The following is a 56,488-nucleotide window of genomic DNA, read 5'->3' on the forward strand; positions in this document are numbered from 1 at the left end:
ACGGGGACGTCGCCGAGGGTGCGGTCGTAGTGCGTGTGGGTGGTGCCGTCGGGGTCGGTGACGGTGGCGCCGGGGCGGGCGGTGAGGCGTTCGGCCGCTGCGCGCGCACCGCCGCGGCCTGCCCGCTTCCGGGCAGCCCGGTCCCGCACCCGACCGGCCCGATACTGCATGCTGTGGCTCTACGGCCACGGTCTCAGGCATGGAGCTGCGCATGACAACCACCTTCCCGGACGTCTCCATCAGCACGGACCGGCTGGTGCTGCGCCCCTTCGAGGAAGAGGACGTCAGCGCGCTCACCGCGATGATGAACGACGAGCTCATCACCGCCTGGACCGAGGCCCCGCACCCCTACACCCGCGCCGACGCCCGCCGCTGGGTCACCGAGGACGCCCACCGCGAGCGCACCGAAGGCCGCGGCATCGTCTTCGCCGTCACCGAGTTCCTCACCCACCGCCTGGTCGGCGCCGTGCACGTCCGCCACACCGACTGGCGCTGCCTCAGCGCCGAAGTGGGCTACGCCACCGCACCCTGGGCCCGCGGCGAGGGCTACGCCTGCGAGTCCGTCCTCGCCGTCGCCCAGTGGCTCTTCCGCGACCACGGCTTCGAACGCCTCGAACTGCGCACCGCCGCCGACAACACCGCCGCGCAGCAGGTCGCCCAGAAGATCGGCTGCATCAGCGAGGGCGTGCTGCGCAACGCCTGGATAGTGCGCACCCAGACGCCCGACGGCGGATGGGCCGACACCCGCACCGACCTGCTCGTCTGGGGCCTGGTCCCCGAGGACCTGGACGACCTCGACGTCCTCGACGGCTACGGCGAGTTCCACGCCGTCCCCGAACAGCGCAGCCCCGTCCGCCGGCCCCTCCCGGACCGTGCCTGACCCACCGGCCCCGGCCGCCCCCGCGGCCGCCCGCCGACGCCGCGCCCCCCGATCAGCAGGTAGTCTCACCGTGCCCGCCCACACCGCCGGGCCGCCCCGCACCACGACCCACACCAGGGAGACCGAGGACGATGGCCGACCGGGTCACGGTGATCGGCTGGGACGGCTCGCCCCTGACCGCGGCCGCCCGCTCGGCGCTGTCCGCCGCCACCCTCGTGGCCGGAGCCGGCCACCACCTCGCACTCCCCGAGATCCCGCCCAGCGCCGAACGCATCCGGCTCGGCAGCCTCGGCCTTGCCGCCCGCCGCATCGCGGGCCACCGCGGCACCGCCGTGGTCCTCGCCGACGGCGACCCCGGCTTCTTCGGCGTCGTACGGGCCCTGCGCGCCCCGGAGCACGGCCTCGAAGTGGAAGTCGTCCCGGCCGTCTCCTCCGTGGCCGCCGCCTTCGCCCGCGCGGGCATGCCCTGGGACGACGCCCAGGTCGTCGTCGCCCAGCGCCGCACCCTGCGCCGCGCGGTCAACGTCTGCCGGGCCCACACCAAGGTCGCCGTCCTCACCTCGCCCGGCGCCGGTCCCGCCGAACTCGCCCTGCTGCTCGAAGGAGTCCACCGGACCTTCGTCATCTGCGAGGAACTGGGCACCGACAAGGAGCGCGTCACCGTCCTGACCTCCGACCGGGCCGCCGACCACAGCTGGCGCGACCCGAACGTGGTGATCGTCGTCGGCGGCGGCGGACCCGTCTCCGCCGACCCCGGCTGGCTCATGGGCCGGCCCACCGCGGTCGCCGTGGCCGCCTCGGGGCCCCGCGGCTGGGCCCACCCCGACTTCCCCCCGGACCCCCGGTCGCCGCAGACGCCCGCCCCCGAAGGGGAGTCCGCGCTGCTGCGCGCCGCCCAACTGGCCCGGCTCGGCCCGCGCCCGGGCGACCTCGTGTGGGACATCGGCGCCGGCAGCGGCGCCTTCGCCGTGGACGCGGCCGCCTTCGGCGCGGCCGTCATCGCCGTCGACGCCGACCCCCGCGCCTGCGAACACACCGAGGTCGCCGCCCGCCGGCGCGGTGTACTCCTCCAGGCCGTCGCGGGCCGCGCCCCCCACGTGCTCGACGACCTGCCCGAACCCGACGTCATCCGCATCGGCGGCGGGGGAGTCCCCGTCGTCGAGGCCTGCGCCGACCGCCGTCCCGAACGGATCGTCACCCACGCCTCCACCCGCGACGAGGCGGAGGCCGTCGGCCGCGCCCTGACCGAACGCGGGTACGCCGTCGAATGCGCGCTCCTGCAGTCCGTCGCCATGGACACCCGGACCTGGCACGAACAGGAACGCGCGGTCGTCTTCCTCGTCGCCGCCGAACGCCCTCCCCAGCGCTGAGGAGCCCTGACGGGCCTGCCGGATCCGACGGGTCTGACGGAACGGGCCGCCCCCGACCGGTGCTGACGACCCCTCGGCCCGGTCCGAACACCGCGCTTCCGGGCGCGAACGCCCCCCTCGGCGCGGGCCGGAGCCCCGGGGTAGGCTGGCCGATCGTCGTACTGCCCTGTCACTCCGGGCACAGCGGCACCACAGGACGCCCGACGTGGCGCAGTCCACAACGGACCGTGGCGGTTATGGCCGCCATGGTGGCGAACGGGCGCGACAATGCTTAGTGGTTGTCGGCGGCGTCGTGCCCGAGGGGTTCGTGCCGCACGGCGGCCACGCTCGTTGGTCATACGGGCGCCGGGCGATCGAAGCAGCAACACCGATGGGCGAGGGGTACGCATGACTGACACCGGCCAGGTTCCGGGCGAGGGCCTCCCGGACAACGCGGGCATGGTGGATCAGCACGGCATCCCCGCGCCGGTCCCCACCCCGACCCAGGCTCCGGCGCAGACCCCGGGTCCGCTCCAGGGCACGGGCGGGTACGCGTTCCAGGACCTGATGGACAATCCCGCCGAGGACGACGACCTGCTGCTGATGCCCAGCAACCAGAGCGCGTGGAGCGACCCGCAGGTGGTGCCCCCGGCGCCCGTCTTCCCCGTCGAGGGCGGCTACGCCGACGGCTACTACGAGCCCCCGGCCGGCTTCCCGGAACCCGGCTTCACCGGTACGGGCTTCACCGACCAGGGCTTCGGCGACACCGGGTCCTACACGCACGGCGCCCACGAGGCGGGCGGCCGCGACTCCGGCGCCCTCGACCTCGGCGGACTGCTGCCGCCCCCGTCCGCGCCGGCGCCCGCCGCCGTGGCGGCGCCGGTGACCCCGGCCCGGCGCCCGCTGCACATGGGCCCGCCGGTCCCCGACGCCTCGGGCGGCGTCGTACGCTCCCTCGCCGACCGCGGTCCGGCCGCGCCCGTAGCCCCAGCGCAGGCCGCGCCCGTCGTACCGGCTCCGGCCGCCGCTGTCGCTCCGGAGGCCCCGGCGCCGGTCGCGGCCGAGGTGCCGGCCGCTGCGGAGGCTCCCGTTCCGGCCCAGGTGTCGGACGAGCTTCCGGCCGAGGCGCCGGTCCAGGTCGCCGAAGCCGTGGAAGCCCCGGTCGCGGTACCCGCCCAGGCACAGGCCCCGGAGGCCGCTGCCGAGGCCGTGTCCGCGGCTCCGGTCGAGGTGCCCGCGGTTCCCGCCGAGGCTCCGGCGCCGGTCGAGACGCCGGTCGAGGCACCGGTGGCGTCATCGGTCGTCGAGGCCGAGGCCGAGGCCGGGGCAGAGGCCGAGCCCGGCGTCGCCGCCGCGGATCCGGTGCAGGCTCCGGTCGAGGAGGTGCCCGTCACCGCCGCCGCGCCGGAGGCCGTGGCCGAGGCGCCGGTGGAGGCCGTGGCCGAGGCGGCTGCCGCACCGCTCCCCGAGGCTCCGGCCGAGGTTCAGGCGGAGGCCCCCGCCGGGGAGTCCGCGGAGGTTCCGGTCGAAGCGCCCGCCGAAGCCGTCGCCCCCGCTCAGGTCTTCCAGAGCGCTCCGGTGACCGGCGCCGGCCTCGAATACCTCGACGTCCCGCAGGAGGTCCCGCTCCCCGCGGGCACCCCGTGGACGGCGGAGCCGGTGGCTCCCGCCGCCGCGCAGCCCGAGCCGGTGGCCGTCGTGGCCGAGCCGGTCGCCGAGCCTGCTCCGGCGGCCCCCGCGGCCGTCGCCGAACCCGTCGCCGAGCCCGTCGCGGAGCCGGTGGAAGCGCCGGCCGAGGCCGCCGGGGCGCAGGCAGCGCCCGCGCCCGAGGCCGAGCAGGCCCCGGCCCCCGCCGAGGAAGCCGCCCCGCCCGCCGCGCCCGTCGAGCCGCTCCCCGAGCCGCAGCCCGCCGCTGCCGCCGTCCCCGCCGCCGAGGTTCCGGCTGCCGAAGCCCCGGCCGAGGCCGAGCCGGTGGCCGCCCCCGAGCCCGTACCGGCCGAAGCGGCCGAAGCGGCCGGGGAGGCCGGGGAGAGCGCAGCCACCGAGCCCGCGGCGCCCGCCGAACCGGCCGAGCGCGGCGCCCCGGCGCCCGCCTACGACGACGCCGAGCGCGAAGCGGTCCTGCGCGTCATGCGCGAGCGCCGCGACATCCGCAACGGCTTCCGCACCGACCCGATCCCGCACGAGGTGCTGCTCCGCGTGCTGGAGGCGGCCCACACCGCGCCCAGCGTCGGGCACTCGCAGCCCTGGGACTTCGTCGTCATCCGCTCCGCCGAGACCCGCCGGACGATGCACGAGCTGGCCCAGCGGCAGCGCGAGGCCTACGCGAAGTCGCTGCCCAAGGGCCGGGCGAAGCAGTTCAAGGAACTGAAGATCGAGTCGATCCTCGACACCCCGGTCAACATCGTCGTCACCGCAGACCCCACCCGCGGCGGCCGCCACACCCTCGGCCGGCACACCCAGCCGCAGATGGCCCCGTACTCCTCCGCGCTCGCCGTCGAGAACCTCTGGCTCGCCGCCCGCGCCGAAGGCCTCGGCGTCGGCTGGGTCAGCTTCTTCGACGAGCGCGAGATGGTCCGTACGCTCGGCCTGCCCGAGCACCTGGAGGTCGTGGCCTACCTGTGCGTCGGGTACGTCGACGAGTTCCCCGAGGAGCCCGAGCTGATGCAGGCCGGGTGGTCCAAGCGGCGCCCGCTGTCCTGGGTGGTCCACGAGGAGACGTACGGGCGCCGCGCGCTGCCCGGCGAGGAGCCGCACGACCTGCTCTCCGAGACGGTGGCGAGCATCCGGCCGCTCGACGCGAAGGCGCTCGGCGAGGCCTGGGAGCGGCAGAAGCGCATGACCAAGCCCGCCGGGGCCCTCGGCATGCTCGAAATCATCTCCGCGCAGCTCAGCGGCCTCTCGCGGGTCTGCCCGCCGCCGATCCCGGAGCCGGCCGCGGTCGCGATCTTCGCCGGTGACCACGGCGTGCACGCCCAGGGCGTCACCCCGTGGCCGCAGGAGGTCACGACGCAGATGGTCGCCAACTTCCTGGGCGGCGGTGCGGTCTGCAACGCCTTCGCGAACCAGGTGGGCGCCGAGGTCTGCGTGATCGACGTGGGCGTCGCGGGCGACCTCCCGGCCACCCCGGGGCTGCTCCCGCGCAAGGTCCGGCCCGGCACCGCCGACCTCTCCGTCGGCCCGGCGATGACCCGCGAGGAGGCCGTCGCGGCCATCGAGGTGGGCATCGAGACGGCCCGCGACCTCGTCGCGGCGGGCAACAAGGCGCTGCTCACCGGTGAGATGGGCATCGCGAACACCACGGTGTCCGCGGCCCTCATCTCGGTCTTCACCGGGGTCGACCCGGCCGAGGTCACCGGGCGCGGCACCGGCATCAACGACGAGACGCACGCCCGCAAGGTCGAGGTCGTCCGCCGGGCGCTGGAACTGCACCAGCCGGACCCCTCCGACCCGGTGGGCGTGCTCGCCGCGATCGGCGGCCTGGAGCACGCGGCGATCGTCGGCCTGCTGCTGGGCGGGGCCTCGCTGCGGACGCCGGTCATCCTGGACGGCGTGAGCGCGGGTGCGGCGGCGCTGGTGGCCCGGGCCATTGCGCCGGAGTCGCTGTCCGCGTGCATCGCGGGCCACCGCAGTGCGGAGCCGGGGCACGTGGCCGCCCTGAACACCCTGGGCCTGCGGCCCCTGGTCGACCTGGACCTCCGCCTCGGCGAAGGCACGGGTGCGCTCCTCGCCCTCCCCCTGGTCCAGAGCGCGGCGCGCGCGATGCACGAGGTAGCCACCTTCGACTCAGCGGGCGTCACCGAAAAATAACCCCCGGCCCCCGCCTCAATCACCGGCGAGGCGGGGGCCGACCTGCCCCCGCCGGTCCCCTCCGGGGGCGCCTCAAACGCCGGCGGGGCTGAGCTGGCCGGGCGGCTCCCGCCGGTTCCCTCCGGGGGCGCCTCAAACGCCGGCGGGGCTGAAGGGATGGCGGCCGGAGCCGGTCCTATCCCGCCGCCGAGCGACACACAGCCGACCACCCCCGCCCCAGGGGCGTCCGAGGCACCCGCACCCGCCGACCAGGCCCGCCAAATCCAGCCTCGCCGGCGTTTGAGGCGCCCCCGGAGGGCGCACCGGGCGGCGGCCTCGGCCGGGTCCCGGCCCCACAGCGCGGGTCCGTAGCCCGCACCGGCCGACCAGGGCCGCCAAATCCGGCGGCCCCACCGGCGCCCCGCACCCGCCGACCGGGCCCGCCAAATCCAGCCTCGCCGGCGTTTGAGGCGCCCCCGGAGGGCCTACAGGGCCGCGCCCGGGCGACGGCCGCGGCCGAGTCCGTCAGCCGGGTCCCGGGCGCCCCGGGCCTAACCACGCCCCAGGGGGGGGCCGGGCCGGGGCGCCGCACCAGGGGCCGCCGGCCCCGAGCCGACTCCCTGCCCAAGGGCGCCGCACCCGCCGCTCGGCGGGACGAATCGCCGCGTCCCGGGCACCGGGTGGGGACCCGGGAGCCGCGGGGCCGTCACCCCGCCCCCCGGACCGGCACCCGCCCGCCCCGGCCCGTAACGTTGGCCACGCGATTCGCGCCACCGCCGCCGCGAGATCCGCCCGCACCGGAACCCCCCGCACGAGGAGACCCGCATGGCCGCACACCCCGCCTACCCCGTAGGCCTCCGTCTGGCGGGACGCCGGGTCGTCGTCATCGGCGGCGGCCAGGTCGCGCAGCGCCGCCTCCCCGCGCTCGTCGCCGCCGGCGCCGACGTGCTCCTGATCTCCCCGTCGGCCACCCCCTCCGTGGACGTCATGGCCGAGACCGGCGAGATCCGCTGGGAGCGCCGCCGCTACCAGGAGGGCGACCTTGCGAACACCTGGTACGCCCTGATCGCCACCCGCGACAAGGCCGCCAACGACGCCGCCTCCGCCGAGGCCGAGCGCGAGCGCGTCTGGTGCGTGCGCGCCGACGACGCCGAAGCGGCCACCGCCTGGACCCCGGCCACCGGCCGCAGCGAGGGCGTGACCGTGGCCGTACTGACCGGCACCGACCCCCGCCGCTCCGCCGCCGTGCGCGACGCGATCGTCGAGGGCCTGCGCGACGGCACCCTCGCCGCCCCGGCCCACGGCCGCGCGAAGCGCAACCCCGGCGTGGCCCTGGTCGGCGGCGGCCCCGGCGACCCGGACCTGATCACCGTCCGCGGCCGCCGCCTGCTCGCCGAGGCCGATGTGGTCATCGCCGACCGGCTCGGCCCCCGCGACCTGCTGGACGAGCTCGCCCCGCACGTCGAGGTCATCGACGCGGCGAAGATCCCGTACGGCCGGTTCATGGCCCAGGAGGCCATCAACAACGCGCTGATCGAGCACGCGAAGGCGGGCAAGTCGGTGGTCCGGCTCAAGGGCGGGGACCCGTACGTCTTCGGCCGCGGCATGGAGGAGCTCCAGGCGCTCGCCGAGGCCGGCATCCCCTGCACCGTCGTCCCCGGCATCTCCAGCTCCATCTCGGTGCCCGGCGCGGCCGGCATCCCGGTGACGCACCGCGGGGTTGCCCACGAGTTCACGGTCGTCAGCGGCCACGTCGGACCCGACGACCCGCGCTCGCTGGTCGACTGGGCCTCCCTCGCCAAACTGACCGGCACCCTGGTGATCCTCATGGGCGTCGACAAGATCGGGCTGATCGCCAAAGCCCTGGTCCGCCACGGCCGCTCCGCGGACACCCCGGTCGCGGTCGTCCAGGAGGGCACGACGGCCACCCAGCGCCGCGTGGACGCCACCCTCGCCACCGTGGGCGAGACCGTCCGCGCCCAGGAGGTCCGCCCGCCCGCCGTGATCGTCATCGGCGAGGTCGTGAACGTGGGCCCCTCCGCCTGACCAGGGGCGCCCCGCCGCCCGACCCCGGGCGCCCCTCTCCGGGGGCGCCCACGCCCGTTCCCCCGCACCGCCAAGCCGTTGGCACCACACCCAGGACAAGGCAGTATCACCCTGTGGCTGATCTCATCACCATCGAAGACCCCGACGACCCGCGCCTGCGCGACTACACGGGCCTGACCGACGTCGAACTGCGCCGCCGGCGCGAGCCCGCCGAAGGACTCTTCATCGCCGAAGGCGAGAAGGTCATCCGCCGGGCCAAGGACGCCGGGTTCGAGATGCGCTCCATGCTGCTCTCCGCGAAGTGGGTCGACGTCATGCGCGACGTCATCGACGAGCTGCCCGCCCCGGTGTACGCCGTCAGCCCCGAGCTGGCCGAACGGGTCACCGGCTACCACGTGCACCGCGGCGCCCTCGCCTCCATGCAGCGCAACCAGCTGCCGACCGCCGGTGAACTGCTGGGCGCGGAACCCGGTGGCCGCCGCATCGCGATCTTCGAGGGCTTCGTCGACCACGCCAACCTGGGCGCGGCCTTCCGCAGCGCCGCGGCCCTGGGCATCAGCGCCATCCTGCTGTCCCCGGACTGCGCCGACCCGCTCTACCGACGGGCCATCAAGGTCTCGATGGGGTCCGTCTTCTCCGTCCCGTACGGGCGCCTGACGGACTGGCCCGCCGACCTGGAGCAGGTCCGCGAGGCCGGGTACCGGATCCTCGCCATGACGCCGAGCGAGAAGGCCACCCCGCTGGACCAGGTCCCGCCGGAACGCTTCGCGCAGTCCGCCATCATGCTGGGCTCCGAGGGCCACGGCCTGTCGACCTACGCCCTGCGCGCCGCGGACGAGTGGGTCCGCATCCCCATGGCGGAGGGGATCGACTCGCTGAACGTGGCGGCGGCCTCGGCCGTCGCCTTCTACGCGACCCGCCCCCGAGCCTGACCCCGCCCGCCCCGGGGCCCCAGCACCCCGGGGCTGCGCCTCCCCCAGCGCGGGGGAGGGCCGACGTCAGAGCTTCTGCGCGGCCGCGATCCCCAGCGCCACGATCAGCGTGACCAGCACGAACACGATCAGCCGCTGCCGCATCAGCCGCGGGTCGGGCCGGGAGGGCCGGCGGCCCGTGCCCGTCGTCCGCGGCCCCGTGCGGCCGCCGCCCGTACGCCGCCCGTTCGTGCGCTCGCCCGTACGCCCCGCCGTGGGCCGCGAGGACGGGCCGCCGGGCTCCCGGGGGCCCGAGGGGCGTGCGTGGGAACCGCTGTGCGCGCCGTGCGCCCCGTCCTGCGCGCCGTGCGAGCCGCTCGCGGACGGCGCGTGCGGCGCACCCTGGGGGCGCAGCGCGGGAGTGCCCGCCGTCCGCCGCTCGGTGCGCTGGTCGGCGTACTCGTCCGCGAGGCGGCCCGTCGGCCGCTCGGGCCGGGTGCGCTGGGCGGGCGGCCGCCCGTCCGTGAGTCCCTGGGCCTCCCGCGCCGCGATCTCCTTGAGCCGCATCGACAGCTGGAGCGTGCTCGGCCGGTCTTCCGGGTCCTTGGCCAGGCAGGCCTGCACCAGCGGGGCGAGCGCGTCCGGTACGCCGAGCAGGTGCGCCTCCTCGTGCACCACGCGGTAGAGCATCACCTCGGAACTGCCGTGCCCGAAGGGCGAGTCGGCGGTCGCGGCGTAGGCGAGGGTGGCGCCCAGCGCGAAGACGTCGGTCGCGGGCGTGACGGCGGCGCCGCGCACCTGTTCCGGGGCGAGGAAGCCGGGGGAGCCGACGGCCGTGCCCACGTGCGTGAGGGTGCTCGCACCGGTCGCCCAGGCGATGCCGAAGTCGATGATCCGCGGGCCCTTGGGCGACAGCAGGATGTTCGATGGCTTGAGGTCGCGGTGCACGACCCCCGCCTCGTGGACGGCGACCAGCCCCTCGGACAGCGCGGCGCCGATCGCGGCGATCTGGGCGGCGGTGAGCGGGCCCTCCTCGGCAACCTTGTCGTGCAGCGAGGGTCCGGGGACGTACTGCGTGGCGAACCACGGCCGCTCGGCCTCCAGGTCCGCGGCCACCAGCCGGGCCGTGCACCCGCCGCGGATCCGCCGCGCGGCGGACACCTCGCGGGCGAAGCGCGAACGGAACTCCTGGTCCTCGGCGAGGTCGGGACGGATCACCTTGAGCGCGACCCGCTGACCGCGCCGGTCCGAGCCGAGGTAGACCACTCCCATGCCGCCGGCGCCGAGCCGCCGGTGCAGCCTGAACGAACCGACGACACGCGGGTCCTCCCGCCGGAGCCGCATCATCGCCATGTCCACCCCGCTGACCGGTCGTCCTGTTGACGTGGCACAGCTTACGGACCATCCGGCACCTCCGCTCAGAGGCCGCGCCCTCGCCGGGAGATTCGATTGTCAGTGCGGGGAAGGCCACTTGAGGGAGAATCAGGGGTACGAGCGTAAGGGGTCCGGGGTAACGGCCGTTCCCCCAAACGGCCCTTGGGTCAAGGGCATTGGCGCGCCCCCACCCGGACGCGGCCCCGGCCGCGCCCGGCCGGCGCGGATCCCGTGCGTGCCCGGCGCGCGCCCGCGTGCGACGGGCGGCGGACGTGAGGGAAGTCACCAGCGGTGACGGCCCCGCGGGCGCCCGGGAGCAGGGCCCCACCCACCCCTGGGGGATGACCCCTACACGGAGCGGGCGGTCTCCAACCAGAGGTGTACACGGGGGCCGCCTCAGTCATCCTCCTGGAGGCCCGCGAGGGGTACGAAGGCATGAGGCCAGGAGGGCGACGCCCGCCTAGTGTTGAAGACAAGCGGCGGGTGGCGCACTCGTCCCCCGAGGTCACGAACCCGCCGCTGCCAACCACAGGGAGAGGGCCATGGCGGACTTCGCACGGCACGGACGCAAGGCATTCGCGTTCAACGGCCACGAGTCCGGCACGCGGCACCCGCTGGTCGCCGCGGCGATGGTGCTCCCCCTGGCCGCCCTCCTGGTCTTCCTCTTCGGAGGATGGGACCAGGTGGCGGCGCAAGCGTCGTCCGTGGGCGCGATGCTGGGGCGCTGAGCGGCGCCCCAGGTCCGGGAGAGCGGCCCGGGCCGGGACATCGGCCTTCAGCCCCGTGGGGACGGGGGTGCGGCGGACGGCAGGAGAAGGGTGCTGCCCGTACGACGGAGACGTCGTACGGGCAGCACCCTTTTCCGTACCTGCCGAGCCCCGGAACGCGAAAGCCCCGGCCGTCGAAACGGCCGGGACTTCCATGCGGTGCGCGATACTGGGATTGAACCAGTGACCTCTTCCGTGTCAGGGAAGCGCTCTCCCGCTGAGCTAATCGCGCGGGTTCCGCGGCCGTGAAGCCGCAGTTCACAACTGTACAGCGTGCGCGATACTGGGATTGAACCAGTGACCTCTTCCGTGTCAGGGAAGCGCTCTCCCGCTGAGCTAATCGCGCGGGTGATCCTTGCGGATCCAGTGGACGATACTGGGATTGAACCAGTGACCTCTTCCGTGTCAGGGAAGCGCTCTCCCGCTGAGCTAATCGTCCTTGGAGGTGGAGACGGGATTTGAACCCGTGTAGACGGCTTTGCAGGCCGTTGCCTCGCCTCTCGGCCACTCCACCATGGAGCTGAGCAAGGGTTCTCGGGAAGATCCCCCACTTCGAGCGGACGACGAGACTCGAACTCGCGACATCCACCTTGGCAAGGTGGTGCTCTACCAACTGAGCTACGTCCGCAGGTCACCGTGCTCGCGGCGGGGGTTTCCCCGGCGCTCCCTGGCGACGTGTTGAACTCTAGCGGATTCCCGAGCTAGCTCAAAAACGCGTTTCCGCAGCGTGCTGCCGTCCGATCACCACAGGTCACCACACCGGCGCCGACCCGTCACCGGTCATAGACTCGCAGCCGTGCACGACCTGGCTCCCATGGCCCGCTTCGGCGGCCTCCTCGCATCCGACCTCCGCGACGTCACGAGCGATCCCTCGGCCCTGGACTCCACCGGCTTCTGGGCGGTGTCCGCGGACTTCGAGGGGCGGCTGACCTGCGCGCGCTTCGGTGACATACGCCCCGACCCCGTTCCCGCGCCCGTTCCCGGCGCGTGGCGGGGCCCCGCCGCCGGCGACTGGACGTCGTCACTCGACCGAGCCGCGTACGTCGCCGGCGTACGGCGCATCCGCGAGCACATCGCCGCGGGCGAGGTCTACCAGGCCAACCTGTGCCGCGTGATGTCCGCGCCGCTGGCGGGCCGCGGCCCGGGCGACGGCGCACCCGCCCCGGAGGCCGACGTGGACGCGCTCACCGCGCTGCTCGCCCGCGGCAACCCGGCCCCCTATGCCGGAACGATTCGCCTCCCCGCCCACGGCGTCGAGATCGCCACCGCCTCCCCCGAGCTGTACCTGCGCCGCACCGGCCGCCGGATCGAGTCCGGCCCCATCAAGGGCACCGGCCGCACCGCCGCCGACCTGCTGGAGAAGGACCACGCGGAGAACGTGATGATCGTGGACCTGGTGCGCAACGACCTCGGACGGGTCTGCGCCACCGGCTCCGTCACCGTCCCCGAACTGTGCGCCGTCGAGGAGCACCCGGGCCTGGTGCACCTCGTCTCCACCGTCAGCGGGGACCTCGCCGAGGGCGCGGGCTGGCCCGAACTGCTCGCCGCGACCTTCCCTCCCGGGTCCGTCACCGGCGCCCCCAAGTCCTCCGCCCTGCGGATCATCGAGGCCCTGGAGACCGCCCCGCGCGGCCCCTACTGCGGCGGCATCGGCTGGGTCGACGCCGACCGGGGCACCGCCGAGCTGGCCGTCGGCATCCGCACCTTCTGGATCGACCGCGAGGCCGCCGGCGGCCCCCGCCTGTGCTTCGGCACCGGCGCCGGCATCACCTGGGGCTCCGACCCCCACCGCGAGTGGGCCGAGACCGAACTGAAGGCGGCCCGGCTGCTCGCGGTAGCGTCGGGCACCTACCAGCACATCGGAGGAACCGTTCAGTGAGCACGCCGCACGTGACGCCGCCCGCACCCGCCCCGGCCGCGACGCCGATCTGGCTCGACGGGTCGCTGCGCGACGCCGACAGCGCCACGGTGTCCGTGTTCGACCACGGACTGACGGTCGGCGACGGCGTCTTCGAGACGCTGAAGGCCGAGGGCGGCCGTACGTTCGCCCTCACGCGGCACCTCGACCGGCTGACCCGCTCCGCCCGGGGCCTCGGGCTGCCGGACCCCGACCTCGACGAGGTCCGGCGCGCGTGCGCCGCCGTACTGGACGCGGGCTCCGGCGCGGTCCCCTTCGGGCGGCTGCGGATCACCTACACCGGTGGGCTCTCCCCGCTCGGCTCCGACCGCGGGGACGCCGGACCCACCCTGATCGTCGCGCTGGCCCCGGCCACCCGGCGCCCCGACACCACCGCGGTGATCACCGTCCCCTGGGTGCGCAACGAGCGCAGCGCCGTCGCCGGGCTGAAGACCACCTCGTATGCGGAGAACGTCGTCGCGCTGGCCGCCGCGCACCGGGCGGGCGCCTCCGAAGCCCTCTTCGCCAACACCCTCGGCCGGCTCTGCGAAGGCACGGGCTCCAACGTCTTCGTCGTCCTCGACGGGCGGCTGCACACCCCGCCGCTCGCCTCCGGCTGCCTCGCGGGCATCACCCGCGACCTGGTCGTCGAGTGGACGGGCGCCGAGGAGAGCGACCTCCCCTTCGACGTGCTGGAACGGGCCGAGGAGGTCTTCGTGACCTCCTCGCTGCGCGACGTCCAGGCCGTGCACGCGATCGACGGGCGCCCGCTGACCGCGGCGCCCGGGCCGGTCACGGCCGAGGCCGTACGGATCTTCGAGGAGCGCTCCGGGGCCGACCTCGACCCGTGAGCGCCGTCCCCGCGCCCGATCCGGGGCGGAAACCGGGCTGACTGGGGCGCGTACGGCGGGTAGAAAGGCTCCGATGACCACCACCCTGCGGCCGTCCGCGCCGCTCCAGCACAGTCCGGCGGGGGCGCGCTCGCGCCCGTACGAGATCCGGGTCAACAGCAGACGGGTCGGCGCCCTGCTGCTGACCGCGGCCGAACCCCTGGGTTCCTTCGTCATAGGGAAGATCAACGAGCTGGCCGTGGACGAACCCGACCGCCGCCGCGGCCGGGCCACGGTGGCCGCCCTCGCCGCGGAGGAGGTGCTGCGCTCCTGGGGGTGCCACCGGGTGACCGCCTCCGTCCCCGCGGACTCCGACGGCGGCCTGCGGCTGGCCGAGGCGCTCGGATACCTGCGGACCGGCCGCACCATGGTCAAGGACCTCGCGTCCGCGCCGCCCCCGCTGCCCGCCGGGACCACCGGCCGTCCGCTCACTGCCGCGGAGTACGGTCCCTGGCTGACCGCCGCCACCGACCGGTACGCCGGGAACTGGGAAGCCCGGGGCCTGACACCGGAAGCGGCCCGCGCCAAGTCGGTCGCCGACCACGCCGGCCAGCTGCCCCAGGGACCCGCCACCCCCGGCGTGGACCTCCTCGTCCTGGAAGCGGCCGGGGTGCGCGTCGGGCACATCTGGGTGGGCCGCGTCGACGGGCAGGCCTACGTCTTCGACGTCGAGGTGGACGAGGAACAGCGCGGCCACGGCCACGGCCGCTCCCTCATGCTGCTCGCCGAAGGCGCCGTCCGCGCGGCCGGGCTCGCCACCCTCGGCCTGCACGTCTTCGCGGGCAACACCCCTGCGGAGCGGCTGTACGAATCCCTCGGCTACCGCTACACCGCGGTCAACTTCGCCAAGGACCTCAGGTAGCCGACGGCGCGCGCCGGGGAGGGGGCTCAGGCGGGGTCGGCGAGGAGCCGGTCGGCGATCTCCTCGATCCGCTCGCGCAGCCCCTCCTGGCTCTTGCCGCCGTCCAGCCTCCGGCCGCCGATGACGTACGTCGGCGTACCGGTCACGCCGATCGCCTTGCCCTCGGCCTGGTCGGCGTCGACGATCAGGATGTGCCGGCCGTCGATCAGCGCGACCTCGAACTCCTCGACGTCCAGCGACAGTTCACGGGCGACGTCGAGGAGCAGCGCCTCGCCCCGGGCGGACAGCTCCGCGGTGCGGGCCAGTACCGCCTCGGCGTACGGCCAGCCCCGGCCCTGGGCCACGGCCTCCTCCGCGGCCTGCGCGGCGGCGAAGGCGTGCTTGTGCTTCTCCAGCGGGAAGTGGCGCAGCACGATGTCCAGCCGGTCGCCGTACCGGGCCCGCAGGGCGCGCACGTCGTCGAGGGCGCTGTGGCAGTCGGGACACTGGAGTTCGCACCAGACCTCGAGGGTCACGGGGGAGGGGGAGCCGGCGGGCTGGGAATCGGTCATGCGGACAGTCTCCCAGCCTCCGTGTCCGGCCCCGAACGCGACCTGCGGAGCCCCGGGCCCGCGCGCCCGGGAGCCGGCCGGGACCGTGGGCCCGGCCGGTACCGGCACCTGGGGAGGAGGGGCGACCCGGAGATGTCCCGGAGATCGCCCGGATCCCGCTCCGGCGCATGGCCCCCGCGGCGGTTCCCGGTGCACGATGGAGGGGACGGACCCCCAGCGCTGGAGGAACCCATGCTCGCCGAGACCATCTGCTCCGCGGTGTCCGCGGCGGGCCTGGGCATCGCCGCGCTCACCGCCTACCGCAAGCGCTTCCTGGCGGCGGCGCGGATCACGGCGTACGCGCTGGTCCCGGTGGCCCTGGTGCTGACCGGCCTGGTGGAGTGGGCGTCCGGGATCGCCTTCCGCCCGACGGTCTGGGCCGGCTTCGGCCTGCTGGGCCTCGCCTGGCTGCTCTTCGCGCTGACCCGTGCCGTCGAGCGCCGGCGGCTGGGTGCGCGGGGCGAGCGGCCGGCCGAGGTGGCGGAGGAGGGCCGCTCCCGCCGCGGCGCTCGCGCGGGCCGCTCCGAGGGGCGGGCCGCGGTCGCGCCGACGGCCTCGGCGCCCTCGCTCGGCGCCGGTGCGGGTCCGCAGGCGGCACCCAAGCGCGCGCCCGCCGCGCCCGCGGACGACTTCTCCGACATCGAAGCGATCCTGAAGAAGCACGGAATCTGACCGGAACGCCGAAGAAGCACGGGATCTGACGAACTACCGCGTCATCATTGGCGTGTTGAGGGGCGAACCGGGGCGCACTGCGTCATCATCGCCCCGACATGCCCGACACCTCGACGGGTGAGCCGCCGGTTCCGGTCCCGGCCCTCGTCCCCGCTGCCGCGCCCGCGCCCGATCCGGCGCCCCCGCCCGTTCCGGTTCCCGCCCCCGCTCCCGGCCCCGCCCGGGCTGGCGTGCCCGCCGCGGCGGCCGTGCCGCGCGTACCGCCCGAAGAGGCGCGCGGCTGCCTCTTCGCGCTCTCCCAGCCGCCCCTGATGATCTTCCTAGCGGTGATCGGCACCCTGTTGCTGCTCGCCGCCGTACACGACCTCTTCCTGCTCTGACCCCCCGACCGGCCGGGCGGCCTCGGCATGCCCGGCGGCTTCGGCGTGCTCCGCGCCCGCCTCCTTGCGACGCGCCCGGTACGCCGCCACGTGCAGCCGGTTCCCGCAGGTCCGGCTGTCGCAGTAGCGCCGCGACCGGTTGCGCGAGAGGTCGACGAAGGCGCGCCGGCAGTCCGGGGCCTCGCAGCGGCGCAGCCGCTCCTGTTCGCCGGAGACCACGATGAAGGCGAGCGCCATGCCGCCGTCGGCCGCGAGGTGGTCGCCGACCGAGGCGCCGGGGGCGAAGTAGTGCACGTGCCAGTCGTAGCCGTCGTGGTCGGTCAGCTGGGGCGTGGTGCCCGCCGTCGCCACCAGCTCGTTGATCAGTACGGAGGCCGCACGGGAGTTCGGTGCCGCGAAGATCTGCGCGAACTTGGCGCGGACCGCACGCACGCCGGAGAGGTCGCGGACGCTCAGCTCGCCGACGTCGCTGATGGCGAACTCGTGCACGAAGGCGCGCAGCGCGCCGACGTCCGCCAGCCCGTCCGGCTGGCCGGACTCGGCCGCGGTGTTCACCACGGCGACGACGACGTCCAGCGCGCGCCGGGTGTCGTGGGGGATCTGCACGGGTGCTCCCTGGTGGCCGGGCTTGCGGCGGCGCGGAACGAGGCCGCCGCTGGTCGCCGACTTTAGCCGAGAGGCCCCACGCGCACCGGCGCCGTCCCCGCGGGTGGCTTCCGCGGGAACAGCGCCGGCACGTACGTATGTGGTTGTCCGGCTCGCACCGTCGCCCCGAGTCGGACGGTGTCGAGCGGTGGTAGGCCTGGCTCAGCTTTCGGCCAGGATGTGGGAGAGCTCCTTGTCGAGGTCGAAGTGCCGGTGTTCGGTCCCGGGTGGGACCGCGGCGTCCGTCCGCTTGAGGAACGACTCGAGTGCTCGTGCGGGTGCTTCGAGCAGTGCTTCTCCCTCCGGTGAGCTCAGGGCGATGCATACGACGCCCTGACCGTGGCTGCGGGACGGCCAGACGCGGACGTCGCCGGTACCGGTGGGCCGGTGAAGGCCCTCCGCGAGGAGGTCGCGGGCGAATACCCATTCGACCGTCTCCTCGGCGCCGGTGTGGAAGGTGGCGTGCACGGCGTAGGGATCGGCCGTGTCATACCGCAGGCCCGCGGGTACAGGCAGTGAGGACTCGCTCGACACAACGAGGCGCAGGTGCAGCTCGCAGCTGACCGTGGTGTTCATAAGCGCCAGGGCCTTTCGCTCAGTGTGCGCTCGGGGATTCGCACGTCGGCGAAATCGACATGCCACCTACGGTGCCGTTGTAAACCCCTCTGACCGTTTTGCGGACCTCTGGGTCCCCCGGACGGCGGAGCGAATCGATGATTCAGCCGTCCGTCGGGCGGGCATCACGCGGACCCCGCGCTCCGGTAGATTCGGTCCCATGAATACGGGGAGTAACCGCGAGTCCCATGAGACCGCGAGCAGCGCATCGCCGGAATCCGCCGAATCCACCCCTTCGGACGCGGAGGCGGCGGCTCCGGACGAGGAGCGCCACGTCTCGAAGGCGCCGGCCTTCATCCAGGCCCGCCGCAGCCTGCACCTGAGCTGGCAGGTCGGTGTCTTCGTCGTCGGCCTGGCGGTCATCGCCGCGGGCGTCGCCATGCTGGTCCTGCCCGGCCCGGGGTGGGTCGCGATCTTCGCGGGCCTGTTCATCTGGGCCACCGAGTTCGCGTGGGCCCAGGTCGTGCTGCGCTGGACCAAGCGGAAGGTGTCCGAGGCGGCCCAGAAGGCCCTCGACCCGAAGGTCCGCCGCCGCAACATCATCCTGACCAGCGTCGGCCTCGTCATCGCGGCCGCGCTGATCGGCTTCTACCTGTGGAAGTACGGGCTGGTCCTGCCCTGGAACGTCAAGAAGTAGCGGCGGCGCGGCGGGGAGCGGTGACGCCCGCCGGTGGTCGGAAGCACCGCTGACATGCGGTAATGTTGGCGGTGCGTCCGGGCGATTAGCTCAGTGGGAGAGCACTTCGTTCACACCGAAGGGGTCACTGGTTCGAACCCAGTATCGCCCACCCGGACCAGAGGCCCGGAGACTTCACCGTCTCCGGGCCTCTGGCGTTCCGCCGCTCCGCAGCCCTCAGCTCAGCCTGCCGAGGGCCGCCCGCAGCCGCCGCGCGTCCCGCAACCGCTTCTCGTACGTCGCCCCCACCGCCAGCAGCAGCGCCCCGGCCAGGGCCGGCGGCAGCCAGCGCGGCAGCGCGCCGACCACCTGCAGGACGTACGGCGCCAGCTCGTGCAGGGCCACCAGTCCCAGCGCGACCCCGCCGAGCACCAGCGGGGCCTGCAGCCGCCCCCGTGCCCCGGCCAGGGTCACCGCGAGGGAGCCCAGCCCGAGCAGCAGCGGGCGGGTCCAGTGCGGGTCGGCCCAGACCGCGATCACGCTGGGCAGCAGCGTCGCCGCGAGCCCCGGGCCGTACGCCGTCCAGGACGGGGCCGCCGGATCCCGGCGCCGTCGCAGCCATCCCACCACCAGCGCGGGCACCGTCACCGGCAGCGTGTACGCCTCCGGCACGCTCACCCCGGACGCCGCGAGCCGGACCCAGGTGGCGGCCAGGAACAGCGCCCCGGCCGCCCGGCCCACCGCGCGCCGGTCCTCCCGTACGGCCGCCCCCGCGCACACCGCGCCCGCCAGGCCCAGCACCAGCGCGAGCACGGGCGCGTGCCCCGTCCCCACGGCCTGGACCAGGGCCAAGGCGATCGCCAGGGCCCCGGCAGCGGCTCCGGCCGCCTCCACCGGCACCCGCAGCGCACCCGCCCGCGGTCCGCACGCCGCCGCCGCGGCCGGGACCAGCAGCACCAGCAGCGGCCACTGGCGCACGGGGAGCTCCAGCGCGGCTCCCAGGGCCAGGAGCAGCCCCGTGGCGTACCCGGTGGCCACGACCGCGGCCGCCGCGCGCGGGGCGAGCGGTCCGCGGCCGTACGCCGCCCCGGCGCCGCACAGGACGCCCAGCGCCGTCCAGAGCGCGAAGGTCGCCGTACGTCCGTCCAGCGCGGCCACGGACACGCTCAAGGCCCCCGCGGCCCCGCACGCGCCCGCCGCGATCCGGACCCCGGAGGCGGACGCCGCCGGAAGCAGTCCCAGGGCCGCCGCCAGCGCGGCCGCCGTCACCACCAGCTGGGCGGCGAGCACCGCCGGCACCGGCAGCGCGAAGGCCACCGGCGCCGCGAACAGCGCGGCCCAGGCGGGCACCACCGCCGCGGCGCGCGCCGCCCGGCGCCCGGACACCCGGTCCAGCCACAGCGCCACCCCGGCCGCCACCAGCGCCACGCTCACGCTCTGCGGTCCGCTCCAGTCGAGCTCCGCCCGGGGGCTCCCCGCGGCCCACACGGCGTCCAGCACCGGCGCGGGCGCCACCAGGACGCGCAGCGCCAGCAGGGTCGCCACCAGGCCGCCGACCCCGACGACCGCCACCGCGGCGCCCGCGAGCCCGTACCGCACCCGCTCCGGCAGCGCCGTCACCCGCAGCGCCGCCAGCAGGGGCAGGGACACCAGCACGAAGAACACCGGGCCCCACGCGGAGTCCCGGGGCACCACCAGCGTCTGCGCGGCCAGCACCCACACCAGGCCGCCGGTTCCGGCGAGCAGCGGCGCGAGCTGGTCCTGCCGGATCCGGCAGGCCACTGCCACGAAGGCGGCCCCCGCCGCGACCAGCAGCCCGGCGGCGGACAGCGTGCCGGGCAGCGTGGCGGCGTCGGCCGCCAGGGCCAGCGCGACGCCGACGGCGCCCAGGCCCGCCAGGGCCCCGAACACCCCGGCCAGGATCCGCACGGCGGGCCACACCCGCGGCCGCGCCGCCCCCGCCGGGCCCCGCCACAGGCCGAGCGCCGCGTTCAGCGCGGCCAGTGCCAGCAGGGTCCAGCCGCCCGCCGTCGGGCCGGCGTGCAGGGCGAGCGCGAGGCAGGGCAGCGTCCACTGGGCCGCCGCCAGCGCGAACGGGAGCGGCAGCCGCAGCGTGCGCAGGGCCGTTCCGTACCCGGCCCACAGCGCGGCCAGCGCGGCCGAGGCGCCCGCCAGGTAGGCGGCGGCCGGGACCTCGCCGAGGGCCACCTCGTGCAGCGCGTACACGTCCAGCACCGTCAGCAACAGCCCCACCGCCGCCACCGATTCGGCGGTCGAGGACAGCCCCCGGCGCAGCAGCGGCGCCGGCACCGCGAGCGCCGTCCCGGTCAGCAGGGCCAGCACCACGGCGCGCCCGCCGATCCCGAGGGACCCCCAGCTGACCAGCGTGAAGGCGAGGGCGGCCACCGCGAGCAGCACCGCGCCCAGGACCAGCAGCACGTTCTGCGCCCCCGGCGCCGAGGTCTCGCGCCCGGGACCGGCGGGACCGGTGGGGTACGCGGACGGCCGGCCCGGCGGGGGAGTCCAGGACGGCCCGGCCCCCCGGCCCGGCGCGGGCGGCCCGGCCACGGGCGGCGGGGGCGGCGCGTTCAGCAGCCGGACCAGCCACTCCCGGCGGGCGAGCAGGTGCAGCCGCCTCGCGTCGAGGTGGGTCAGCTCCCGGTCGATGAGCGCCAGCTCCGAGGCGGGCGTCAGCGGATTCTCCATGCTGCGCAGTGTGGCGCCGCTCACGCCCCCGGAACATGGGTGCGCGTACTCAGACGTGTGCTCATTCCCCGAGTGAGTACCCGGGCGCGCTCCGGCAGTTCACACTGGCCCCATGGACTGGAGCCACTACCGCTTCCGCAGCGTCTGGGACCTCGCGGCCCCGCCCGCGCGGGTCTACGCCGTGCTCGAACGCACCGAGGACTACCCCCGCTGGTGGCCCCAGGTCCGCGCGGTGCGGCCGCTCGGCCCGCGCGCCGGGACCAGCCGCGTCCGCTCCTTCCTGCCCTACGAGATGGAGATCACCGCCACCGAGCTGCTGCGCGACCCGGCCGGCGGCGTCCTGGAGGCCGCCCTGTCCGGCGATCTCGAAGGGTGGGCGCGGTGGACCGTACGGCCGCGCGGGCGCGGCACGCGGATCCTGTACGAGCAGGAGGTCGAGGTGCGGCGGCCGCTGATGCGGCGGCTCGCGCTGCCCGGGCGGCCCGTCTTCCGGCTCAACCACGCGCTCATGATGCGGGGCGGACGGCGCGGGCTGGCGGCCCATCTGGCGGGCCGCGCGGAGGCGGTTTGAACGGACGGCCCCGGGGCCTGTATTGTTCAATCCGTTCCCGGGCGATTAGCTCAGCGGGAGAGCACTTCGTTCACACCGAAGGGGTCACTGGTTCGATCCCAGTATCGCCCACCGGGACAGGCCGGTCCGTCGCGAGACGGACCGGCCTTCCGCATGTCAGGGGCCTCGCGCAGCGGCTGCGGGCGGCCCGCGGGCTCACGCGGCGGCGGGCAGGTCCGGGCGCAGCGGCCAGTGCGGATCGACCGGCTCCGGAGTTCCGTTGCGGGCGAACCAGGCCTGGAGCCCGCGCGCCTGCGCCGCGTGCCACACCGCCTGCAGGGTGTGCAGCTCCGCCGGGGACAAGCGCTCCAGCCGCCCGGAGAACCGGCGCCCCACCGCCCGGACGACCTCCAGCGAGGCCATCGCGTCGGCCGCCGCGTCGTGCGCCGCCTCCAGCTCTATCCCGTAGTGCGCACACAGGTCCGTCAGCGTCCGGCGGCCCTTGCGGTAGCGGTCCAGATGCTTGTCCAGCACCCGTGGATCCAGCACGGTCAGCGGCCGGTTGTCCAGGTAGCGGTTCAGCGACGACGCCCGGTGCCGCCGCAACTCCCGGTCCAGCAGCGTCAGGTCGAACGGCGCGTTCATCACCACCACCGGCCGGCCCGCGGACTGCTGCTCCGCGAGGGCCTGGGCTATCTCGTCCACGACCGGCGCCGGCCAACGTCCGTTGCGCTGGAGGTGGTCGTCGGTCAGTCCGTGCACTTCCGTGGCGCCGGGGGGTACCGGAACCCCCGGGTTGACCAGCCACCGGGTGGAACGGGCCCGGCCGCCCGCACACTCCTGCACGACGAGCGCGGCGGACACGATCCGGTCCTGCTCGACGTCCACTCCTGTGGTCTCGGTGTCAAATGCGGCCAGCGGGCCCTCGTACCAGCGCGTCATGGCGAACTCCTCGTCCCCGATGGGCAGATGGGCGCCGACGCCCGTGGCGCGCGGCCCCTGCCCGCATCGGTGATACCCGTGCCGTTTGCCGTGTACGCCGTTTGCGGGGTGCCGGCTGCGGAGACAACTTCCCTGGGGGGCCGCACGGATGAGCGGACGTCACCGCCATGGCACCGCCGTCGCGGCGCGGTTCCCCCGCCTCCACGAGCACAACGCCTCACGCAGAGCCCGAAAGGCATGGGGAGCCATGGCGCTCGCGCATCCCGAACCGGGTGGGGCGCTGCACGGGCGGACCGACCCGGCAACCGTGACCGGACCGCTGCGCGGCACACTCGCCACCACCGCCTGCATGGAGACCCTCCAGGTGGGCTACCTGCACGCCGTCGCCGCCGCGGCCGGCTGCTCCCTCTCCCAGCCCTTTCCGGACAACGGCATCGACTGGCACGTCAGTCACGGCTCGCCCGACCACGTCATCGACGACGAGGTCACCGTCAAGGTGCAGTTGAAGGCCACCTACCAGACCCCGCCCCGCCCGCCCGGACCGACCTTCGCCTTCACCCTGGACAACGAACACCTCGTCAAGCTCGCCCGGACACCGGCCGCGGTGCCCAAGATCCTCGTCGTGATGCTCGTGCCGCGCGAGCGCACGCAGTGGCTGAGCGCCGGGCACGACCGGCTCGACCTGCGGCACTGCTGCTACTGGACCAACCTGGCCGGCCACCCCGTGACCGGCCGGCGCCGGACCACCGTACGGATACCGACCGCGCGGATCTTCGACGACCGGGCGCTGTGCGAGATCATGACCCGGGTCGGGTCGGGAGGGACGCCCTGATGAACTGGCCGAACCTGGAACCGGCGCCGTCGCCCCCGTGCGGGGAGAGCGACGGGACGCAGACCCCGGACCCCGCGCAGGTGGACCCCGCGGTGCTCGCCGCACTCCTGCGGCGGCACGGCTGGCTGCGCCGCGGCGGCGCCACCGGGCGGTACGGGCGCTGGACGCCGCCCGGGCCCGCCGCCGGGACCAGCCTGCTCGTGCCCGAGGACCGGGCCTTCCCCGACTGCGCCGACCTGGTCGAGGAGGCGCTCACCGCGCTGGCGCGCAGCGGGCTGCCCTCGGCGCGCGAGGTGCTGTACGGGCTGAGCGTGCCCAGCGACGAGGTCCGCTGGACCCGGGAGATCCCCGGCGCCGACGGGGTCTACGGGCCCCGGGGCGAGGCGTCCTGGTCGGCCCAGGAACAGCTGCGCACCGCGGCCCGGCAGCTCCTGCTGGCCGGGGCGCTGGCCGACCGGGCCCGGGCCGGCTACCACGGCGCCCGGCACCGCGGCCAGGCCGAACGGGCCCTGGACGGGGTGCTGGTGGGCCCCGCCCCGGGCGGCCGCCGGCTCACCGCGTACGTACCGGTCGACGGCGGACGGGGGCCGGTGACCCGGCTGCACCACGCGCTGCACGCGGCCCGCGAGGCCGTGGACTACCGGCGGGCCACCGGCGGCATGGAGGCCTTCGACGCCGCCGTCGGCGCCGGGGTCAGCCGGGAGCTGGCGGAGGCGCTGATCGCCCTGGTCCGCGGTTCGGAGGGCGCCCGCGTCGCGCTGGCCTGGGCCCCGGCCGCCGGGGTCCCGGCGGGCTGCGCGGCCCGCCCGGAACCGGTGGAGTTCTCCCCGGGGGACCTGCCGGTGCTGCGCGAGGCGGCAGCCCGGTACACCCGGGAGGAGCCCGCCGTGCCGGTGCGGATCGCGGGGGCGGTGGTCGGGATGCGGCGTTCGGGGCCGGGGGGCGGGGGCACGGTCCGGCTGCGGGTGCTGTCGGGCGCGGAGGTCCCGTACGTCCGGACCGCGCTCGACGAGGAGGCGTACCGGGTGGCGGGCCACGCCCACCTGGCGGGGCTGCCGGTCCGGCTCAGCGGCCGGCTCCAGCGGCGCGGCGGCTTCCGGCGGCTGACGGACGCGGCGGAGGTGACCCCGGTCCGGCTGGACGAGGTCGAGCGCGACCGGCTGATGAAGTCCCTGTACGCGGACTTCCCGGCCGCGGACGGCCTGCCCTTCGTCGACCCGGAAGGGGATCCGCAGGACGCGGACCCGGACGCGGGGGCGGAGGGCTGAGGACGGTCCCTACGGACGCGGCCGGCGCGTGAAGGACGCCATCACCAGGCCCGGGACCGGCGAGAAGTCCGCGCCCCGGACGAAGCCCATGCGGGGGTAGAGGGCCATGGCGGGGGCGTTCGCGGCGCCGGTGGTGACCCGCACGACGCGGTGGGGCAGCAGGTCGTCCAGCAGGTGCCGCAGCAGCAGCGAGCCGACCCCGCGGCGGAACCAGGCGGGGTCCACGCACAGCCGGTCGATGGAGACCACCTGCTCGTCCTCCCGTTCCGGCTCCTCCCAGGCGAGGAACCCGGCGGGATCGCCTGCCTCGGACACCGCGCCGAGCCAGTTCAGCGGCCGGGCCCGCAGGTCGGCCAGGCTCTCGCGCAGCGCCGGGATGCCGTCGAAGCCGATCAGCTCGGCTTCCACGGTGTAGGCGGCCAGGCCGATCCGGTGCACCGCCGCGGCGGTCGCGTCGTCGGCGAGGTCCAGCGGGCGGATGTGCGGGGCAGCGGCGGGCGGGGTGTCGGTCACCCGCCCACCGTACGTCGGCCGCGGGGCCGGGGAAGGGGCGGCCGGGGGAGGGGCACGTTAACCGTTTAGCGGCTGAGCGGTCCGGCTCGGTACGATTCAGACGCGCAGTGTTCGCTCGCGCACCCCCTGAGTCAGGAGAGACCGGTGTCAGACGTCCGTGTGATCATCCAACGCGATTCCGAGCGGGACGAGCGCGTGGTGGCCACGGGCACTACGGCGGCCGACCTCTTCCCCGGTGAGCGCACCGTCGTCGCGGCCCGCGTCGCGGGTGAGCTGAAGGACCTGTCGTACGAGGTCCGGGACGGCGAGACCGTCGAACCGGTGGAGATCTCCTCCGAGGACGGCCTGAACATCCTGCGCCACTCGACCGCGCACGTCATGGCGCAGGCCGTGCAGGAACTCTTCCCCGAGGCCAAGCTGGGCATCGGGCCGCCGGTCCGGGACGGCTTCTACTACGACTTCGACGTCGAGAAGCCCTTCACTCCCGAGGACCTCAAGGCCGTCGAGAAGAAGATGCAGGAGATCCAGAAGCGCGGTCAGCGCTTCTCCCGCCGCGTCGTCACCGACGAGGCGGCCCGCGAGGAGCTGGCGCACGAGCCGTACAAGCTGGAGCTGATCGGGCTCAAGGGCTCGGCCGCGACCTCGGACGACGGCGCGGACGTCGAGGTGGGCGGCGGCGAGCTGACCATCTACGACAACCTCGACGCCAAGACCGGCGACCTGTGCTGGTCGGACCTGTGCCGCGGCCCGCACCTGCCGACCACCCGCAACATCCCGGCGTTCAAGCTCATGCGCAACGCCGCCGCCTACTGGCGCGGCAGCGAGAAGAACCCGATGCTCCAGCGCATCTACGGCACCGCGTGGCCGTCGAAGGACGAGCTGAAGGCCCACCTCGACTTCCTCGCCGAGGCCGAGAAGCGCGACCACCGCAAGCTCGGCGTCGAGCTGGACCTCTTCTCCGTCCAGGACGAGATCGGCTCCGGCCTCGCCGTCTTCCACCCGCGCGGCGGCACCATCCGCCGTGTGATGGAGGACTACTCGCGAAAGCGGCACGAGGAAGAGGGCTACGAGTTCGTCTACACCCCGCACGCCACCAAGGGCGCCCTCTTCGAGAAGAGCGGCCACCTGGACTGGTACGCGGACGGCATGTACCCCCCCATGCAGCTCGATGGTGGTACCGACTACTACCTCAAGCCCATGAACTGCCCGATGCACAACCTGATCTTCGATGCGCGCGGCCGGTCCTACCGCGAACTGCCGCTGCGCCTCTTCGAGTTCGGCACCGTGTACCGGTACGAGAAGTCGGGCGTCGTGCACGGCCTGACCCGCTCGCGCGGTTTCACCCAGGACGACGCGCACATCTACTGCACCAAGGAGCAGATGGCGGAGGAGCTCGACCGCACGCTCACCTTCGTGCTGAACCTGCTCCGCGACTACGGTCTGACCGACTTCTACCTGGAGCTCTCCACCAAGGACCCGGAGAAGTTCGTCGGCTCGGACGAGGTCTGGGAAGAGGCCACCGAGACGCTGCGGCAGGTCGCCGAGAAGCAGGGCCTGCCCCTGGTCCCGGACCCGGGCGGCGCCGCGTTCTACGGCCCGAAGATCTCGGTCCAGTGCCGTGACGCCATCGGCCGGACCTGGCAGATGTCGACCGTGCAGCTCGACTTCAACCTGCCGGAGCGCTTCAACCTGGAGTACACCGGCCCCGACGGCACCAAGCAGCGGCCGGTCATGATCCACCGCGCCCTGTTCGGTTCCATCGAGCGCTTCTTCGCGGTGCTGCTGGAGCACTACGCGGGCGTCATGCCGCCGTGGCTGGCCCCGGTGCAGGCGGTCGGCATCCCGATCGGCGACGCGCACATCGAGTACCTCCAGGAGTTCGCCGCCGAGGCGAAGAAGAAGGGCCTGCGGGTCGAGGTGGACGCCTCCTCCGACCGGATGCAGAAGAAGATCAGGAACCAGCAGAAGCTCAAGGTTCCGTTCATGATCATCGTGGGTGACGAGGACATGGCGGCCGGTACGGTCTCCTTCCGCTACCGCGACGGCTCCCAGGAGAACGGCGTGCCCAAGGCCGACGCCCTGGCGAAGCTGGTCAAGGTCGTCGAGGACCGCGTCCAGGTCTGAGCCCGCGCCCGACGGGTACGGGGCCGGGCCTGATGGGTGCGGGGCCGGACCTGACGGTACGGACGGGGCCCCCGGGAAGTGATCGCTTCCCGGGGGCCTTCCTCGTTCCCGCGGGCAAGGTCATATGCTGCATCCCATGACGAGTGAGCCGGAGCAGCAGATCGGTGTGGGCACGCAGGACGCGTTCCAGCGGCTGTGGACGCCCCACCGGATGGCGTACATCCAGGGGGAGAACAAGCCGACCGGCCCGGAGGCCGGGGACGGCTGTCCCTTCTGCGGGATTCCGGAGATGTCCGACCAGGACGGTCTGATCGTCGCCCGCGGCCGGCACGTCTACGCCGTGCTCAACCTCTACCCGTACAACGGCGGGCACCTCATGGTCGTCCCCTACCGGCACGTCGCCGACTACACCGAGCTGGACGGCCCCGAGACCGCGGAGCTGGCGGACCTCACCAAGCGGGCCATGGCCGCGCTGCGCAAGGCCTCCGGAGCGCACGGCTTCAACATCGGGATGAACCAGGGCGCCGCGGCCGGAGCCGGCATCGCCGCGCACCTGCACCAGCACATCGTGCCCCGCTGGGGCGGCGACACGAACTTCATGCCGGTGGTCGGACACACCAAGGTGCTGCCGCAACTCCTCGCCGACACCCGGCAGATGCTCGCCGACTCCTGGCCCGTCGACTGAGACGCTCCGGGGGCCGTTGTCAGTGGGCGGCGCTACGGTCGGCGCATGAGAGCTACCGCGACCTTCACCGTCACCTCGTTCGTCCCGACCGGGCTGGAGCCCGCGCCAAGCGTGGCCACCGGGCTGCCGGTCGGTGTGGCCACCATGGAGAAGCGGGTCGAGGGAGAGGCCTCGGGGCGCTCGTCGACCCTGTTCACCGCCGCCTTCGACCAGGCGACCGGCACCGGTACGTACGTCGCCATGGAATCCTTCGAAGGGTCCCTGCACGGGCGCGAGGGCTCCTTCAACTTCGTGCACTCGGCCACCACGACCGGCAGTGACCGCACCGCGGAGTTCTTCACCATCGTGCCCTCCAGCGGAACCGGCGAGCTGACCGGGATCACCGGCGCCGGCGGGCTGGCCGTCGACCCGGACGGCACCCACCGCCTCTGGTTCGACTACCAGCTGGGTCAGCCCGCGCCGCGTCCCCGCGTCAGCTCGTCAGGATGACCAGCTGACGGGTCGCGCGGGTCATCGCGACGTAGCGGTCGACGGCTCCCTCGATGCCCGCGCCGAAGGTCTCGGGGTCGATCAGGACGACCAGGTCGAATTCGAGCCCCTTCGACAGCTCCGGCGTCAGGGACCGGATCCGTGACGTGCCGCGGTCGGCCGTGGCGGCGCCGTCGGCGCTGATCACGCAGGCGGTGCCCTCGGCGTACTCGGCCAGCCAGCCGTCGAGCACCGCGTCCAGGTCCGCGACGGATCCGTGCACGACGGGAAGGCCGCTGCTGCGGATCGAGGTCGGCACGTTGGCGTCCGGCAGCGCGGCCCGGATGGCCGGTTCCGCTTCCGCCATGACCTCCTCGGGCGTCCGGTAGTTGACGCTCAGGGACGCCACGCTGATCCGGCCCAGCCCGGCGCGCTCCAGCCGCTCCCGCCACGACTCGGTGAAACCGTGCCGGGCCTGGGCGTGGTCCCCGACGATGGTGAAGCTCCGGGACGGGCAGCGCAGCAGCAGCATCTGCCACTCGGCGTCGGTCAGTTCCTGCGCCTCGTCCACGACGACGTGCGCGAACGGTCCGGCGAGCAGGTCGGGTTCGGCGGTGGCCAGGGCGCTCTCGTCGATCAGCGTGTCCTGGAGGTCCCGCCCGTGCAGCATCCCGAGAGCGCCCTCGCTCTCGTCGATCACGGTGTTCTGCAGCAGGCTGTCGATGGCCTCGGCCCGGCGCGCGCGCTCCGCGGCGACGGCGGCTTCGTTGCGGCGCCTGCGCCGGGAGGCCTCGGGGTCGCCGAGCCGCTGGCGCGCCGCGTCCAGGAACGGCAGGTCGGACACCGTCCAGGCCCGGGCGTCCGCGCGCCGCAGCCGGCGTACGTCCTCCGGGGCGAGCCAGGGCGCGCAGCGGCGCAGGTACGCCGGCACCGACCAGAGGTCGGCGACCAGCTCGGCCGGGTCGAGCATCGGCCACGCCCGCTCCAGGGTCCCGATGAGGTCCCGGTCCTGGAGGAGCGAGCGCCGCAGGAGGTGGGGCGCGGCCCCGCTGTCGTCCTTGTCCGCCAGGATCGTGAGCAGCTCCTCCAGGATCTGTTCGCGCGCCTCGTTGTGCGGGGTGCCGGGCTCGACCGCGTCGAAGGCGGCCGCCCAGTCCTCGGGGCCGAGCCACAGGTCGGACCAGTGGGTCGAGACGGTCGTTCCCTCGGTGGGCGGCTCCTCGTAGAGGCGGACGGCCGGTTCGACCGCCTTCACCAGGTCGGCCGACGCCTTCAGGCGGGCCACCTCCGGGTCGCTCTCGGCCGTCGCCGCCGCTCCCTCGGGGACGAGGTCGCGCAGGGTGCAGGTCCGCACGCCCTCCTCGCCGAGGCTGGGCAGGACGTCGGCGACGTACGCCAGGTAGGGCTGGTGCGGGCCGACGAAGAGGACGCCGCCGCGGCGGTGCCCGAGGCGGGGGTCGGAGTAGAGGAGGTAGGCGGAGCGGTGCAGGGCGACGACGGTCTTGCCGGTGCCGGGGCCGCCGTCGACGACGAGGGCACCGCGGGAGCCCGCCCGGATGATCTCGTCCTGGTCCGCCTGGAGGGTGGCGAGCACGTCGCGCATCCGCTCCGAACGGTGGCCGCCCAGACCGGCGATGAACGCCGACTGGTCGTCGAGCGCGGCGTGCCCTTCGAGGCCCTCGGCGGTGAACACCTCGTCCCAGTAGTCGCTGATCCGGCCGCGGGTCCAGCGGTAGCGGCGGCGGCTCGCCAGCCCCATCGGGTTGCCGTGGGTGGCGGCGAAGAACGGCTCGGCCGCGGGGGAGCGCCAGTCGAGCAGCAGCCGGCGGCCCTCGGCGTCGGTGAGGCCGAGGCGGCCGATGTAGACGGGTTCGGAGCGGTCCGCCGGGACGATGCGGCCCAGGCACAGGTCGAGGCCGAAGCGGCGCAGGGTGCGCAGGCGGGAGGTGAGGCGGTGGATCTCCGCGTCCCGGTCCATCGCCGCCCGGCCGATGCCGCCGGGGGCCTTGCGCGCGGCCGAGAGCAGGCCGGACAGCTCGGCGATGGTCTGTTCCAGGCTCGCCGAGAGGGCGGCGAAGTGCCGTTCGTCGCCGCCGGTCAACTCGGGGTCGGCCTTGGGAGCGAGGTGGCCGGGCAGGTCGAACGCACGGGTGGTCAGGGGCATATGCGGACGCACGTGGTGAATCTCCCAATTCAGCAGGATCTGGCCTCGGCCCGCGATTCTGCCCCAGCACGGGGGCCTTGCCGCAAGCCCCCCGGTGCGCTATAAGTTAGGAGTGGCAAGGAGTGCTTTCACCTCCTTGCCATTTCGTTTTTCCGCTGTCTGCCCTCAGCGCATGCCGCGCCGCCCCGACCCGGGGTGCCGGATCGGGGCGGCGCGAGGCGGCCGTGGGTGCGGATGTCAGGCGTCGTAGACGTCGGCCTTGCGCGGTGCGGGGTCCTGGACCATGCCGCTGACGATCATCGAGCGGTTGGCGAAGCGCTCCGTGTCCACGCCGTTCTCGTCCAGTACGCGCATGGCGGCCGCGTGCACCGCGCGCAGCACCGGCGTGGCCGTGCGCATCGCGTCGTCCGCCATGAAGCGGTGGCGCCACATCGAACCCGCCCACACGTGCCGGACGCCGAACGGCTCGGGCAGGACCAGCTTGCCGCCCAGGTAGTCGAGCAGCGGCGGGTACCAGCCGAAGGAGGCGCGGACGGCGAGGCGCACCACCTCCGAGGCGTCCACCAGAGCGTGCGTGCGCTCCACGGTCTCCCAGAACCGGACGGTCTTGGCCACCTCGGTGGTCTTGGGAGCCGACTTGGTGGTGAACAGGCCGTGCACCGGGCCGAGCGAATGGGCGGTGACGTCCACGCGCAGGGTCTTGTAGAGCACGGTGACGGTGACCATCATCGTGATCACCAACTGCCCGTCCCACAGCGGCCACTGGACGCCGAGGTAGTGCCGGTTGCCCGCGCCGAACTGCTGCTCGTTGCAGATCCGGGTGATCTCGTGCTGCTTGATGAGGAAGGCGTCGACGGTGTCGCCGGAGGGGCGGGCCACCTCCTTGGCGCCCTCGCCGACCGGGGTGACGATCCAGTGGGTGAGGGAGGGCGCCGGGAAGCCGCCGGTGTGCAGGGGGCCCCGCTCCAGCATGCGCAGCTGGTCGTGGATCGCCCGGATCACGTCCCAGCTGCGGAAGGGGTGGATCTCGGCACCCTCGGTCTTCGGGGCGAGGTCCTCGGCCAGCTGCCAGCTGCCCCACCGGGTGCCCATGCCGAGGATGCCCTTGGGGCCGGCGTAGAAGACGGAGTTGCTGCGGCCCTCGGCGGTCAGCTTCGCGAGCTGGTGGCGCAGGTCCTCGCGGGACTTCTCGTCGGGGTTGCCGGGAACCGCCTCCGGGATCTTGGCGCCGACGGCGGCCCCGCCCAGCAGGCCGTCCCAGCGGGCGCGCATGTCCTTGGCGGACGCTTCGGCGATGCGGGAGGCCAGCAGCCAGCCCGCGGCGGGCGCGATGATCATCGCGCGCAGGTAGAGGCCCCAGAACCCGCTGAAGGGCAGCCGGAACATCAGCACGGCCAGGACGAGCGCGACGAAGACGAGGAGCGCGGTGCCCACCCAGGAGCGCTTGCCGTCGCCGCCGAGGGACTTGCGCAGCTGGAACAGGCCCAGCCACAGCAGCAGTCCGGGCAGGAAGGGCAGCCCGCAGGCCAGCATGATCAGACGGAGCTTGCCGTCGCGCTCCTTGCGCAGGCGCGAGGCGGCCAGGCAGTGCTCGACCACCGTCTGCGGGTCGGCCCCGAAGGACTGGATCAGCGGTTTGCGGCCCGCTCCGAGCATGCGGGTCTCGACGGCGCGGCAGAACGCCTCGCCGAAATTCGGCTCGAAGAGGGACAGCTTGCCCTTCTTCACCGTGGACTCGTAGTGCTCGTTGTTCGCTTTGAGTATCTCGTCGGGTTTGCCGTCGCGGTAGGCGGCGGACGCCAGCGCGTTGGTCGCCGCGGTCTGGCCGCCACCGCCCTGGAGGGGTACCTGCGCCCCCGGCCTGAAGTCGAAACCGTCGTCCGCCACCGCTGCCCCCATCGCTGTGCCCTCGTGCCGTGCCCGGAGTCCCGCCACCGGCGCGCTGCCGTCCGGTGTCCCGCTTACCTGGTGTTCTGCCCCGCCCCACCGAGCCTGAAAGAGCCTAGCGAGGGTCATCCCCCGATGGTCATGGGACAGGGAAATACCGCCCACCGCAAGCGGGTTGGATGGGCGGCATCCCGGGCGTTATGTGAATCAGCTTCCCTTCTCCCCCTGTTCGCGCATCTTGTCCGCGAGCTGCGGCGGCATCGGCTCGTGGCGGGCGTACGTACGGCTGAAGCCGCCGGTGCCGTGGGAGACCGAGCGCAGCTCCACGGCGTAGCGGCCGATCTCGATCTCCGGGATCTCCGCGCGGACCAACGAGCGCCCAGGGCCCGCCGGTTCGGTGCCGACGACCCGGCCGCGGCGTCCGGCGAGGTCGTTCATGACCGGGCCGACGTAGGCGTCGGGGACCGAGACGGTCAGTTCGGCGACGGGTTCGAGGAGGTGGACGGGGGCGTCCGCGGCCGCCTCGCGCAGGGCGAGGGCGCCCGCGGTCTGGAAGGCCGCGTCCGAGGAGTCCACGGAGTGCGCCTTGCCGTCGCGCAGCGTGATCCGTACGTCGACCAGCGGGTACCCGGCGGCCACCCCGCGGGACGCCTGGGCCCGTACGCCCTTCTCGACGGACGGGATGAACTGGCGCGGGACCGACCCGCCGACGACCTTGTCCACGAACTCGATGCCGCTGCCCACCGGGAGCGGCTCGACCTCGATCTCGCAGATCGCGAACTGGCCGTGCCCGCCGGACTGTTTGACGTGCCGGCCGCGGCCGGTGGCCTTGGCGCCGAAGGTCTCGCGCAGGGCCACCCGGTGCGGCACGGCGTCGACCCGGACGCCGTAGCGGCTGCGCAGCCGTTCGAGGGCGACCTCCTGGTGCGCCTCGCCCAGGCACCACAGGACCAGCTGGTGGGTGTCCGGGTTCTGCTCCAGGCGCATGGTGGGGTCCTCGGCGACGAGCCGGGCGAGCCCCTGGGAGAGCTTGTCCTCATCCGCCTTGCCGTGCGCCTCGATGGCGAGCGGGAGCAGCGGGTCGGGCATCGCCCAGGGCTCCATCAGGAGGGGGCGCGCCTTCGCGGAGAGGGTGTCGCCGGTTTCGGCGTGCGTGAGTTTGGCCACGCAGGCCAGGTCGCCCGCGATGCAGTGGGGCAGGGTGCGCTGCTGCTTGCCGAAGGGGGCGGTGAGCGTGCCGACGCGCTCGTCGGCCTCGTGCAGATCGCGGGGGGCGGCCCCGTCGCGGCCGGGGAAGTGGCCGCAGACGTGCAGGGTGTCCTCGGGGCGCAGGGTGCCGGAGAAGACCCGGACGAGGGAGACCCGGCCGACATAGGGGTCGGAGGAGGTTTTGACCACCTCGGCGAGGAGCGGGCCGTCCGGGTCGCAGGTGAGGGCGGGCAGCGGGGCGCCGCCCGGGTCGGTGACGGCGGGGGCGGGGCGTTCGAGGGGGGTGGGGAAGCCGCCGGTGATCAGTTCGAGGAGTTCGACCGTACCGAGGCCCTGGCGGGCGCCGTCGGCGGCGGGCGCGGCCATCAGGACGGGATGGAAGGTGCCGCGGGCGACGGCGCGCTCCAGGTCGTCGACGAGGGTCTTGACGTCGATCTCCTCACCGCCGAGGTAGCGGTCCATGAGGGTCTCGTCCTCGCTCTCGGCGATGATCCCCTCGATCAGGCGGGCCCGGGCGCCGGTGATCAGGTCCAGCTCGGCCGGATCGGGGTCGCGCTCCACGCGCTCGCCGGAGGTGTAGTCGTACACGCGCCGGGAGAGCAGCCCCAGCAGTCCGGCGACGGGGGCGTGGCCGTCGGGTCCGGCGGGCCCGTGCAGCGGCAGGTACAGGGGGACGACGGCGTCGGGGTCGTCGGCGCCGAAGGTCTCGCCGCAGACGGCGGCCATCCGGTCGTAGTCGGCGCGGGCGGCCTCCAGGTGGGTGACGACGATGGCGCGGGGCATCCCGACGGCCGCGCACTCGTCCCAGACCATCCGGGTCGCGCCGGACAGCCCCGCGCCGTCGGCGCCGTCCCCGGCGGACTCCCCGGCCGAGACGACGAAGAGGGCCGCGTCCGCCGCGCGCAGACCGGCCCTGAGTTCTCCGACGAAGTCGGCGTATCCGGGGGTGTCCAAGATGTTGATCTTGATGCCGTCCCAGGCGACGGGGACGAGCGAGAGCTGGACCGAGCGCTGGCGCCGGTGCTCGATCTCGTCGTAGTCGGAGACGGTCGCGCCGTCCTCGACCCGGCCCGCCCGGCCGACCGCCCCGGCGGTCAGGGCGAGGGCTTCGGCCAGCGTGGTCTTGCCCGCTCCACTGTGGCCGACCAGCACCACGTTGCGTATCGACGAGGGGCGGTCGGCCGTCAGTGCCCTGCCGGCGGCCCCGGACTGCTGCGTCTTGTCACCCATGGTTCTCGTGCCTCCCGGTAGAACGGCGAGGTGGGGTCCTTCGAGCTTTGCACCGGCGTCACACCGCGTCCATACGTCGTGTCCGGCCACGGTCGGCGACGTTCGGCCACCGGCTCCGGTGGCGCGATCCGGGTATTGCACGGGCCCCTCGGTGGGTGCGCGGCGGTGCGGGCCCCGGGCGCTGGCTACGATGGGCCAGCCGGTGGCCGTGGTGGCCGTGCGGCCCAGCGACCCCCTGGGAAGGCCATGCTGAACAAGTACGCGCGTGCATTCTTTACGCGTGTCCTCACACCGTTCGCCGCGTTTCTGCTCCGTCGGGGGGTGAGCCCGGACGCGGTCACCCTGATCGGCACGGCCGGAGTGATGGCCGGAGCGCTGGTCTTCTTCCCACGGGGAGAGTTCTTCTGGGGCACGATCACGATCACCCTCTTCGTGTTCTCCGACCTGGTCGACGGGAACATGGCGCGGCAGGCCGGAGTCTCCAGCCGGTGGGGCGCGTTCCTGGACTCGACGCTGGACCGGGTGGCGGACGCCGCGATCTTCGGCGGGCTGGCGCTCTGGTACGCCGGTTCGGGCCACGACACCATGCTCTGCGCCGTCGCCATCTTCTGCCTGGCGAGCGGCCAGGTCGTCTCGTACACCAAGGCCCGGGGCGAGGCGATCGGCCTGCCGGTGGCCGTCAACGGGCTCATCGAGCGCGCCGAGCGCCTGGTGATCACGCTGGTCGCGGCCGGCCTGTCGGGCCTGGAGACCTTCGGCGTGCCCTCGTGGATCGGGGTGCTGCTGCCGGTCGCGCTCTGGGTGGTGGCCGTCGGTTCGCTGGTGACGCTGATCCAGCGGGTGGTGACCGTGCGCCGCGAGGCGGCGGAGGCCGACGCGGCCGCGGCCGCCGCCGACGGCGGCGCACTCTGATGGGCGCGCTGACGGACAAGCTGACCGACGCGGCCTTCGGGCTCGGCTGGGCCGGGGTGAAGAAGCTGCCCGAACCGGCGGCGGCGGCACTCGGCCGCACGATCGCGGACCGCGCCTGGAAGCGGCACGGCAAGAGCGTGCGCCGGCTGGAGGCGAACCTGGCCCGCGTCGTGCCCGGGGCCCCACCGGAGCGGCTGCGGGAGCTGTCCCGGGCGGGCATGCGCTCGTACATGCGCTACTGGATGGAGTCCTTCCGGCTGCCCGCGATGGACAAGGCCCGCTTCGGCGAGGACGTCCGGCTGAGCGACGAGCAGATCCTGCTCGACGGCATGGCCGCCGGCCGCGGGGTGATCGTCGCCCTGCCGCACCTGGCCAACTGGGACCTCGCCGGGGCCTGGGCCACCGCCCACCACGGCATCCCCTTCACCACCGTCGCGGAGCGGCTCAAGCCGGAGAGCCTGTACGACCGGTTCGTGGCCTACCGCGAGAGCCTCGGCATGGAGGTGCTGCCGCACAGCGGTGGCGCCGCCTTCGGCATCCTCGCCCGCAGGCTGCGCTCCGGCGGACTGGTCTGCCTGGTCGCCGACCGCGACCTGTCCGCCTCCGGCGTCGAGGTGGACTTCTTCGGCGCCACGGCGCGGATGCCCGCCGGACCGGCCCTGCTCGCCCAGCAGACCGGGGCCCTGCTGGTGCCGGCGACGCTCTGGTACGAGGACGCGCCGCTGATGCGGGGCCGCTTCCACCCGCCGGTGCCGGTGCCCGAGAGCGGGACCCGGGACGAGAAGACGGCCGCGATGACGCAGGCGGTGGCCGACGCCTTCGCCGCCGGGATCGCGGAGCACCCGCAGGACTGGCACATGCTCCAGCGGCTGTGGCTGGACGACCTGGAACCGCGGACGGCGGCCGCTCCTGCTTCGGCTTCGGCTTCGGCTGAGCCGCCGGGGCAGCCGGTGCGTTCCGCGGACCGCGGGGAGGGCACCGGATGAAGATCGGCATCGTGTGCCCGTACTCCTGGGACGTCCCCGGCGGCGTCCAGTTCCACATCCGCGACCTGGCGGAGCACCTGATCGGCCGCGGCCACCAGGTGTCGGTGCTCGCCCCCGCGGAGGAGGACACTCCACTGCCGCCCTACGTCGTCTCGGCGGGCCGCGCGGTGCCGGTGCCCTACAACGGCTCGGTGGCCCGGCTGAACTTCGGGTTCCTCTCGGCCGCGCGGGTGCGCCGCTGGCTGCACGACGGCACCTTCGACGTGATCCACATCCACGAGCCGACCTCGCCGTCGCTCGGCCTGCTCGCGTGCTGGGCGGCCCAGGGCCCGATCGTGGCCACCTTCCACACCTCCAACCCGCGGTCGCGGGCCATGATCGCCGCGTACCCGATCCTGCAGCCCGCGCTGGAGAAGATCAGCGCGCGCATCGCGGTCAGCGAGTACGCCCGGCGCACGCTGGTGGAACACCTCGGCGGGGACGCCGTCGTCATCCCCAACGGCGTCGACGTCGACTTCTTCGCCGCCGCCGAGCCGAAGCCCGAGTGGCAGGGCGCCACCCTCGGCTTCATCGGCCGCATCGACGAACCGCGCAAGGGCATGCCGGTGCTGATGGCCGCCTTCCCGAAGATCGTGGAGGCCTGCCCGGACGTCCGCCTGCTGGTCGCGGGCCGCGGCGACGAGGAGGAGGCGGTGGCCTCGCTGCCGCCGGCCCTGCGGGCGCGGGTGGAGTTCCTCGGCATGGTCTCCGACGAGGACAAGGCGCGGCTGCTGCGGAGCGTCGACGTGTACGTCGCCCCCAACACCGGCGGCGAGAGCTTCGGCATCATCCTGGTCGAGGCGCTCTCGGCGGGGGCCGCGGTGCTCGCGTCCGACCTGGACGCCTTCGCCCAGGTCCTGGACAAGGGGTCGGCGGGGGAGCTGTTCGCGAACGAGGACGCCGACGCGCTCGCCGCGGGCGCGATCGCACTGCTGCGGGATCCGGAGCGGCGGGCCGGGCTGAGCGCCCGGGGCTCCGCCCACGTCCGGCGCTTCGACTGGTCGACGGTCGGGGCGGACATCCTGTCGGTGTACGAGACGGTCGCGGACGGGGCGGCCTCGGTGGCCACCGACGAACGCGTCGGCCTGCGCGCCCGCCTGGGCCTGACCCGAGGCGCCACCCCGTCGTCGTTCTCCTGACTCGGCCGTCGGCAGGGGCCATCGCTCGGCTTCACGCTTGAGCAGGCCACAGGCTTCGGGAGACCCGACGCCACCGCCATGGCCGGCCCGTGCCGGACCTCCCGGTCCGGCCCGAGAGGGCCGAATCCTGCGCCATGCTCATGCCATTGGTGTCATAATCGGACGTTGTGTGGACAACGCTTGCGCCGCTCATCGGCGTCCTGCTCGGCGGCTTGATGTCGATGCTGGCCCAGCGCTCGGCAGGACGCGCCTTGGAACGCGGCGAGGCGCGCCGCAGTGTTCGTGAACTTGCCGAAGCGCGCCGCAGCGAGCGTCTCACTCACCTCATCGAATTTCTGTCTGCGGTGCAGGAAGCTGAACGAGTCGCGGTGGATCGGCATCACCACAACCTGGCTGACGAGCAGTGGCAGGCCCGGGCAAGGCAGGTCCTTGACAGGGTGTGGGTGATGCAGAAGACGATCCACGTGCTGTGCACGTCTGAGGTCAGCGAGGCGGCACGTAGCCTCGCGTGGGCAGTACAGGAGGTGATCCGGAAGGGCCCGGAAGACCCGGGAGAGCCACAGGATGAGCAGGTCTGGGCGCACATCCGTCCGAGCCGACAGGCATTCCTTGATCTCGTGCGCGACCAGCTGAGTTGAAACCCCGGGGAGGGATTCGGCAGCTGCCGTGAGCGGCCCGGGGCAGGCAGCAACCAGCAGCAGGCCATCGAATGGCCCCCTGGCCATCGACAAGCTGATCACGATCACTTCGGAATGACTCGTCCAGCCGCTATGGCCACGGCCCAGTCGCCCGGGGCGGCCCCCGGCCCCCTCTGACGGGGAGCCGGCGTCCGGCGGCGGGGCGGGCCGGTCCCGCGTGTGCCGCGTTCGGCTCTCCGGTCCCGGCAGCGTCCCAGGGGCCCGCCTCCCCGGAGTCCGGCCGCGGTCCGGTATCCCGTCTTACCCCCAGAGCTCGGCCCGCGCGGCGTTCCGGGACACGGCTGCCGCCGCGCCGGGGCGCGGGCCCTGCGCGGGCCCCGCCGTTCCGGCCTGCTCCGGGATACGGCCCGCGCCGGCCTGACCCCCGCCCCGCGCCCCGGCTCCAGGCCTCCGCCGCCCGCTCCGGCGGCGCCCCCCGCCGCCGCGGCGGGCGGTGCGGGGTCGGCGGGCCCGGAGGGTAAAGTCGCCGCCCGTGATCGAAACCCTCGTATGGATCGCCCTGGCGCTCGGCGTCATCGGGGTCTACCTCAGCTGGACCGCCGGCCGGCTCGACCGGCTGCACTCGCGGATGGACGCCGCCAAGGCCGCGCTCGACGCGCAGCTCGTGCGCCGCGCCTCGGTGGTCCTGGAGGTGGCCACCTCCGGCGTACTGGACCCGGCGTCCTCCCTCGTGCTGTACGAGGCCGCGCACGGCGCCCGCCAGGCGGCGGAGGACCACCGCGAGGTGGCCGAAAGTGAACTGTCGCAGGCCCTGCGCGCGGTCTTCGCCGACGCCGACCAGGTCGAGGAACTCAAGCAGGCCCCCGGCGGCGAGGCCGCCGCGGAGGAGCTGGCAGCCGCCGTACGCCGGGTTCCGATGGCCCGGCGCTTCCACAACGACGCCGTCCGCGCGGCCCGCGCCCTGCGCCGCCACCGCAAGGTCCGCTGGTTCCGGCTGGCCGGTCACGCACCCTTCCCGCTCGCCTTCGAGATGGACGACGAGCCCCCCGCCTTCCTCGCCGCCCGGCCCTGAACCCGTCCGCGCGGCCACGGCGCCGGGCGGCCGCTCCAGGCCACCGGCTACCCATTGGCCCTTGCAGTGGACTGGTCGGCAGGGTTTCCTCAGTGCAGTACCCGTCTTTCTCCGAGTGAGGTCACCGCCGTGAGCACGCTTTCCCACACCCCGCAGAACCCCGAGACCGGCACCGCGCGCGTCAAGCGGGGCATGGCCGAGCAGCTCAAGGGCGGCGTGATCATGGACGTGGTCAACGCCGAGCAGGCGAAGATCGCCGAGGACGCGGGCGCCGTGGCCGTCATGGCCCTGGAGCGGGTCCCGGCCGACATCCGCAAGGACGGCGGGGTCGCCCGCATGTCCGACCCGAACATGATCGAAGAGATCATCGAGGCCGTCTCCATCCCCGTCATGGCGAAGTCCCGCATCGGCCACTTCGTCGAGGCGCAGGTGCTCCAGTCCCTCGGCGTCGACTACATCGACGAGTCCGAGGTCCTGACCCCGGCGGACGAGGTCAACCACAGCGACAAGTTCGCCTTCACGACCCCCTTCGTCTGCGGCGCCACCAACCTCGGCGAGGCCCTGCGCCGCATCGCCGAGGGCGCGGCCATGATCCGCTCGAAGGGCGAGGCCGGCACCGGCAACGTCGTCGAGGCCGTCCGTCACCTGCGCCAGATCAAGAACGAGATCGCCCGCCTGCGCGGCTTCGACAACAACGAGCTGTACGCCGCCGCCAAGGACCTGCGCGCCCCGTACGAGCTGGTCAAGGAGGTCGCCGAACTCGGCAAGCTCCCCGTGGTGCTCTTCTCCGCCGGTGGCGTCGCCACCCCCGCCGACGCCGCGCTCATGCGCCAGCTCGGTGCCGAGGGCGTCTTCGTCGGCTCCGGCATCTTCAAGTCGGGCGACCCGGCCAAGCGCGCCGCCGCCATCGTGAAGGCCACCACCTTCTACGACGACCCGAAGATCATCGCGGACGCGTCCCGCAACCTGGGCGAGGCCATGGTCGGCATCAACTGCGACACCCTCCCCGAGTCCGAGCGCTACGCCAACCGCGGCTGGTAAGGCACTCCACCCATGAACAACTCCCCGGTCATCGGCGTCCTGGCACTCCAGGGCGACGTACGGGAGCACCTGATCGCCCTGGCCTCGGCGGACGCCGTGGCCAGGCCGGTCCGGCGCCCCGAGGAACTCGCCGAGGTCGACGCCCTGGTCATCCCCGGCGGCGAGTCGACGACCATGTCGAAGCTCGCCGTGCTCTTCGGCATGCTGGAGCCGCTGCGCGAGCGCGTACGGTCCGGGATGCCCGTCTACGGCACCTGCGCCGGCATGATCATGCTCGCCGACAAGCTGCTCGGCGGCCGTGAGGACCAGGAGACGCTGGGCGGGATCGACATGATCGTCCGCCGCAACGCCTTCGGCCGTCAGAACGAGTCCTTCGAGGCGTCCATCGACTTCGCCGGCATAGCGGGCGGTCCGGTCGAGGGCGTCTTCATCCGCGCGCCCTGGGTCGAGTCGGTCGGCGCCGCCGCCGAGGTGCTGGCGGAGTACGACGGCCACACCATCGCCGTGCGACAGGGCAACGTGCTGGCCACGTCCTTCCACCCGGAACTGACCGGAGACCACCGCGTGCACGCCTACTTCGTGGACATGGTGCGCGCGGGGTCCTGAACCGGTCCCGGGAGGAGTCCCGGTCTCCCGGTAGGATCTGTGGCGAACACCGTTGGTTACGCGAAGGAGACAGGCAGATGTCCGGCCACTCTAAATGGGCTACGACGAAGCACAAGAAGGCCGTGATCGATGCCAAGCGCGGCAAGCTCTTCGCGAAGCTGATCAAGAACATCGAGGTCGCGGCGCGGACCGGCGGTGCCGACCTCGACGGCAACCCGACGCTCTTCGACGCCGTTCAGAAGGCCAAGAAGAGCTCCGTCCCGAACAAGAACATCGACTCCGCGCTCAAGCGCGGTGCCGGTCTCGAAGCGGGCGGCGCCGACTATGAAACGATCATGTACGAAGGCTACGGCCCCAACGGTGTCGCGGTGCTCATCGAGTGCCTCACCGACAACCGCAACCGTGCCGCTTCGGACGTGCGCGTCGCCATGACCCGCAACGGCGGCTCCATGGCCGACCCGGGTTCGGTCTCGTACCTCTTCAACCGCAAGGGCGTCGTCCTGCTGCCCAAGGGCGAGCTCAGCGAGGACGACGTCCTCGACGCGGTCCTCGACGCGGGCGCCGAAGAGGTCAACGACCTCGGCGAGCAGTTCGAGATCATCAGCGAGGCCACCGACCTGGTCGCGGTCCGTACCGCCCTCCAGAGCGCCGGCATCGACTACGACTCGGCCGACTCCAACTTCCTGCCGACCATGCAGGTCGAGCTGGACGAAGAGGGCGCGCGCAAGATCTTCAAGCTGATCGACGCGCTGGAGGACAGCGACGACGTGCAGAACGTCTTCGCCAACTTCGACGTCAGCGACGAGGTCATGGAGAAGGTCGACGCCTGACAGGCGCAGACCGCTCACGGCGTGGAGCAGCGGGCCGACGGGGAACACACCCCGTCGGCCCGCTGCGTTGTCAGAGGCAGCGATTAGTCTGGCGACCGCAACCATCAATCGAGCAGCCACGACGGCGAGGCACCACCTCCGCGAGAGCGGTGGCGGCGCGGCCGCAAAGGGGGAGGGGCGCCGTGCGCGTACTCGGCGTTGACCCGGGGCTGACCCGGTGCGGGGTCGGCGTCGTCGAGGGGGTCGCGGGCCGGCCCCTGACCATGCGCGGCGTCGGCGTCGTACGGACCCCGGCGGACGCGGACATCGGGCTCCGGCTGGTCGCCATCGAGACCGGACTCGAAGCCTGGCTGGACGAACACCGCCCCGACGTGGTCGCCGTCGAACGGGTCTTCAGCCAGCACAACGTCAGCACCGTCATGGGCACCGCCCAGGCCAGCGCCGTCGCCATGCTCTGCGCCGCCCGGCGCGGCCTGCCGGTGGCCCTGCACACCCCCAGTGAGGTGAAGGCCGCCGTCACCGGCAGCGGCCGCGCCGACAAGGCCCAGGTCGGAGCCATGGTGACCCGGCTGCTACGGCTCGACGCGCCCCCCAAGCCCGCCGACGCGGCCGACGCCCTCGCCCTCGCCATCTGCCACATCTGGCGCGCCCCCGCCCAGAACCGGCTCCAGCAGGCCGTGGCCCAGCACGCCGCCGCCCACGCCGCGAAGGCCCCGCGCCCCGCGAGCGCCCCCAACGCCCTGAAAGCCCTGAAAGGCCGTACCCGATGATCGCCTTCGTCAGCGGCGCCGTCGCCGCGCTCGCCTCCACCACGGCCGTCATCGAGGTCGGCGGCGTGGGCATGGCCGTGCAGTGCACGCCGAACACCATCGCCGGGCTGCGCCTGGGCCAGGAGGCCAAGCTCGCGACCTCGCTGGTCGTCCGGGAGGACTCGCTGACGCTCTACGGCTTCGCCGGCGACGACGAGCGGCAGGTCTTCGAGCTGCTCCAGGGCGCGAGCGGGGTCGGACCGCGCCTCGCCCAGGCCATGCTCGGCGTGCACAGCCCCGATGCACTGCGCCTCGCGGTCGCCACCGGCGACGAGAAGTCCCTGACCGCGGTGCCCGGCATCGGCAAGAAGGGCGCCCAGAAGCTGCTCCTGGAACTGAAGGACAAGCTGGGCCAGCCGCTGGGCACGGGCGCCCTGGTCGGGGCGCAGCGGGCCGCCGCGGCCACCGGCCCCGCGCCCTGGACCGAGCAGCTCCAGGCCGCCCTGATCGGCCTCGGCTACGCCTCCCGCGAGGCGGAGGAGGCCGTATCCGCGGTGACCCCGCAGGCCGAAGCGGCCCTGGCCGCCGGCGGTCCGGCGCCCGTGCCGCAGCTGCTGCGCGCCGCCCTGCAGACCCTGAACCGCGCCCGCTGACGCCCGTAAGCACCGCGCGACCCGTACGGACAGACCGAGAAGGCAGACTGACACCGTGAACCGGTACGACGAGAGCGACCCCGGCCAGGACGCCGCCTACGACGCGTACCCCGACGACGCGGAGGGCGCCGCGTACGACGAGCCGGACCGGCTCGTCGCGGCCGCCGCCGACGGCGAGGACAGCGCGGTCGAGGCGGCCCTGCGCCCCAAGGACCTCGGGGAGTTCGTCGGCCAGGAGAAGGTGCGCCAACAGCTCGACCTCGTCCTCAAGGCGGCCCTCCAGCGCGGTGCCACCGCCGACCACGTGCTGCTCTCCGGCGCGCCCGGCCTCGGCAAGACCACGCTGTCGATGATCATCGCCGCCGAGATGGGCGCACCGATCCGGATCACCTCCGGCCCCGCCATCCAGCACGCGGGCGACCTCGCCGCGATCCTCTCCTCCCTCCAGGAGGGCGAGGTCCTCTTCCTCGACGAGATCCACCGGATGTCGCGGCCGGCCGAGGAGATGCTCTACATGGCCATGGAGGACTTCCGCGTCGACGTGATCGTCGGCAAGGGACCGGGCGCCACCGCGATCCCGCTGGAGCTGCCGCCCTTCACCCTCGTCGGGGCGACCACCCGGGCCGGGCTGCTGCCGCCGCCGCTGCGCGACCGCTTCGGCTTCACCGGGCACATGGAGTTCTACTCGCCGGAGGAGCTCGAACGGGTCATCCACCGCTCCGCGCGCCTGCTCGACGTGGAGATCGACACCGCGGGCGCCGCCGAGATCGCGGGCCGCTCCCGGGGCACCCCGCGCATCGCGAACCGGCTGCTGCGCCGGGTCCGCGACTACGCCCAGGTCCGCGCGGACGGGGTGATCAACCGCGAGGTGTCCGCCACCGCCCTGAAGGTGTACGAGGTGGACGAGCGCGGGCTGGACCGGCTGGACCGGGCGGTGCTGGAGGCCCTGCTCAAGCTGTTCGGCGGCGGCCCGGTCGGCCTGTCCACCCTCGCGGTCGCGGTGGGGGAGGAACGGGAGACCGTGGAGGAGGTCGCCGAGCCCTTCCTGGTGCGCGAGGGACTGCTCGCGCGGACGCCCAGGGGACGGGTGGCGACGCCCGCCGCATGGGCTCACCTGGGACTCGTACCGCCGCCCCGGCCCGGGAGCGGATCGCCGGGGCAGGGTGGCCTGTTCGGGGGGTGACGGCGCGGAGGTTCGCCGGGTCAGGAACTGCGGTGCCATGCTGGGCGTTGTTCCATCGGTGTGGACTCGCCTAGACTCCGCCGATGCTGGCCGTAACGGCCGGCATGCCCACCCCCCGTAGAAAAGGCCGCTTCACGTGCGGTCGTGCGAAGGATCCTCGTCCCGTGAACAGTAGCCTCTTGACCTTCCTCCCGTTCGTCGTGCTCATCGGGGCGATGTTCCTGATGACGCGTTCCGCCAAGAAGAAGCAGCAGGCGGCGGCGTCCATGCGCGACCAGCTGGGTCCCGGCTCCGGCGTGCGCACCATCGGCGGCATGTACGCCACCGTGAAGGAGATCGGCGACGACACCGTCACCCTGGAGGTGGCCCCGGGCGTCCACGCGGTCTACGCGAAGAACGCCATCGGCGCCGTCCTGGAGGACGAGGAGTACAACCGCATCGTCCACGGCACCACCGATGATCTGACCATCGACGCGCCGGTCGTCCCGGACGACGCCTCTTCGCTGCTCAAGGACGAGCCCGCCGACGCCGACCAGGCGGAAGCCCCCAAGCTCGACCTGGGCAAGAAGGACGAGACGGCCGCCGACGACACGACGGACGGCAAGACCGACGGCGAGGCCGGCGCCAAGTAGCGCTCGGCGGGGGATCGCACGGCGCCTGATCGGAGGCCGCGGCGGTCCCCTTCAGTGACCCGATTCTGCGGGGGGCAGGGGTCCCCACACACATTCGTGGCCGTCTGCGCGCTGACCCGGCGCGGGGCGGTTGGACAGGGAGATACGACAAGGTGGCAGCACCGAAGAAGGGCCGGCGGCCCACGGGGGCTCAGGGGAGGCCGGGGCGTGCCCTGGCCATCATCCTGATCGCGATGGTGGCGCTCACCGCGGGGATGTTCCTGACCGGTCAGACGACTCCCCGGCTTGGCATCGACCTCGCGGGCGGTACGAGCATCACGCTCAAGGCCAAGAGCGAACCCGGCAAGCCGGACGCGATCAACGAGACCAACATGAACACGGCGGTCGGCATCATCGAGCGCCGCGTCAACGGTCTCGGCGTCTCGGAGGCCGAGGTCCAGACCCAGGGCCGCGACCACATCATCGTGAACATCCCCAAGGGGACGAACGAGAAGCAGGCGCGCGACCAGGTCGGCACGACGGCGCAGCTGTACTTCCGCCCCGTGCTGGCCTTCGCCGAAGGCAAGCCGATCGCGCCCGAGCCCACTCCGTCCACGGGCGCCTCCGGCAGCCCGTCGCCCTCGGCGAGCACCTCGGGTGCCCCGAAGACCGATGGCGGCAAGAGCCCGTCGCCCACCCCGTCGTCCAGCGCCACTTCCCAGGGCCGCGCCGTACCCGAGGCCCTGATGGCCACCGGCAGCCCCACTCCCACGCCCTCGGCGAGCGAGTCGAAGAAGGCAGACGACACCAAGGCGCCGACCCCCGCCCCGACGGGCGCGGACGCGGCGGTCGCCGACCTCCAGGCGAAGTTCATCGCCCTGGACTGCACGGACGAGAAGCAGCGCGCGGCCGTCGGCGTGGGCGTCAAGCCCACCGACCCGACGCTCGCCTGCGGCAAGCGCGGCGACACCTGGGGCAAGTGGGTCCTCGGCCCGGCCGGCGTCGACGGCAAGGACGTCAAGGACGCGAAGGGTGTCATCGACACCCAGCGCGGCCAGTGGATCGTCACCATGGCGTTCACCGACAAGGGCTCCGACAAGTTCGCGAAGATCACCGGTGAGCTGGCGACGAAGCAGTCCCCGCAGAACCAGTTCGCGATCGTGCTGGACAACGAGGTCGTCTCCGACCCGTACGTCAGCCAGGCCCTGACCGGCGGCAGCGCCGAGATCTCCGGTGGCTTCACCCAGCAGAGCGCGCAGGACCTGGGCAACATGCTCTCGTACGGCGCCCTGCCGCTGTCCTTCCAGGAGGACAACGTCACCACCGTCACCGCCGCGCTGGGCAGCGAGCAGCTGAAGGCCGGCCTCATCGCCGGCGCCATCGGCCTCGCCCTCGTCGTGATCTACCTGCTGGCCTACTACCGGGGTCTGGCGTTCATCGCGATCATCAGCCTCATCGTGTCCGGCATCCTCACCTACACGATCATGTCGCTGCTCGGGCACGCCATCGGCTTCGCGCTGAACCTGCCCGCCGTCTGCGGCGCGATCGTGGCCATCGGCATCACCGCGGACTCGTTCATCGTCTACTTCGAACGCATCCGCGACGAGATCCGCGAGGGCCGCACCCTGCGTCCGGCCGTCGAGCGCGCCTGGCCGCGCGCCCGGCGCACCATCCTGGTGTCCGACTTCGTGTCGTTCCTCGCCGCCGCGGTGCTGTTCATCGTCACCGTCGGCAAGGTCCAGGGCTTCGCCTTCACCCTGGGGCTCACCACCCTGCTCGACGTGGTCGTGGTGTTCCTCTTCACCAAGCCGGTCATGACCCTGCTGGCCCGCACAGCGTTCTTCTCCAGCGGCCACCCGTGGTCCGGCCTGGACCCGAAGCGGCTCGGCGCCAAGCCCCCGCTGCGCCGGTCCCGTCGTACCGGCTCCGCCACCGGTTCCGGTACGGGCGCCGCCGCAGTCTCCGCCCCCGTCGACGCAAAGGAGGCGTGAGAGATGTCGAAGCTGGGAGATCTCGGCGCCAAGCTGTACCGCGGTGAGGTCGGATACGACTTCGTCGGCAAGCGTTTCCTCTGGTACGGCATTTCCATCCTGATCACCATCACGGCGATCGTGGCCCTGGCCGTACAAGGCCTCAACATGGGCATCGAGTTCCGCGGCGGTGCCGTCTTCACCACCCCGAAGACCTCCGTCTCGCTCGCCAAGGCGACCGAATCCGCGACGAAGGCCTCCGGCCACCAGGCGCTCGTGCAGAAACTGGGCACCGGCGGCCTGCGCATCCAGATCTCGGACCTGGACCCGTCCGCCTCCACGGAGGTGAAGAAGCAGCTCGCCACCGACCTCTCGGTGAACGCCGCGGACATCAACTCCGACCAGGTCGGCGCGAGCTGGGGCGAGGAGATCGCCAACAAGGCGTGGACCGGCCTCGGCGTCTTCATGGTCCTCGTGGTCATCTACCTCGCCATCGCCTTCGAATGGCGGATGGCCATCGCCGCGCTCGTCGCGCTGATCCACGACCTCACGATCACCGTCGGCATCTACTCGCTCGTCGGCTTCGAGGTCACCCCGGGCACCGTGATCGGTCTGCTGACCATCCTCGGTTACTCCCTCTACGACACCGTCGTCGTCTTCGACGGTCTCAAGGAGGGGTCGAAGGACATCACCAAGCAGACCCGCTGGACCTTCAGCGAGGTGGCCAACCGCAGCATCAACGGCACCCTGGTCCGCTCGATCAACACCACCGTCGTGGCCCTGCTCCCGGTCGGCGCGCTGCTCTTCATCGGCGGCGGCTTCCTGGGCGCGGGCATGCTCAACGACATCTCGCTGTCGCTGTTCGTCGGCCTCGCCGCCGGTGCGTACTCCTCGATCTTCATCGCGACCCCGCTGGTCGTCGACCTCAAGGAGCGCGAGCCGGCCATGAAGGCGCTCAAGAAGCGGGTGCTCGCCAAGCGGGCGTCCGCCGAGGCCAAGGGGGAGTCGGCGGACGACTTCACCGAGGAGCCGGGCGACGGCACCGAGGTCGTGGCCCAGGGCCGCGGCGGCCGGGCGTCGGGGCGGCGCCGATGAGCGCCGCCGCCGTGCGGCCCGTGCCGCTGCCGCCGGGGGTGCACGAGCTGCTGCTCAGCCGGATCAAGGACGTGGCGGACTACCCGAAGCCGGGCGTGATGTTCAAGGACATCACCCCGCTGCTGGCCGACCCGAAGGCGTTCTCCGCGCTGACGGAGGCGCTGGCCGCTCTGTGCGCGGAGCGCGGCGCGACGAAGATCGTCGGGCTGGAGGCGCGCGGGTTCATCCTGGCGGCCCCGGCCGCCGTCCGGGCGGGCCTCGGCTTCGTGCCGGTCCGCAAGGCGGGCAAGCTGCCGGGGGCGACGCTGTCCCAGGCGTACGAGCTGGAGTACGGCACCGCGGAGATCGAGGTCCACGCGGAGGACCTGGCGCCGGGGGACCGGGTCATGGTCATCGACGACGTCCTGGCCACCGGTGGTACGGCCGAGGCCTCGCTGGAACTGATCCGGCGGGCCGGGGCCGAGGTGGCCGGGGTCGCGGTCCTGATGGAACTGTCGTTCCTCCCGGGCCGCGCCCGGCTGGAGCCGGCCCTTGGCGGGGCGCCGCTGGATGCCCTGATCGTGGTCTGACCGGCCCCTGGCCGCCCGACCGCCCCACGCCGAAGCGGCGGATCCCTCCCGGGGGTCCGCCGCTTCGGCGTTGCGGGGGCCGGCGCGGCCGGGTGGCCCCCCACGCTGCCTCCGGCGGCGCCTCAAACGCCGGCGGGGCTGAGTGTGCTGCGGCTGCGCGGTGGCCGTGCCCGCGGGCGGGGCCGGATGTACCAGCAGGGCTGGGAGTGCTGCCTGTGGGGCTCCATCTGCCCGCAGGACCGGAGGTGCGGCAGAGACTGAGCCCGCGCGCCACCCATCGGACGGCGCCCGGTTGCCCCACCCCAGCCTCGCCGGCGTTTGAGGCGCCGCCGGAGGCAAGGGGAGCGACGTGCGGCCTGCAGTCGGCTGCGGAGCGCACTCTGGCGGGGTGGGGGTCCGGCTGGCCCCGCAGCACCTATCGGCGGGGCTCGGTCGCCGCACCCCCAGCCTCGCCGGCGTTTGAGGCGCCGCCGGAGGCAGGGGGAGCGAGGGGGTGCCTCGGCTCGGGGCCGGGGCGCCGGGCCAGGTCGGACCCGCCGGGGTTGGAGGCGGGCCGGGCGCGGGGTCGCCCCGGGGCGCGAACCGCCGGGTCCGGGGTGGGCGGGGCGGACGAGGGGGCGCGGGCCTCGCTACCATGGGTTATCCGGACCTGACCGGGCCCCGGATCCGCATGAGGAGCGCTCTTGCCAGACGAGGTCCAGCCACTCTCCGCCGCGCAGCCCGACCCGCAGGGCGAGCCCGAGCAGCCCGCGGCGGCCGCCGCGCCCCCGCAGACCCCGCCCCCGGCCCCCGCGCCGGCCCCGGCAGCGGCCTCGCCCCGACCCGCCCCCGCGAAGACCGGCGGCGGGTCCTCCAACCGCGTGCGCGCCCGCCTCGCCCGGCTGGGCGTGCAGAAGTCCAACCCGTACAACCCGGTCCTGGAACCCCTGCTGCGCATAGTCCGCGGCAACGACCCGAAGATCGAGACGGCGACGCTGCGCCAGATCGAGCAGGCCTACCAGGTCGCCGAACGCTGGCACCGCGGCCAGAAGCGCAAGAGCGGCGACCCGTACATCACCCACCCCCTCGCGGTGACGACGATCCTCGCCGAGCTGGGCATGGACCCGGCCACCCTGATGGCCGGTCTGCTCCACGACACCGTCGAGGACACCGAGTACGGCCTGGAGCAGCTCAGACGCGACTTCGGCGACGCCGTCGCCCTCCTCGTGGACGGCGTCACCAAGCTCGACCGGGTCAAGTTCGGCGAGGCGGCCCAGGCGGAGACCGTCCGCAAGATGGTCGTGGCCATGGCCAAGGACCCCCGCGTCCTGGTCATCAAGCTCGCCGACCGCCTGCACAACATGCGCACCATGCGCTACCTCAAGCGGGAGAAGCAGGAGAAGAAGGCCCGCGAGACGCTGGAGATCTACGCTCCGCTGGCCCACCGCCTGGGCATGAACACCATCAAGTGGGAACTGGAGGACCTCTCCTTCGCGATCCTCTACCCCAAGATGTACGACGAGATCGTCCGCCTCGTCGCCGAGCGCGCGCCCAAGCGGGACGAGTACCTCACCATCGTCACCGACGAGGTGCAGAGCGACCTGCGCGCCGCGCGCATCAAGGCCACCGTCACCGGCCGCCCCAAGCACTACTACAGCGTGTACCAGAAGATGATCGTGCGCGGGCGCGACTTCGCGGAGATCTACGACCTGGTCGGCATCCGGGTCCTCGTGGACACCGTCCGCGACTGTTACGCCGCCCTCGGCACCGTGCACGCGCGCTGGAACCCGGTCCCCGGCCGGTTCAAGGACTACATCGCGATGCCGAAGTTCAACATGTACCAGTCGCTGCACACGACGGTCATCGGCCCCAGCGGCAAGCCCGTCGAGCTGCAGATCCGCACCTTCGACATGCACCGCCGCGCCGAGTACGGCATCGCCGCGCACTGGAAGTACAAGCAGCAGACCGTCGCCGGCACCTCGAAGGTCCGCACCGACGTCCCGCAGGCGGCCAAGGGCAGCGCCGGCCACGACACGGTCAACGACATGGCCTGGCTGCGCCAGCTCCTCGACTGGCAGAAGGAGACCGAGGACCCGGGCGAGTTCCTCGACTCGCTGCGCTTCGACCTCTCCCGCAACGAGGTCTTCGTCTTCACGCCCAAGGGCGACGTCATCGCCCTGCCCGCGGGCGCCACCTCGGTGGACTTCGCGTACGCCGTCCACACCGAGGTCGGCCACCGGACCATAGGGGCCCGGGTCAACGGGCGGCTCGTCCCGCTCGAATCCACCCTCGACAACGGCGACCTCGTGGAGGTCTTCACCTCCAAGGCCGAGGGCGCGGGACCCTCGCGCGACTGGCTCGGCTTCGTCAAGTCCCCGCGCGCCCGCAACAAGATCCGCGCCTGGTTCTCCAAGGAGCGCCGGGACGAGGCCATCGAGCAGGGCAAGGACGCCATCGCGCGGGCGATGCGCAAGCAGAACCTGCCGATCCAGCGCATCCTCACCGGCGACTCCCTGGTCACCCTCGCCCACGAGATGCGCTACCCCGACATCTCCTCCCTGTACGCGGCGATCGGCGAGGGCCACGTGGCCGCGCAGGGCGTCGTGCAGAAGCTGGTCCAGGCCCTCGGCGGCGAGGACGCGGCGAACGAGGACCTGGAGGAGAGCGTCCCGCCCTCGCGCAGCCGGGGCACGCGCCGCAAGAACGCCGACCCGGGCGTGGTCGTCAAGGGCGTCGACGACGTCTGGGTGAAACTGGCCCGGTGCTGCACGCCGGTGCCCGGCGACCCGATCATCGGCTTCGTCACGCGCGGCAGCGGCGTATCGGTCCACCGGGCCGACTGCGTCAACGTCGACTCGCTCTCGCAGCAGCCCGAGCGGATCCTCGCGGTCGAATGGGCCCCCACCCAGTCCTCCGTCTTCCTGGTCGCCATCCAGGTCGAGGCGCTGGACCGGTCCCGGCTGCTGTCGGACGTCACGCGGGTCCTCTCGGACCAGCACGTGAACATCCTGTCGGCCGCCGTCCAGACCTCCCGCGACCGCGTCGCCACCTCGCGCTTCACCTTCGAGATGGGCGACCCGAAGCACCTGGGCCACGTCCTGAAGGCCGTACGCGGCGTGGAGGGCGTCTACGACGTCTACCGCGTGACCTCGGCCCGCAGGCCCTGACCCGGCACGCGAGAGGACCCCGGCACGCGAGAGGGCCCCGGCAGGCGTCATGCCCGCCGGGGCCCTCTCTGGGGTGACGGGGTCACCCCGGCCTCAGCCGCCGAACTCCTGGAGGCCCTTGAGGGCCTGGTCCAGGAGGGCCTGACGGCCTTCCAGCTCGCGCGCCAGCTTGTCGGCCTTCGCGTTGTTGCCCGCCGCGCGCGCCGCGTCGATCTGGCCGCGCAGCTTGTCCACGGCCGCCTGCAGCTGCCCGGTCAGACCCGCGGCGCGCGCACGCGCCTCCGGGTTCGTCCGGCGCCACTCGGTCTCCTCGGACTCCTGCAGGGCCTTCTCGACCGTGTGCATCCGGCCCTCGACCTTGGGCCGGGCGTCCCGCGGTACGTGGCCGATGGCCTCCCAGCGCTCGTTCAGGGAACGGAACGCGGCCCGCGCCGCCTTCAGGTCCGTGATCGGCAGGAGCTTCTCGGCCTCGTCGGCCAGCTCCTCCTTGAGCTTGAGGTTCTCGTCCTGCTCGGCGTCGCGCTCCGCGAAGACCTCGCTGCGCGCCGCGAAGAAGACGTCCTGCGCCCCGCGGAAACGGTTCCACAGGTCGTCCTCGGACTCGCGCTGCGCCCGGCCGACGGCCTTCCAGTCCGCCATCAGCTCGCGGTAGCGCGCCGCCGTCGGACCCCAGTCCGTCGACTTCGACAGCGACTCGGCCTCCGCGACCAGCTTCTCCTTGGCCTTGCGCGCGTCCTCGCGCTGCGCGTCCAGGGACGCGAAGTGCGCCTTGCGCCGCTTGGAGAAGGCGGAGCGGGCGTGCGAGAAGCGGTGCCACAGCTCGTCGTCCGACTTGCGGTCGAGGCGCGGCAGCGCCTTCCAGGTGTCCACGAGCGCCCGCAGCCGCTCGCCGGCACTGCGCCACTGGTCGCTCTGCGCCAGTTCCTCGGCCTCCGTGACCAGCTTCTCCTTGGCGACGCGGGCCTCGTCGGTCTGCTTCGCCTTCTGGGCCTTGCGCTCCTCGCGACGCGCGTCCACGGTCGCGACCAGCTTGTCCAGACGCACCCGCAGCGCGGCGAGGTCGCCCACCGCGTGGTGCTCGTCGATCTGCGTGCGCAGGTGGTCGATCGCCGTCGTCGCGTCCTTGGAGGACAGATCGGTGGTCCGCACCCGCCGCTCGAGCAGGCCGATCTCGACCACCAGGCCCTCGTACTTGCGCTCGAAGTAGGCCAGGGCCTCCTCAGGGGTGCCCGCCTGCCAGGAGCCGACGACCTGTTCGCCCTCGGCCGTACGCACGTACACGGTGCCCGTCTCGTCGACGCGGCCCCACGGGTCGCTGCTCACAGCGCCTCCTCCACATGATGCCTGCGGGGGTGTTCCCCCCTGGCATCGTCCACAGTTTCCAAGGGCGGGCAGCGCCCGCCCCGCACAACGCCAACATAGGCGAACGTCGCCCCGGCTGTCCGCATCCAGCACCACGGAATCTGCCGGTCGACGGGGTCCGCCACCGCTGGGAACGGCCTCGTTACGGCTGGTTCTTCGTGACCGCGGCCTTCTCGATCGTCACCGGCTTCTTCGGGGCGGGAGCCTTGTCGCCGTCGGCGACGCCCTCCTTGGCCACGTTCTCCACGATCTTGAGGCCCGCGGCGCCCATCTTCCCGAAGGGGGTGTAGGTGGGGGCCAGCGGGCTGTCCTTGTAGACCAGGAAGAACTGGCTGCCGCCGGAGCCGGGCTGGCCGGTGTTGGCCATCGCGACCGTGCCCGCCGGATAGACGACCTGGCCGTTCTGGTCGGCCTTGCCGAGGGCGTCGAGGTTCTCGTCCGCGATGGTGTAGCCGGGGCCGCCCTTGCCGGTGCCCTCCGGGTCGCCGCACTGGAGCACGAAGATGCCCTCGGTGGTCAGGCGGTGGCACTTGGTGCCGTCGAAGAAGCCCTTGTCGGCGAGCGACTTGAACGAGTTCACGGTCTGCGGGGTCTTCGCCGCGTCCATGTCGATCTTGATCTCGCCCTCGTTGGTCTTGAGGGAGAAGGCGTACTTCGCCTTGGCGTCGATGGCCATGGCCGGAGACGGCGAGGCCTTCGGCGCGGGCGTCGGCGAGGCCGACGGCTGCGCCGCGGCGTCCTTCGTGTCCTTCTTCGAGTCGAAGACGCCACCCACCGTCAAACCGACCAGCGTCGCGATCACCACGGCCGCGGCCGCACCGGCCACCGCCGTCCGCCGCCGCGCCTTCTGCCGGGCCTTGGCCCTGCGCTCCTGCTGACGTTCGTACTTCTCCCTGGCGAGCTGGCGCCGCCGCTGATCGCTCGTGACCACCGGGTCTGTCTCCTTGTTGCCGTCGGACGGGGGGCTGTGGGGCTTGTGGTGCTTGTGGGGTGTGCGGCCGTAGCGCTGCAGGAACCGCTGAGGCCGTACCGTATATGGGTTCGCTGTGCGATGAGCGTCGCCGGTAGGCTCTGATCTGCATCAACCGCCCCTGACGATTGAGGACGAACGTGCTGATTGCCGGGTTCCCCGCCGGGGCCTGGGGGACCAATTGCTATCTGGTCGCCCCCGCCGCGGGTGAGGAGTGCGTCATCATCGACCCGGGCCACCAGGCCGCCCAGGGTGTCGAGGAGACGCTGAAGAAGCATCGGCTCAAGCCCGTCGCCGTCGTCCTCACCCACGGCCACATCGACCACGTGGCCTCGGTGGTCCCCGTGTGCGGTGCGCACGACGTGCCCGCCTGGATCCACCCGCGGGACCGCTACATGATGAGCGACCCGGAGAAGGCCCTCGGCCGCTCGATCGGGATGCCGCTCATGGGCGAGCTGACGGTGGGCGAACCGGACGACGTCCGCGAGCTGACCGACGGCGCCGTGCTGAACCTGGCCGGTCTGGAGTTCACCGTCGCGCACGCGCCGGGGCATACGAAGGGGTCGGTGACCTTCCAGGTCCCCGAAGCGGCGGCCACGCTGCAAGAACAAGGGCGTCCGTCGGTCTTCTTCTCGGGCGACCTGCTCTTCGCCGGCTCCATCGGACGCACCGACCTGCCCGGCGGCTCCCACGCCGAGATGCTCGAATCGCTGGCCCGCGTGTGCCTGCCGCTCGACGACTCGACCGTGGTGCTGTCCGGCCACGGTCCCCAGACCAGCATCGGCCGCGAGCGCGCGACCAACCCCTACCTGAGGGAAGTCGCCGCCGGCCACGGAGCGGGCCCCGCTCCACGACGAGGAATGTGACGAGTTTCGTGAGTACTTTCCAGGCCCCCAAGGGCACGTACGACCTGCTGCCCCCGCGCTCCGCGACCTTCCTGGCGGTTCGCGAGGCGATCTCCGCGCCGCTGAAGAACTCGGGCTACGGGTACGTCGAGACCCCCGGCTTCGAGAACGTCGACCTGTTCTCGCGCGGCGTCGGCGAGTCCACCGACATCGTGAGCAAGGAGATGTACACCCTCACCACGAAGGGCGGCGACCAGCTCGCGCTGCGCCCCGAGGGGACCGCCTCCGTCCTGCGCGCGGCGCTCCAGGGCAACCTGCACAAGGCCGGTCTGCTCCCCGTCAAGCTCTGGTACTCCGGCTCGTACTACCGCTACGAGCGGGCCCAGGCCGGGCGCTACCGCCACTTCTCGCAGGTCGGCGCCGAGGCGATCGGCGCCGAGGATCCGGCGCTGGACGCCGAGCTGATCATCCTCGCCGATCAGGCCTACCGCTCGCTGGGGCTGCGCGACTTCCGCATCCTGCTCAACTCGCTGGGCGACAAGGAGTGCCGCCCGGTGTACCGGGAGGCGCTCCAGTCCTTCCTGCGCGGGCTGGACCTGGACGCCGAGACCGTTCGCCGGGCCGAGATCAACCCGCTGCGCGTCCTCGACGACAAGCGGGCCGACGTCCAGAAGCAGCTCGTCGGCGCTCCCGTGTTGCGCGACTACCTGTGCGACGCGTGCAAGGCGTACCACGAGGAGGTGCGGGCGCTGGTGACGGCGGCCGGAGTGGTCTTCGAGGACGACGAGAAGCTCGTGCGCGGCCTCGACTACTACACGCGCACCACCTTCGAGTTCGTCCACGACGGTCTGGGCTCCCAGTCCGCGGTGGGCGGCGGCGGCCGCTACGACGGCCTGTCCGAGATGATCGGCGGGCCCGCGCTGCCGTCCGTCGGCTGGGCGCTGGGCGTCGACCGCACGGTGCTGGCGCTGGAGGCGGAGGGCATCGCGCTCGACATCCCGGCGGCCACCGCGGTCTTCGCGGTCGCACTGGGCGAGGACGCGCGCCGCGCCCTCTTCGCCACCGTGACCGAGCTGCGCCGGGCCGGCATCGCGGCGGACTTCTCCTACGGGGGCAAGGGCCTCAAGGGCGCCATGAAGGACGCCAACCGGTCCGGGGCGCGGTTCACCGTCGTCGCCGGGGACCGGGACCTCGCCGAGGGCGTCGTCCAG

Annotated in this window: 47 protein-coding genes, 7 tRNA genes and 1 pseudogene (1 of these 55 cut by a window edge); 38 read left to right on the forward strand and 17 right to left on the reverse strand. The window is 73.4% G+C overall.

Annotated elements, in window-relative coordinates:
• The first annotated feature begins 211 nt into the window (after nucleotides 1–211).
• The 5 genes from ABZY31_RS19495 (at nucleotide 212) to ABZY31_RS19515 (ending at nucleotide 8,996) form a co-directional block, all read left to right on the forward strand.
• Nucleotides 212–880 carry a GNAT family N-acetyltransferase gene (locus ABZY31_RS19495; RefSeq protein WP_356412031.1) on the forward strand — a complete coding sequence of 223 codons (669 nt, stop codon included), beginning with the start codon at nucleotides 212–214 and terminating at the stop codon, nucleotides 878–880.
• Between the two features lie 131 nt (nucleotides 881–1,011).
• The gene (gene cbiE / locus ABZY31_RS19500) at nucleotides 1,012–2,250 is read left to right on the forward strand and encodes a precorrin-6y C5,15-methyltransferase (decarboxylating) subunit CbiE (protein WP_356412033.1); all 1,239 of its coding nucleotides are present in this window, start codon (nucleotides 1,012–1,014) and stop codon (nucleotides 2,248–2,250) included.
• A 387-nt stretch (nucleotides 2,251–2,637) separates the two neighbouring features.
• Nucleotides 2,638–6,039 carry a nicotinate-nucleotide--dimethylbenzimidazole phosphoribosyltransferase gene (gene cobT / locus ABZY31_RS19505; RefSeq protein ID WP_356412035.1) on the forward strand — a complete coding sequence of 1,134 codons (3,402 nt, stop codon included), beginning with the start codon at nucleotides 2,638–2,640 and terminating at the stop codon, nucleotides 6,037–6,039.
• Nucleotides 6,040–6,843: 804 nt separating this feature from the next.
• Nucleotides 6,844–8,064, forward strand: a complete 1,221-nt coding sequence (cobA, locus tag ABZY31_RS19510; RefSeq protein ID WP_356412037.1) for a uroporphyrinogen-III C-methyltransferase — start codon at nucleotides 6,844–6,846, stop codon at nucleotides 8,062–8,064.
• Nucleotides 8,065–8,177: 113 nt separating this feature from the next.
• Nucleotides 8,178–8,996 carry an RNA methyltransferase gene (locus tag ABZY31_RS19515; protein WP_356412038.1) on the forward strand — a complete coding sequence of 273 codons (819 nt, stop codon included), beginning with the start codon at nucleotides 8,178–8,180 and terminating at the stop codon, nucleotides 8,994–8,996.
• Nucleotides 8,997–9,062: 66 nt separating this feature from the next.
• On the opposite strand, the gene ABZY31_RS19520 is transcribed toward ABZY31_RS19515, so the two are convergent.
• Nucleotides 9,063–10,328 (reverse strand): serine/threonine-protein kinase, encoded by a 1,266-nt coding sequence (locus ABZY31_RS19520; protein WP_356412039.1) that lies wholly within the window; start codon nucleotides 10,326–10,328, stop codon nucleotides 9,063–9,065.
• A gap of 563 nt (nucleotides 10,329–10,891) precedes the next feature.
• Between ABZY31_RS19520 and ABZY31_RS19525 the strand changes: the two genes are divergently transcribed.
• Nucleotides 10,892–11,077 (forward strand): hypothetical protein, encoded by a 186-nt coding sequence (locus tag ABZY31_RS19525; RefSeq protein WP_356412041.1) that lies wholly within the window; start codon nucleotides 10,892–10,894, stop codon nucleotides 11,075–11,077.
• Nucleotides 11,078–11,276: 199 nt separating this feature from the next.
• Here the strand turns inward: ABZY31_RS19525 and ABZY31_RS19530 are convergent.
• From ABZY31_RS19530 to ABZY31_RS19550, 5 genes are all read right to left on the reverse strand, one after another.
• A tRNA-Val gene (locus ABZY31_RS19530) sits at nucleotides 11,277–11,348 on the reverse strand.
• A gap of 42 nt (nucleotides 11,349–11,390) precedes the next feature.
• Nucleotides 11,391–11,462, reverse strand: a tRNA-Val gene (locus ABZY31_RS19535).
• A 21-nt stretch (nucleotides 11,463–11,483) separates the two neighbouring features.
• Nucleotides 11,484–11,555: transfer RNA gene (locus ABZY31_RS19540), tRNA-Val, on the reverse strand.
• 1 nt (nucleotide 11,556) lies between these two features.
• A tRNA-Cys gene (locus tag ABZY31_RS19545) sits at nucleotides 11,557–11,630 on the reverse strand.
• A 41-nt stretch (nucleotides 11,631–11,671) separates the two neighbouring features.
• Nucleotides 11,672–11,744: transfer RNA gene (locus ABZY31_RS19550), tRNA-Gly, on the reverse strand.
• A 168-nt stretch (nucleotides 11,745–11,912) separates the two neighbouring features.
• Here ABZY31_RS19550 and ABZY31_RS19555 point away from each other — a divergent pair.
• The 3 genes from ABZY31_RS19555 (at nucleotide 11,913) to ABZY31_RS19565 (ending at nucleotide 14,765) form a co-directional block, all read left to right on the forward strand.
• Nucleotides 11,913–12,995 (forward strand): chorismate-binding protein, encoded by a 1,083-nt coding sequence (locus ABZY31_RS19555; protein ID WP_356412043.1) that lies wholly within the window; start codon nucleotides 11,913–11,915, stop codon nucleotides 12,993–12,995.
• A gap of 47 nt (nucleotides 12,996–13,042) precedes the next feature.
• On the forward strand, nucleotides 13,043–13,864 hold the full coding sequence (locus ABZY31_RS19560) for an aminotransferase class IV (protein ID WP_356412153.1): 822 nt from the start codon (nucleotides 13,043–13,045) through the stop codon (nucleotides 13,862–13,864).
• A 73-nt stretch (nucleotides 13,865–13,937) separates the two neighbouring features.
• Nucleotides 13,938–14,765, forward strand: a complete 828-nt coding sequence (locus ABZY31_RS19565; protein ID WP_356412045.1) for a GNAT family N-acetyltransferase — start codon at nucleotides 13,938–13,940, stop codon at nucleotides 14,763–14,765.
• 26 nt (nucleotides 14,766–14,791) lie between these two features.
• On the opposite strand, the gene ABZY31_RS19570 is transcribed toward ABZY31_RS19565, so the two are convergent.
• Complete coding sequence (locus ABZY31_RS19570) at nucleotides 14,792–15,316, reverse strand: DsbA family protein (RefSeq protein ID WP_356412047.1); 525 nt, start codon at nucleotides 15,314–15,316, stop codon at nucleotides 14,792–14,794.
• 231 nt (nucleotides 15,317–15,547) lie between these two features.
• Here ABZY31_RS19570 and ABZY31_RS19575 point away from each other — a divergent pair, with 231 nt between their 5' ends.
• Both ABZY31_RS19575 and ABZY31_RS19580 read left to right on the forward strand, forming a co-directional pair.
• On the forward strand, nucleotides 15,548–16,027 hold the full coding sequence (locus ABZY31_RS19575; RefSeq protein ID WP_356412049.1) for a hypothetical protein: 480 nt from the start codon (nucleotides 15,548–15,550) through the stop codon (nucleotides 16,025–16,027).
• 98 nt (nucleotides 16,028–16,125) lie between these two features.
• Entirely contained in the window at nucleotides 16,126–16,407 is a 282-nt protein-coding gene (locus tag ABZY31_RS19580) for a hypothetical protein (protein WP_356412155.1), read from the forward strand.
• 57 nt (nucleotides 16,408–16,464) lie between these two features.
• Here ABZY31_RS19580 and ABZY31_RS19585 read toward each other — a convergent pair.
• A pseudogene (locus tag ABZY31_RS19585) lies at nucleotides 16,465–17,013 on the reverse strand (CGNR zinc finger domain-containing protein); the annotation flags it as partial.
• Between the two features lie 201 nt (nucleotides 17,014–17,214).
• The gene (locus tag ABZY31_RS19590) at nucleotides 17,215–17,628 is read right to left on the reverse strand and encodes an SsgA family sporulation/cell division regulator (protein ID WP_030011909.1); all 414 of its coding nucleotides are present in this window, start codon (nucleotides 17,626–17,628) and stop codon (nucleotides 17,215–17,217) included.
• Nucleotides 17,629–17,827: 199 nt separating this feature from the next.
• Between ABZY31_RS19590 and ABZY31_RS19595 the strand changes: the two genes are divergently transcribed.
• Entirely contained in the window at nucleotides 17,828–18,304 is a 477-nt protein-coding gene (locus ABZY31_RS19595; RefSeq protein ID WP_356412051.1) for a TIGR02611 family protein, read from the forward strand.
• 79 nt (nucleotides 18,305–18,383) lie between these two features.
• Nucleotides 18,384–18,455, forward strand: a tRNA-Val gene (locus tag ABZY31_RS19600).
• 65 nt (nucleotides 18,456–18,520) lie between these two features.
• Here the strand turns inward: ABZY31_RS19600 and ABZY31_RS19605 are convergent.
• A complete protein-coding gene (locus ABZY31_RS19605) occupies nucleotides 18,521–20,989 on the reverse strand; it encodes a hypothetical protein (protein WP_356412053.1) in 2,469 nt (822 codons plus the stop codon).
• 112 nt (nucleotides 20,990–21,101) lie between these two features.
• Between ABZY31_RS19605 and ABZY31_RS19610 the strand changes: the two genes are divergently transcribed.
• Both ABZY31_RS19610 and ABZY31_RS19615 read left to right on the forward strand, forming a co-directional pair.
• Nucleotides 21,102–21,560 (forward strand): SRPBCC family protein, encoded by a 459-nt coding sequence (locus ABZY31_RS19610; protein ID WP_356412055.1) that lies wholly within the window; start codon nucleotides 21,102–21,104, stop codon nucleotides 21,558–21,560.
• Between the two features lie 39 nt (nucleotides 21,561–21,599).
• Nucleotides 21,600–21,671: transfer RNA gene (locus ABZY31_RS19615), tRNA-Val, on the forward strand.
• 84 nt (nucleotides 21,672–21,755) lie between these two features.
• On the opposite strand, the gene ABZY31_RS19620 is transcribed toward ABZY31_RS19615, so the two are convergent.
• Nucleotides 21,756–22,481: a 3'-5' exonuclease gene (locus ABZY31_RS19620; protein ID WP_356412057.1), complete on the reverse strand. Its 726-nt coding sequence runs from the start codon at nucleotides 22,479–22,481 to the stop codon at nucleotides 21,756–21,758.
• A 247-nt stretch (nucleotides 22,482–22,728) separates the two neighbouring features.
• Here ABZY31_RS19620 and ABZY31_RS19625 point away from each other — a divergent pair, with 247 nt between their 5' ends.
• Nucleotides 22,729–23,313, forward strand: coding sequence for a DUF4365 domain-containing protein (locus tag ABZY31_RS19625; RefSeq protein ID WP_356412059.1), 585 nt, complete (start codon nucleotides 22,729–22,731; stop codon nucleotides 23,311–23,313).
• Nucleotides 23,313–24,581 carry a hypothetical protein gene (locus tag ABZY31_RS19630; RefSeq protein WP_356412060.1) on the forward strand — a complete coding sequence of 423 codons (1,269 nt, stop codon included), beginning with the start codon at nucleotides 23,313–23,315 and terminating at the stop codon, nucleotides 24,579–24,581. The genes ABZY31_RS19625 and ABZY31_RS19630 overlap by 1 nt, the downstream gene beginning before the upstream one ends.
• Nucleotides 24,582–24,590: 9 nt before the next feature.
• Here the strand turns inward: ABZY31_RS19630 and ABZY31_RS19635 are convergent, their stop codons facing one another.
• Entirely contained in the window at nucleotides 24,591–25,094 is a 504-nt protein-coding gene (locus ABZY31_RS19635; RefSeq protein WP_356412062.1) for a GNAT family N-acetyltransferase, read from the reverse strand.
• 144 nt (nucleotides 25,095–25,238) lie between these two features.
• Here ABZY31_RS19635 and thrS point away from each other — a divergent pair, with 144 nt between their 5' ends.
• The 3 genes from thrS (at nucleotide 25,239) to ABZY31_RS19650 (ending at nucleotide 28,392) form a co-directional block, all read left to right on the forward strand.
• Nucleotides 25,239–27,218, forward strand: a complete 1,980-nt coding sequence (gene thrS / locus ABZY31_RS19640) for a threonine--tRNA ligase (protein ID WP_356412064.1) — start codon at nucleotides 25,239–25,241, stop codon at nucleotides 27,216–27,218.
• A 124-nt stretch (nucleotides 27,219–27,342) separates the two neighbouring features.
• Nucleotides 27,343–27,903, forward strand: a complete 561-nt coding sequence (locus tag ABZY31_RS19645) for an HIT domain-containing protein (protein ID WP_356412066.1) — start codon at nucleotides 27,343–27,345, stop codon at nucleotides 27,901–27,903.
• A gap of 45 nt (nucleotides 27,904–27,948) precedes the next feature.
• Entirely contained in the window at nucleotides 27,949–28,392 is a 444-nt protein-coding gene (locus ABZY31_RS19650) for a DUF3224 domain-containing protein (protein ID WP_356412068.1), read from the forward strand.
• Here the strand turns inward: ABZY31_RS19650 and helR are convergent.
• The 3 genes from helR to ABZY31_RS19665 form a co-directional block, all read right to left on the reverse strand.
• Nucleotides 28,376–30,535: an RNA polymerase recycling motor ATPase HelR gene (gene helR, locus ABZY31_RS19655; protein ID WP_356412070.1), complete on the reverse strand. Its 2,160-nt coding sequence runs from the start codon at nucleotides 30,533–30,535 to the stop codon at nucleotides 28,376–28,378. The two genes, ABZY31_RS19650 and helR, sit on opposite strands and share 17 nt — an antisense overlap.
• Before the next feature lie 237 nt (nucleotides 30,536–30,772).
• Nucleotides 30,773–32,434, reverse strand: a complete 1,662-nt coding sequence (locus ABZY31_RS19660; RefSeq protein ID WP_356412072.1) for a hypothetical protein — start codon at nucleotides 32,432–32,434, stop codon at nucleotides 30,773–30,775.
• A gap of 195 nt (nucleotides 32,435–32,629) precedes the next feature.
• Nucleotides 32,630–34,861 (reverse strand): elongation factor G-like protein EF-G2, encoded by a 2,232-nt coding sequence (locus tag ABZY31_RS19665; RefSeq protein WP_356412073.1) that lies wholly within the window; start codon nucleotides 34,859–34,861, stop codon nucleotides 32,630–32,632.
• Between the two features lie 246 nt (nucleotides 34,862–35,107).
• Between ABZY31_RS19665 and pgsA the strand changes: the two genes are divergently transcribed.
• The 16 genes from pgsA to ABZY31_RS19745 all read left to right on the forward strand — a co-directional run bounded on the left by pgsA (nucleotide 35,108) and on the right by ABZY31_RS19745 (nucleotide 52,100).
• Nucleotides 35,108–35,773, forward strand: a complete 666-nt coding sequence (gene pgsA / locus ABZY31_RS19670) for a phosphatidylinositol phosphate synthase (protein ID WP_356412075.1) — start codon at nucleotides 35,108–35,110, stop codon at nucleotides 35,771–35,773.
• Complete coding sequence (locus tag ABZY31_RS19675; protein ID WP_356412077.1) at nucleotides 35,773–36,759, forward strand: phosphatidylinositol mannoside acyltransferase; 987 nt, start codon at nucleotides 35,773–35,775, stop codon at nucleotides 36,757–36,759. Before pgsA ends, ABZY31_RS19675 begins: the two co-directional genes overlap by 1 nt.
• A complete protein-coding gene (locus tag ABZY31_RS19680; protein ID WP_356412079.1) occupies nucleotides 36,756–37,937 on the forward strand; it encodes a glycosyltransferase family 4 protein in 1,182 nt (393 codons plus the stop codon). The genes ABZY31_RS19675 and ABZY31_RS19680 overlap by 4 nt, the downstream gene beginning before the upstream one ends.
• Nucleotides 37,938–38,104: 167 nt before the next feature.
• Complete coding sequence (locus tag ABZY31_RS19685; protein WP_356412081.1) at nucleotides 38,105–38,575, forward strand: hypothetical protein; 471 nt, start codon at nucleotides 38,105–38,107, stop codon at nucleotides 38,573–38,575.
• A 532-nt stretch (nucleotides 38,576–39,107) separates the two neighbouring features.
• On the forward strand, nucleotides 39,108–39,647 hold the full coding sequence (locus ABZY31_RS19690) for a hypothetical protein (RefSeq protein WP_356412082.1): 540 nt from the start codon (nucleotides 39,108–39,110) through the stop codon (nucleotides 39,645–39,647).
• A 129-nt stretch (nucleotides 39,648–39,776) separates the two neighbouring features.
• Nucleotides 39,777–40,688, forward strand: a complete 912-nt coding sequence (gene pdxS, locus ABZY31_RS19695) for a pyridoxal 5'-phosphate synthase lyase subunit PdxS (protein ID WP_330329480.1) — start codon at nucleotides 39,777–39,779, stop codon at nucleotides 40,686–40,688.
• 12 nt (nucleotides 40,689–40,700) lie between these two features.
• Complete coding sequence (gene pdxT, locus ABZY31_RS19700) at nucleotides 40,701–41,294, forward strand: pyridoxal 5'-phosphate synthase glutaminase subunit PdxT (RefSeq protein ID WP_356412084.1); 594 nt, start codon at nucleotides 40,701–40,703, stop codon at nucleotides 41,292–41,294.
• Between the two features lie 77 nt (nucleotides 41,295–41,371).
• The gene (locus ABZY31_RS19705) at nucleotides 41,372–42,124 is read left to right on the forward strand and encodes a YebC/PmpR family DNA-binding transcriptional regulator (RefSeq protein WP_351042173.1); all 753 of its coding nucleotides are present in this window, start codon (nucleotides 41,372–41,374) and stop codon (nucleotides 42,122–42,124) included.
• 182 nt (nucleotides 42,125–42,306) lie between these two features.
• The gene (gene ruvC / locus ABZY31_RS19710; protein WP_356412086.1) at nucleotides 42,307–42,894 is read left to right on the forward strand and encodes a crossover junction endodeoxyribonuclease RuvC; all 588 of its coding nucleotides are present in this window, start codon (nucleotides 42,307–42,309) and stop codon (nucleotides 42,892–42,894) included.
• The gene (ruvA, locus tag ABZY31_RS19715) at nucleotides 42,891–43,526 is read left to right on the forward strand and encodes a Holliday junction branch migration protein RuvA (protein WP_356412087.1); all 636 of its coding nucleotides are present in this window, start codon (nucleotides 42,891–42,893) and stop codon (nucleotides 43,524–43,526) included. The genes ruvC and ruvA overlap by 4 nt, the downstream gene beginning before the upstream one ends.
• A gap of 55 nt (nucleotides 43,527–43,581) precedes the next feature.
• Complete coding sequence (gene ruvB, locus ABZY31_RS19720) at nucleotides 43,582–44,709, forward strand: Holliday junction branch migration DNA helicase RuvB (RefSeq protein ID WP_356412089.1); 1,128 nt, start codon at nucleotides 43,582–43,584, stop codon at nucleotides 44,707–44,709.
• Nucleotides 44,710–44,873: 164 nt separating this feature from the next.
• Nucleotides 44,874–45,341 (forward strand): preprotein translocase subunit YajC, encoded by a 468-nt coding sequence (gene yajC / locus ABZY31_RS19725; protein WP_356412091.1) that lies wholly within the window; start codon nucleotides 44,874–44,876, stop codon nucleotides 45,339–45,341.
• A gap of 152 nt (nucleotides 45,342–45,493) precedes the next feature.
• Nucleotides 45,494–47,311, forward strand: a complete 1,818-nt coding sequence (secD, locus tag ABZY31_RS19730; RefSeq protein ID WP_356412093.1) for a protein translocase subunit SecD — start codon at nucleotides 45,494–45,496, stop codon at nucleotides 47,309–47,311.
• Nucleotides 47,312–47,314: 3 nt separating this feature from the next.
• The gene (gene secF, locus ABZY31_RS19735) at nucleotides 47,315–48,385 is read left to right on the forward strand and encodes a protein translocase subunit SecF (protein WP_356412095.1); all 1,071 of its coding nucleotides are present in this window, start codon (nucleotides 47,315–47,317) and stop codon (nucleotides 48,383–48,385) included.
• Nucleotides 48,382–48,954: an adenine phosphoribosyltransferase gene (locus ABZY31_RS19740; RefSeq protein ID WP_356412097.1), complete on the forward strand. Its 573-nt coding sequence runs from the start codon at nucleotides 48,382–48,384 to the stop codon at nucleotides 48,952–48,954. The genes secF and ABZY31_RS19740 overlap by 4 nt, the downstream gene beginning before the upstream one ends.
• 683 nt (nucleotides 48,955–49,637) lie before the next feature.
• Nucleotides 49,638–52,100, forward strand: coding sequence for a bifunctional (p)ppGpp synthetase/guanosine-3',5'-bis(diphosphate) 3'-pyrophosphohydrolase (locus ABZY31_RS19745; RefSeq protein WP_356412099.1), 2,463 nt, complete (start codon nucleotides 49,638–49,640; stop codon nucleotides 52,098–52,100).
• A 93-nt stretch (nucleotides 52,101–52,193) separates the two neighbouring features.
• Here the strand turns inward: ABZY31_RS19745 and ABZY31_RS19750 are convergent, their stop codons facing one another.
• Nucleotides 52,194–53,423 (reverse strand): DUF349 domain-containing protein, encoded by a 1,230-nt coding sequence (locus ABZY31_RS19750; protein WP_356412101.1) that lies wholly within the window; start codon nucleotides 53,421–53,423, stop codon nucleotides 52,194–52,196.
• A 181-nt stretch (nucleotides 53,424–53,604) separates the two neighbouring features.
• Nucleotides 53,605–54,393 (reverse strand): peptidylprolyl isomerase, encoded by a 789-nt coding sequence (locus ABZY31_RS19755; protein WP_356412103.1) that lies wholly within the window; start codon nucleotides 54,391–54,393, stop codon nucleotides 53,605–53,607.
• 179 nt (nucleotides 54,394–54,572) lie between these two features.
• Between ABZY31_RS19755 and ABZY31_RS19760 the strand changes: the two genes are divergently transcribed.
• Complete coding sequence (locus ABZY31_RS19760) at nucleotides 54,573–55,298, forward strand: MBL fold metallo-hydrolase (protein WP_356412105.1); 726 nt, start codon at nucleotides 54,573–54,575, stop codon at nucleotides 55,296–55,298.
• Between the two features lie 8 nt (nucleotides 55,299–55,306).
• On the forward strand, nucleotides 55,307–56,488 hold the 5' portion of the coding sequence (gene hisS, locus ABZY31_RS19765; protein ID WP_356412107.1) for a histidine--tRNA ligase. The gene runs 81 nt beyond the window's last position; the window shows 1,182 of its 1,263 coding nt (coding positions 1–1,182); the start codon lies at nucleotides 55,307–55,309; the stop codon falls past the right edge of the window.

The sequence above is a fragment of the Streptomyces sp. NPDC006529 genome (assembly GCF_040611795.1).
Lineage (GTDB): Bacteria > Actinomycetota > Actinomycetes > Streptomycetales > Streptomycetaceae > Streptomyces.

Bases quoted from the DNA above. Each gene is read 5' to 3' on its own strand.
- ABZY31_RS19660 (WP_356412072.1), bottom strand. From the start codon at position 32,434: ATGGGGGCAGCGGTGGCGGACGACGGTTTCGACTTCAGGCCGGGGGCG.
- ABZY31_RS19620 (WP_356412057.1), bottom strand. From the start codon at position 22,481: ATGACGCGCTGGTACGAGGGCCCGCTGGCCGCATTTGACACCGAGACC.
- pdxT (WP_356412084.1), top strand. From the start codon at position 40,701: ATGAACAACTCCCCGGTCATCGGCGTCCTGGCACTCCAGGGCGACGTA.
- ABZY31_RS19565 (WP_356412045.1), top strand. From the start codon at position 13,938: ATGACCACCACCCTGCGGCCGTCCGCGCCGCTCCAGCACAGTCCGGCG.
- ABZY31_RS19650 (WP_356412068.1), top strand. From the start codon at position 27,949: ATGAGAGCTACCGCGACCTTCACCGTCACCTCGTTCGTCCCGACCGGG.
- pgsA (WP_356412075.1), top strand. From the start codon at position 35,108: ATGCTGAACAAGTACGCGCGTGCATTCTTTACGCGTGTCCTCACACCG.
- ABZY31_RS19605 (WP_356412053.1), bottom strand. From the start codon at position 20,989: ATGGAGAATCCGCTGACGCCCGCCTCGGAGCTGGCGCTCATCGACCGG.
- ABZY31_RS19590 (WP_030011909.1), bottom strand. From the start codon at position 17,628: ATGAACACCACGGTCAGCTGCGAGCTGCACCTGCGCCTCGTTGTGTCG.
- ABZY31_RS19580 (WP_356412155.1), top strand. From the start codon at position 16,126: ATGCCCGACACCTCGACGGGTGAGCCGCCGGTTCCGGTCCCGGCCCTC.
- ABZY31_RS19740 (WP_356412097.1), top strand. From the start codon at position 48,382: ATGAGCGCCGCCGCCGTGCGGCCCGTGCCGCTGCCGCCGGGGGTGCAC.
- ABZY31_RS19705 (WP_351042173.1), top strand. From the start codon at position 41,372: ATGTCCGGCCACTCTAAATGGGCTACGACGAAGCACAAGAAGGCCGTG.
- ABZY31_RS19680 (WP_356412079.1), top strand. From the start codon at position 36,756: ATGAAGATCGGCATCGTGTGCCCGTACTCCTGGGACGTCCCCGGCGGC.
- ABZY31_RS19570 (WP_356412047.1), bottom strand. From the start codon at position 15,316: ATGACCGATTCCCAGCCCGCCGGCTCCCCCTCCCCCGTGACCCTCGAG.
- cbiE (WP_356412033.1), top strand. From the start codon at position 1,012: ATGGCCGACCGGGTCACGGTGATCGGCTGGGACGGCTCGCCCCTGACC.
- helR (WP_356412070.1), bottom strand. From the start codon at position 30,535: ATGCCCCTGACCACCCGTGCGTTCGACCTGCCCGGCCACCTCGCTCCC.
- ABZY31_RS19525 (WP_356412041.1), top strand. From the start codon at position 10,892: ATGGCGGACTTCGCACGGCACGGACGCAAGGCATTCGCGTTCAACGGC.
- secF (WP_356412095.1), top strand. From the start codon at position 47,315: ATGTCGAAGCTGGGAGATCTCGGCGCCAAGCTGTACCGCGGTGAGGTC.
- cobT (WP_356412035.1), top strand. From the start codon at position 2,638: ATGACTGACACCGGCCAGGTTCCGGGCGAGGGCCTCCCGGACAACGCG.
- ABZY31_RS19610 (WP_356412055.1), top strand. From the start codon at position 21,102: ATGGACTGGAGCCACTACCGCTTCCGCAGCGTCTGGGACCTCGCGGCC.
- ABZY31_RS19625 (WP_356412059.1), top strand. From the start codon at position 22,729: ATGGCGCTCGCGCATCCCGAACCGGGTGGGGCGCTGCACGGGCGGACC.
- ABZY31_RS19675 (WP_356412077.1), top strand. From the start codon at position 35,773: ATGGGCGCGCTGACGGACAAGCTGACCGACGCGGCCTTCGGGCTCGGC.
- ABZY31_RS19665 (WP_356412073.1), bottom strand. From the start codon at position 34,861: ATGGGTGACAAGACGCAGCAGTCCGGGGCCGCCGGCAGGGCACTGACG.
- ABZY31_RS19575 (WP_356412049.1), top strand. From the start codon at position 15,548: ATGCTCGCCGAGACCATCTGCTCCGCGGTGTCCGCGGCGGGCCTGGGC.
- ABZY31_RS19645 (WP_356412066.1), top strand. From the start codon at position 27,343: ATGCTGCATCCCATGACGAGTGAGCCGGAGCAGCAGATCGGTGTGGGC.
- ruvA (WP_356412087.1), top strand. From the start codon at position 42,891: ATGATCGCCTTCGTCAGCGGCGCCGTCGCCGCGCTCGCCTCCACCACG.
- ABZY31_RS19495 (WP_356412031.1), top strand. From the start codon at position 212: ATGACAACCACCTTCCCGGACGTCTCCATCAGCACGGACCGGCTGGTG.
- cobA (WP_356412037.1), top strand. From the start codon at position 6,844: ATGGCCGCACACCCCGCCTACCCCGTAGGCCTCCGTCTGGCGGGACGC.
- ABZY31_RS19595 (WP_356412051.1), top strand. From the start codon at position 17,828: ATGAATACGGGGAGTAACCGCGAGTCCCATGAGACCGCGAGCAGCGCA.
- ABZY31_RS19630 (WP_356412060.1), top strand. From the start codon at position 23,313: ATGAACTGGCCGAACCTGGAACCGGCGCCGTCGCCCCCGTGCGGGGAG.
- ABZY31_RS19520 (WP_356412039.1), bottom strand. From the start codon at position 10,328: ATGGCGATGATGCGGCTCCGGCGGGAGGACCCGCGTGTCGTCGGTTCG.